Annotated in this window: 52 protein-coding genes and 1 pseudogene; 30 read left to right on the top strand and 23 right to left on the bottom strand. The window is 63.7% G+C overall.

Annotation, left to right across the window (positions count from 1 at the left end; all coding sequences use genetic code 11):
- Positions 1-3: 3 nt before the first annotated feature.
- From APH44_RS17510 to APH44_RS17500, 3 genes are read left to right on the top strand one after another with little or no spacing between them, the layout of a single operon-like run.
- Positions 4-684, top strand: a complete 681-nt coding sequence (locus APH44_RS17510; protein WP_054893828.1) for a class I SAM-dependent methyltransferase — start codon at positions 4-6, stop codon at positions 682-684.
- 7 nt (positions 685-691) lie between these two features.
- A complete protein-coding gene (locus APH44_RS17505; protein WP_054893827.1) occupies positions 692-1,390 on the top strand; it encodes a lipopolysaccharide kinase InaA family protein in 699 nt (232 codons plus the stop codon).
- The gene (locus tag APH44_RS17500) at positions 1,390-1,626 is read left to right on the top strand and encodes a hypothetical protein (RefSeq protein ID WP_054893826.1); all 237 of its coding nucleotides are present in this window, start codon (positions 1,390-1,392) and stop codon (positions 1,624-1,626) included. Before APH44_RS17505 ends, APH44_RS17500 begins: the two co-directional genes overlap by 1 nt.
- A 46-nt stretch (positions 1,627-1,672) precedes the next feature.
- Here the strand turns inward: APH44_RS17500 and APH44_RS17495 are convergent, their stop codons facing one another.
- The 9 genes from APH44_RS17495 to APH44_RS17455 form a co-directional block, all read right to left on the bottom strand.
- Positions 1,673-4,756 carry a multidrug efflux RND transporter permease subunit gene (locus tag APH44_RS17495; protein WP_054893825.1) on the bottom strand — a complete coding sequence of 1,028 codons (3,084 nt, stop codon included), beginning with the start codon at positions 4,754-4,756 and terminating at the stop codon, positions 1,673-1,675.
- Between the two features lie 13 nt (positions 4,757-4,769).
- The gene (locus APH44_RS17490; protein ID WP_054893824.1) at positions 4,770-5,900 is read right to left on the bottom strand and encodes an efflux RND transporter periplasmic adaptor subunit; all 1,131 of its coding nucleotides are present in this window, start codon (positions 5,898-5,900) and stop codon (positions 4,770-4,772) included.
- A 219-nt stretch (positions 5,901-6,119) separates the two neighbouring features.
- Positions 6,120-7,217 (bottom strand): DUF1513 domain-containing protein, encoded by a 1,098-nt coding sequence (locus APH44_RS17485; RefSeq protein ID WP_054893823.1) that lies wholly within the window; start codon positions 7,215-7,217, stop codon positions 6,120-6,122.
- Positions 7,218-7,219: 2 nt separating this feature from the next.
- Positions 7,220-8,284 carry an imelysin family protein gene (locus APH44_RS17480; protein WP_054893822.1) on the bottom strand — a complete coding sequence of 355 codons (1,065 nt, stop codon included), beginning with the start codon at positions 8,282-8,284 and terminating at the stop codon, positions 7,220-7,222.
- Positions 8,285-8,302: 18 nt separating this feature from the next.
- Complete coding sequence (locus APH44_RS17475) at positions 8,303-9,730, bottom strand: di-heme oxidoredictase family protein (RefSeq protein ID WP_054893821.1); 1,428 nt, start codon at positions 9,728-9,730, stop codon at positions 8,303-8,305.
- A 189-nt stretch (positions 9,731-9,919) separates the two neighbouring features.
- The gene (locus APH44_RS17470; RefSeq protein ID WP_054893820.1) at positions 9,920-11,251 is read right to left on the bottom strand and encodes an imelysin family protein; all 1,332 of its coding nucleotides are present in this window, start codon (positions 11,249-11,251) and stop codon (positions 9,920-9,922) included.
- 160 nt (positions 11,252-11,411) lie between these two features.
- Positions 11,412-13,463: a bifunctional diguanylate cyclase/phosphodiesterase gene (locus tag APH44_RS17465; protein ID WP_054893819.1), complete on the bottom strand. Its 2,052-nt coding sequence runs from the start codon at positions 13,461-13,463 to the stop codon at positions 11,412-11,414.
- Between the two features lie 307 nt (positions 13,464-13,770).
- A complete protein-coding gene (locus tag APH44_RS17460) occupies positions 13,771-14,367 on the bottom strand; it encodes a superoxide dismutase (RefSeq protein WP_054893818.1) in 597 nt (198 codons plus the stop codon).
- A gap of 192 nt (positions 14,368-14,559) precedes the next feature.
- Positions 14,560-15,159 carry a LysE/ArgO family amino acid transporter gene (locus tag APH44_RS17455; RefSeq protein ID WP_054893817.1) on the bottom strand — a complete coding sequence of 200 codons (600 nt, stop codon included), beginning with the start codon at positions 15,157-15,159 and terminating at the stop codon, positions 14,560-14,562.
- Between the two features lie 126 nt (positions 15,160-15,285).
- On the opposite strand from APH44_RS17455, the gene APH44_RS17450 reads away from it, so the two are divergent.
- The 3 genes from APH44_RS17450 (at position 15,286) to APH44_RS17440 (ending at position 18,126) form a co-directional block, all read left to right on the top strand.
- Complete coding sequence (locus tag APH44_RS17450; RefSeq protein ID WP_054893816.1) at positions 15,286-16,176, top strand: LysR family transcriptional regulator ArgP; 891 nt, start codon at positions 15,286-15,288, stop codon at positions 16,174-16,176.
- Positions 16,177-16,225: 49 nt separating this feature from the next.
- A complete protein-coding gene (locus APH44_RS17445; RefSeq protein ID WP_054893815.1) occupies positions 16,226-17,221 on the top strand; it encodes an NAD(P)-dependent oxidoreductase in 996 nt (331 codons plus the stop codon).
- A gap of 86 nt (positions 17,222-17,307) precedes the next feature.
- On the top strand, positions 17,308-18,126 hold the full coding sequence (locus tag APH44_RS17440; protein ID WP_054893814.1) for a hypothetical protein: 819 nt from the start codon (positions 17,308-17,310) through the stop codon (positions 18,124-18,126).
- Positions 18,127-18,197: 71 nt separating this feature from the next.
- Here APH44_RS17440 and APH44_RS17435 read toward each other — a convergent pair whose 3' ends face one another.
- Genes APH44_RS17435 through APH44_RS17425 form a run of 3 tightly spaced genes read right to left on the bottom strand, consistent with a single transcriptional unit; the run spans position 18,198 to position 20,755 of the window.
- Entirely contained in the window at positions 18,198-19,247 is a 1,050-nt protein-coding gene (locus tag APH44_RS17435) for an alkene reductase (RefSeq protein ID WP_054893813.1), read from the bottom strand.
- A 19-nt stretch (positions 19,248-19,266) separates the two neighbouring features.
- Complete coding sequence (locus APH44_RS17430; protein WP_054893812.1) at positions 19,267-20,439, bottom strand: MFS transporter; 1,173 nt, start codon at positions 20,437-20,439, stop codon at positions 19,267-19,269.
- A 13-nt stretch (positions 20,440-20,452) separates the two neighbouring features.
- A complete protein-coding gene (locus APH44_RS17425) occupies positions 20,453-20,755 on the bottom strand; it encodes a helix-turn-helix transcriptional regulator (RefSeq protein ID WP_054893811.1) in 303 nt (100 codons plus the stop codon).
- Between the two features lie 152 nt (positions 20,756-20,907).
- Between APH44_RS17425 and APH44_RS17420 the strand changes: the two genes are divergently transcribed.
- Positions 20,908-21,480 carry an ACP phosphodiesterase gene (locus APH44_RS17420; RefSeq protein ID WP_054893810.1) on the top strand — a complete coding sequence of 191 codons (573 nt, stop codon included), beginning with the start codon at positions 20,908-20,910 and terminating at the stop codon, positions 21,478-21,480.
- 133 nt (positions 21,481-21,613) lie between these two features.
- Here APH44_RS17420 and APH44_RS17415 read toward each other — a convergent pair whose 3' ends face one another.
- Positions 21,614-22,405: a 1-acyl-sn-glycerol-3-phosphate acyltransferase gene (locus APH44_RS17415; RefSeq protein WP_054893809.1), complete on the bottom strand. Its 792-nt coding sequence runs from the start codon at positions 22,403-22,405 to the stop codon at positions 21,614-21,616.
- Entirely contained in the window at positions 22,405-23,160 is a 756-nt protein-coding gene (olsB, locus tag APH44_RS17410) for an L-ornithine N(alpha)-acyltransferase (RefSeq protein WP_054893808.1), read from the bottom strand. Before olsB ends, APH44_RS17415 begins: the two co-directional genes overlap by 1 nt.
- A gap of 136 nt (positions 23,161-23,296) precedes the next feature.
- Here olsB and APH44_RS17405 point away from each other — a divergent pair, with 136 nt between their 5' ends.
- The 7 genes from APH44_RS17405 (at position 23,297) to APH44_RS17375 (ending at position 28,785) form a co-directional block, all read left to right on the top strand.
- Positions 23,297-24,184: a hypothetical protein gene (locus tag APH44_RS17405; RefSeq protein ID WP_054893807.1), complete on the top strand. Its 888-nt coding sequence runs from the start codon at positions 23,297-23,299 to the stop codon at positions 24,182-24,184.
- A gap of 42 nt (positions 24,185-24,226) precedes the next feature.
- A complete protein-coding gene (locus APH44_RS17400; RefSeq protein WP_156343769.1) occupies positions 24,227-25,315 on the top strand; it encodes a serine hydrolase in 1,089 nt (362 codons plus the stop codon).
- Positions 25,312-25,608 (top strand): hypothetical protein, encoded by a 297-nt coding sequence (locus tag APH44_RS17395; protein ID WP_054893806.1) that lies wholly within the window; start codon positions 25,312-25,314, stop codon positions 25,606-25,608. Before APH44_RS17400 ends, APH44_RS17395 begins: the two co-directional genes overlap by 4 nt.
- 45 nt (positions 25,609-25,653) lie before the next feature.
- Positions 25,654-26,235 (top strand): YceI family protein, encoded by a 582-nt coding sequence (locus APH44_RS17390; RefSeq protein WP_054893805.1) that lies wholly within the window; start codon positions 25,654-25,656, stop codon positions 26,233-26,235.
- A 1-nt stretch (position 26,236) separates the two neighbouring features.
- Positions 26,237-27,394 (top strand): phosphatidylserine/phosphatidylglycerophosphate/cardiolipin synthase family protein, encoded by a 1,158-nt coding sequence (locus tag APH44_RS17385; protein WP_054893804.1) that lies wholly within the window; start codon positions 26,237-26,239, stop codon positions 27,392-27,394.
- Positions 27,395-27,473: 79 nt separating this feature from the next.
- Positions 27,474-28,052 (top strand): DJ-1/PfpI family protein, encoded by a 579-nt coding sequence (locus APH44_RS17380; protein WP_054893803.1) that lies wholly within the window; start codon positions 27,474-27,476, stop codon positions 28,050-28,052.
- Between the two features lie 142 nt (positions 28,053-28,194).
- Complete coding sequence (locus APH44_RS17375) at positions 28,195-28,785, top strand: GNAT family N-acetyltransferase (RefSeq protein ID WP_054893802.1); 591 nt, start codon at positions 28,195-28,197, stop codon at positions 28,783-28,785.
- 108 nt (positions 28,786-28,893) lie between these two features.
- Here the strand turns inward: APH44_RS17375 and APH44_RS17370 are convergent, their stop codons facing one another.
- Positions 28,894-30,417: a fumarate hydratase gene (locus APH44_RS17370; protein ID WP_054893801.1), complete on the bottom strand. Its 1,524-nt coding sequence runs from the start codon at positions 30,415-30,417 to the stop codon at positions 28,894-28,896.
- Positions 30,418-30,658: 241 nt separating this feature from the next.
- On the opposite strand from APH44_RS17370, the gene APH44_RS17365 reads away from it, so the two are divergent.
- Positions 30,659-31,579 carry an iron-sulfur-binding ferredoxin reductase gene (locus APH44_RS17365; RefSeq protein WP_054893800.1) on the top strand — a complete coding sequence of 307 codons (921 nt, stop codon included), beginning with the start codon at positions 30,659-30,661 and terminating at the stop codon, positions 31,577-31,579.
- Between the two features lie 103 nt (positions 31,580-31,682).
- Here APH44_RS17365 and pyk read toward each other — a convergent pair whose 3' ends face one another.
- Positions 31,683-33,137, bottom strand: a complete 1,455-nt coding sequence (pyk, locus tag APH44_RS17360) for a pyruvate kinase (RefSeq protein WP_054893799.1) — start codon at positions 33,135-33,137, stop codon at positions 31,683-31,685.
- 238 nt (positions 33,138-33,375) lie between these two features.
- Between pyk and APH44_RS17355 the strand changes: the two genes are divergently transcribed.
- From APH44_RS17355 to sbcB, 3 genes are all read left to right on the top strand, one after another.
- Positions 33,376-33,759, top strand: a complete 384-nt coding sequence (locus APH44_RS17355; RefSeq protein WP_054893798.1) for a hypothetical protein — start codon at positions 33,376-33,378, stop codon at positions 33,757-33,759.
- 114 nt (positions 33,760-33,873) lie between these two features.
- Positions 33,874-34,233 carry a PilZ domain-containing protein gene (locus tag APH44_RS17350; RefSeq protein WP_054893797.1) on the top strand — a complete coding sequence of 120 codons (360 nt, stop codon included), beginning with the start codon at positions 33,874-33,876 and terminating at the stop codon, positions 34,231-34,233.
- 49 nt (positions 34,234-34,282) lie between these two features.
- Positions 34,283-35,719: an exodeoxyribonuclease I gene (sbcB, locus tag APH44_RS17345; RefSeq protein WP_054893796.1), complete on the top strand. Its 1,437-nt coding sequence runs from the start codon at positions 34,283-34,285 to the stop codon at positions 35,717-35,719.
- 56 nt (positions 35,720-35,775) lie between these two features.
- Here sbcB and mvaT read toward each other — a convergent pair whose 3' ends face one another.
- A complete protein-coding gene (gene mvaT, locus APH44_RS17340) occupies positions 35,776-36,153 on the bottom strand; it encodes a histone-like nucleoid-structuring protein MvaT (protein WP_054893795.1) in 378 nt (125 codons plus the stop codon).
- Between the two features lie 293 nt (positions 36,154-36,446).
- Here mvaT and purU point away from each other — a divergent pair, with 293 nt between their 5' ends.
- On the top strand, positions 36,447-37,298 hold the full coding sequence (gene purU, locus APH44_RS17335; protein ID WP_054893794.1) for a formyltetrahydrofolate deformylase: 852 nt from the start codon (positions 36,447-36,449) through the stop codon (positions 37,296-37,298).
- A 15-nt stretch (positions 37,299-37,313) separates the two neighbouring features.
- Positions 37,314-37,547, top strand: coding sequence for a hypothetical protein (locus tag APH44_RS30425; RefSeq protein WP_081255308.1), 234 nt, complete (start codon positions 37,314-37,316; stop codon positions 37,545-37,547).
- On the opposite strand, the gene APH44_RS17330 is transcribed toward APH44_RS30425, so the two are convergent.
- From APH44_RS17330 to APH44_RS17315, 4 genes are all read right to left on the bottom strand, one after another.
- A complete protein-coding gene (locus APH44_RS17330; RefSeq protein ID WP_054893793.1) occupies positions 37,453-38,445 on the bottom strand; it encodes a lysylphosphatidylglycerol synthase transmembrane domain-containing protein in 993 nt (330 codons plus the stop codon). The genes APH44_RS30425 and APH44_RS17330 overlap by 95 nt on opposite strands.
- Positions 38,442-39,206 carry a DUF2334 domain-containing protein gene (locus APH44_RS17325; RefSeq protein WP_054893792.1) on the bottom strand — a complete coding sequence of 255 codons (765 nt, stop codon included), beginning with the start codon at positions 39,204-39,206 and terminating at the stop codon, positions 38,442-38,444. The genes APH44_RS17330 and APH44_RS17325 overlap by 4 nt, the downstream gene beginning before the upstream one ends.
- A complete protein-coding gene (locus tag APH44_RS17320) occupies positions 39,199-40,320 on the bottom strand; it encodes a glycosyltransferase family 1 protein (protein WP_054893791.1) in 1,122 nt (373 codons plus the stop codon). Before APH44_RS17320 ends, APH44_RS17325 begins: the two co-directional genes overlap by 8 nt.
- A gap of 184 nt (positions 40,321-40,504) precedes the next feature.
- Entirely contained in the window at positions 40,505-42,379 is a 1,875-nt protein-coding gene (locus APH44_RS17315; protein WP_054893790.1) for a methyl-accepting chemotaxis protein, read from the bottom strand.
- Between the two features lie 168 nt (positions 42,380-42,547).
- Between APH44_RS17315 and APH44_RS29225 the strand changes: the two are divergent.
- A pseudogene (locus APH44_RS29225) lies at positions 42,548-44,022 on the top strand (helicase HerA-like domain-containing protein).
- A 58-nt stretch (positions 44,023-44,080) separates the two neighbouring features.
- On the opposite strand, the gene APH44_RS17305 reads toward APH44_RS29225, so the two are convergent.
- Together APH44_RS17305 and APH44_RS29220 are read right to left on the bottom strand one after the other, a co-directional pair.
- On the bottom strand, positions 44,081-45,553 hold the full coding sequence (locus APH44_RS17305; protein ID WP_054893788.1) for an inorganic phosphate transporter: 1,473 nt from the start codon (positions 45,551-45,553) through the stop codon (positions 44,081-44,083).
- Positions 45,554-45,868: 315 nt separating this feature from the next.
- Positions 45,869-46,069 (bottom strand): hypothetical protein, encoded by a 201-nt coding sequence (locus APH44_RS29220; protein ID WP_081255307.1) that lies wholly within the window; start codon positions 46,067-46,069, stop codon positions 45,869-45,871.
- A 415-nt stretch (positions 46,070-46,484) separates the two neighbouring features.
- Between APH44_RS29220 and pcaR the strand changes: the two genes are divergently transcribed.
- The 9 genes from pcaR to pcaC all read left to right on the top strand — a co-directional run bounded on the left by pcaR (position 46,485) and on the right by pcaC (position 56,193).
- Positions 46,485-47,354 (top strand): pca regulon transcriptional regulator PcaR, encoded by an 870-nt coding sequence (pcaR, locus tag APH44_RS17295; protein ID WP_054893786.1) that lies wholly within the window; start codon positions 46,485-46,487, stop codon positions 47,352-47,354.
- Between the two features lie 303 nt (positions 47,355-47,657).
- A complete protein-coding gene (locus APH44_RS17290) occupies positions 47,658-49,004 on the top strand; it encodes an MFS transporter (protein WP_054893785.1) in 1,347 nt (448 codons plus the stop codon).
- A 332-nt stretch (positions 49,005-49,336) separates the two neighbouring features.
- Positions 49,337-50,185 carry a CoA transferase subunit A gene (locus APH44_RS17285; RefSeq protein ID WP_054893784.1) on the top strand — a complete coding sequence of 283 codons (849 nt, stop codon included), beginning with the start codon at positions 49,337-49,339 and terminating at the stop codon, positions 50,183-50,185.
- Entirely contained in the window at positions 50,182-50,961 is a 780-nt protein-coding gene (locus APH44_RS17280) for a CoA-transferase subunit beta (protein WP_054893783.1), read from the top strand. The genes APH44_RS17285 and APH44_RS17280 overlap by 4 nt, the downstream gene beginning before the upstream one ends.
- On the top strand, positions 50,958-52,163 hold the full coding sequence (pcaF, locus tag APH44_RS17275; protein ID WP_172964853.1) for a 3-oxoadipyl-CoA thiolase: 1,206 nt from the start codon (positions 50,958-50,960) through the stop codon (positions 52,161-52,163). The genes APH44_RS17280 and pcaF overlap by 4 nt, the downstream gene beginning before the upstream one ends.
- A gap of 172 nt (positions 52,164-52,335) precedes the next feature.
- A complete protein-coding gene (locus APH44_RS17270; RefSeq protein WP_054893781.1) occupies positions 52,336-53,625 on the top strand; it encodes an MFS family transporter in 1,290 nt (429 codons plus the stop codon).
- A 9-nt stretch (positions 53,626-53,634) separates the two neighbouring features.
- On the top strand, positions 53,635-54,987 hold the full coding sequence (locus tag APH44_RS17265; protein ID WP_054893780.1) for a 3-carboxy-cis,cis-muconate cycloisomerase: 1,353 nt from the start codon (positions 53,635-53,637) through the stop codon (positions 54,985-54,987).
- An 11-nt stretch (positions 54,988-54,998) separates the two neighbouring features.
- Positions 54,999-55,790 carry a 3-oxoadipate enol-lactonase gene (gene pcaD, locus APH44_RS17260; protein ID WP_054893779.1) on the top strand — a complete coding sequence of 264 codons (792 nt, stop codon included), beginning with the start codon at positions 54,999-55,001 and terminating at the stop codon, positions 55,788-55,790.
- Positions 55,791-55,800: 10 nt separating this feature from the next.
- Positions 55,801-56,193 (top strand): 4-carboxymuconolactone decarboxylase, encoded by a 393-nt coding sequence (gene pcaC / locus APH44_RS17255; protein WP_054893778.1) that lies wholly within the window; start codon positions 55,801-55,803, stop codon positions 56,191-56,193.
- Positions 56,194-56,273: the final 80 nt, after the last annotated feature.

The raw sequence follows: 56,273 nt of genomic DNA, 5'->3' as shown, positions 1-56,273 counted from the left end.
CCCATGCGTAGCCCTATCAAACTCGAATTTTCCGAAAAGTACGATCAGCAGCACGCCCGTGAGTACTTCATCAAGCATCAGGATGGCCTGGCCCGTCGCCTTTCCCACACGCGTGACGAGCAACTTGCTCGCCGCGCCCTGACACTGACCGGCGAGCCGGGCCTGGTGCTCGACCTGCCATGCGGCGCCGGCCGTTTCTGGCCGCTGCTGGCAGAAAAACCCAACCGCGTGATCATCGGTGCAGACAATTCCGCTGCGATGATCGAGACAGCCTGTGCGTCGCAACCGCCAGCGGTGGTCGAGCGGGTACGCCCTTTGCAGACCTCAGCCTTTGCCATCGACCTGCCGGACAATTCGGTAGACAGCATTTTCTGCATGCGATTGTTCCACCACATCGGTGATCCAGCCCATCGCAAGACAATTCTTTCTGAATTTCAAAGGGTTAGCCGTGATAGCGTGATCCTGTCGCTGTGGGTGGATGGCAATTTCAAGGCATGGCGGCGCAAGAAGCTCGAACAACGACGCAGCGCCAAGGCGGAGCAGGACAGTTACCAGAATCGCTTTGTGTTACCTGCTGCTACGGTTGAAGAAGAATTTGTGACAGCAGGCTTCAGGATTCAGGAACGTCTCGACTTCCTGCCGTTCTATGCCATGTGGCGAGTCTATGTATTGCGAAAGGGGTGAGGGATTCATGGCAGCAACTCAGGGGCAGGTGTCGCAATTCGACTACTACTGGCAACAGCAGGGGGAATGGGTCGAGGAGCCCAATCAGCGACGTGGCGGTGAAAGTGGCGTGCAGCGCCTGGATGATGGCAACGGCCATCTGCTCTATGCCAAGCGCCAGGTCGGGCATATCTACCGCAGCCTGCTGCACCCCTTCGGCCGCCCCACGGTGTTGCGCGAGCTGGACGCCCTGAACAGCTTCGAGCAGTTGGGAGTGCGGGTGCCGCGTATCGTCTTTGCTGGTGCAGAACGCGATGCCGAGCACCAGTGGCGGGCGCTGTTGGTCAGTGAAGCGCTGGATGGATTCGTCGATCTCGACACCTGGCACGCCCAGGGTGCTCGCGAGCATTACCCGCAGGTGCTGCATGAACGCATGCTCAAGGACCTGGCTGACAACCTGGCGCGGATGCATCTGGGCCACTGGCAGCACGGCTGCCTGTACGGCAAGCATGTGTTCGTCAAGGTGAGCGGTGAAGGTGAGCAGGCGCGGGCCGAAGTGGCACTGCTGGACCTGGAGAAGTGCCGCCGCCGCATCAGTTGCCAGCGCGCGGCCTACAACGACCTGCGCCAGCTGCGCCGCCATTCGTCGTTCAATGAAGCGGAATGGCAAACCCTGCTCTACTTTTATGAGAGGGCGTTTGGCAGCGCTGTCAAAGGGTTAGGTTGATGAAACTAGAAATAGCTCGAGCTTTGTTCCTGGTGGCCGCGCTTGGCGTGACCAGCGTAGCCGTGGCGGCCTGGGAAGTGCCACGGCCGACCGTGTTCAGCAAGAGCGATGCGGCGGGGCAGTGCGCCACGCCGCGGGTGACAAAGCCAGAGCAGGCGCAGGCCCAGGCCCAGCCGGATCATGATCTGCTGTTGTTCCTGTTCGGGATGCGCCAGGGGCTGCGGCCGTTTGGCTGAACTTCAGGCACGAGGCCCCGCAGATGCGGGGCCTTGTTGTTTCTGGCTAATGGGTTTGTCGTTTTCCCAGGCTTGAGGTTGTACCACCGCTCCCTTGGCGCTCATCCGCCACCGTCCGATGCGCCAGCAAGGTGTATACGCAAGGCAGCACGAACAAGGTGAACAGTGTGCCGATCGACATGCCGGTGGCAATCACGATACCGATGTCGAACCGGCTCACGGCGCCGGCACCCGTCGCCAGGATCAGTGGCACCATGCCGAATACCATTGCTGCGGTGGTCATCAGCACCGGCCGCAGACGGATCGCCGCGGCTTCCTCGATCGCCTCGCGCACCCCCAGGCCTTTTTCCTCGCGCAGCTGGTTGGCGAACTCGACGATCAGGATGCCGTGCTTGCTGATCAGCCCGATCAATGTCACCAGCCCGACCTGGGTGTAGATGTTCATGCTCGAGACGCCAAGAAACAGCGGCAGCAGTGCGCCACAGATCGACAGCGGCACGGTCACCAGAATCACCAGCGGGTCGCGGAAGCTTTCGAACTGTGCTGCCAGCACCAGGAAAATGATCGCCAGGGCCAGACCGAAGGTCACCCACAGGGCGCTGCCTTCCTGGACGAACTGCCGCGCGGTGCCGGCATAGTCGAAGGCGAAGCCCTCCGGGGCCTCCTCTCGGGCGATGCTGCGGATGGTATCCAGCGCCTCGCCCATGCTGACCATCGGTACGCCCTGGATGATCGCCGAGTTCAACTGCTGGAACTGGTTGAGCTGGCGCGGTCGGGCCCGCTCGCTGAGGGTGATCAGGGTCGACAGGGGCAGCAACTGGTCCTGATCGTTCTTCACGTAATAGTTGTTCAGCCAGCCGGCGTTGTCGCGGTAGGCCCGCTCGACCTGGGCGATCACCTTGTAGCTGCGCCCTTCGAGGGTGAAACGGTTGATTTCCGCCTCGCCCAGCAGGGTGGCCAGCGTTCCGCCGAGGGTATCCATCGACACCCCCATCTGCGCCGCCTTGGCCCGGTCGATATCGACCACCACTTCGGGCTTGTCGAAGGCCAGGTCGATGTCGAGGAAAGCGAACTTGCCCGAGGCCTGGGCGCGCTCCTTGACGCGCTGTGCCACTTCCAGCAGGGCTGGGTAGTCGCCTGCGGTGTTGAGCACGAACTGGAACGGCAGGCCTTCGCCAGTGCCCGGCAACGATGGCAGGTTGAAGCCGAAGATCTGCAGCCCACCGATGTCCTCGAGCTTGGCCTGCACCAGCGGCAGCAGTTGCATCTGCGTACGTTCGCGATCGTTCCAGGGCTTGAGCAGAAAGCCGCCGATACCGCTTTGCACACCATTGAAACCGTTGATCTGGAACGAGGAGTAATACTCGGGGAAGGTCTTGAACAGTGGTGTGAAACGGTCGGTATAGGCGTTGAGGTAATCCAGGTTGGCCGGCTGCGGCGAGCTGCTCATCATGAAGATCACCCCCTGGTCTTCGTTGGGCGCCAGCTCGTTCTGGGTGAACTTGAGCAGTACCGGGATCAGGCACAGGATGATCACGGCGAAGACGAGGACCACCGGGCGGCTGTCGAGGGTGCCGTGCAGCAGACGCTGGTAACGTACTTTCAGACGCTCGAAGATCTGGTCCAGACGATGGGCCAGGCCTTTCTCGCTCTGCTCGGGGCGCAGCAGCAAGGCGCACATCATCGGTGACAGGGTCAGGGCCACGATGCCGGAGATCACCACCGCGCCCGCCAGGGTCAGGGCGAACTCCTTGAACAGCGCGCCGGTCAGCCCGGTGAGGAAGCCGATCGGTGCGTACACCGCCGCCAGGGTGATGGTCATCGACACCACCGGCATGGCGATTTCCCGCGCGCCTTCGAGGGCAGCGTCGAACGGCGTCTTGCCCTCTTCGATATGGCGATGGATGTTCTCCACCACGACGATCGCGTCATCCACCACCAGGCCGATGGCCAGGACCATGGCCAGCAAGGTCAGCAGGTTCAGCGAATACCCCATCATCTGCATGAAGAACAGCACGCCGATCATCGACAGCGGGATGGTGATCACCGGGATCAGCACTGAGCGCAGCGCACCGAGGAACAGGAACACCACGACGATGACGATCAGCACCGCTTCGCCGAGGGTCTTGATCACTTCATCGATGGAGGCCTGGATGAACAGCGTGGCGTCGTAGGCGATGGAGACTTTCAGTGCCGAGGGCAGCTGGCTTTCCAGGTCCGGCATGATTCGCCGCACCTCCTTGATCACCTCCAGCGGGTTGGCCGATGGCGTGGCCTTGATGCCGATGTACACCGACGGGATACCGTCGAAGGAGCTGACCGTGTCGTAGTTCTCCGCGCCCATCTCGATGCGCGCCACATCGCCGAGCAGCACACGACTGTCGCCGACGGTCTTGACCGGCAGGGCGGCGAAGGCTTCGGCGGACTTCAGTTCGGTGGTGGCATTGACGCTGGTGACCACGTATTCGCCCTTCACCTCGCCGGCGGCAGCCAGGAAGTTGTAGCGGCGCACCGCGCTGGTCACATCGGTGGCCGAAAGGCCGAACCCGGCCAGCTTCACCGGATCGACCCAGATGCGCATGGCGAACACCTGGTTGCCGAGGATTTCGGCTTCGGCCATGCCTGGCAGGGTCGCAAGCTTGGGCTGGATGACCCGTGACAGGTAGTCGGTGATCTGCGGGTTGCTCATTTCGCTGCTGTAGAAGCTGATGTACATCAGCGCCGAGGCATCGGCCGCCTCCTTGCTCAGGACCGGGTCTTCGGAGTCCTGCGGCAGTTTGTTGCGCACCTCGTTGGCCTTGGCCAGCAGTTGGGTGAACAGGCGATCCGTATCGGCACCGATGCGCGCGTAGACCGAGATCACCGAAAAGTTCTGGCGGCTGACGGAGGTCATGTAGTCGATGCCGTCGGCACTGGCCAGGCTCTGCTGCAGCGGTTGGGTGATGTAGCCCTGGATGGTCTCGGCGTTGGCGCCGGGATAGGCGGTGGTCACCGTGATCAGGGCGTTTTCCATCTGTGGGTACTGGCGGATCTGCAGCTTGCTCCAGGCCTGGAAGCCGAGCAGCAGGATCAGCAGGCTGACCACGCTGGCGAGTACGGGGCGGCGGATGAATGGGTCGGTGAATGCCATGCCAGCCTCCGCGTCAGTGGGGGGCCGCCGCGCCTTGGGCGTCGGCGGGCGACAGGGGCGGGTCCTGGCTGATGCGTATCGCAGCGCCCGGGCTGAGCTTGAGCTGTCCGGCGGTGACCACCTGTTCGCCAGCCTGCAGCCCCTTGCGCACCACCACCACGCCATCGCGGCGCTCGCCGGTCTGTACGGTGCGCTGCTCGGCGACCAGATGTGCCTGGCCGTCGTCGGCCTTCTTCTCGCCGACCACATACACCGAGTTGCCGTAAAGGGTGTAGGTGATCGCGCTCTCCGGCACCACCACCTGCAATTGCGGATCGGGCAGCAATACCAGCAGGCTGGCGAACATGCCCGGTAGCAGCTTGCCATCCGGGTTGGCCAGGGTGGCGCGCAGCAGCAGGTTGCGCGTGCTTTCCTCGACCTTGGGGTTGATCGCGCTGAGGCGGGCAGGGAAGGTCTGGCCGGGGAAAGCCGCCACCTGCACCAGCACCTGCTGGCCGAGGGACAACTGCGGTAGCGCCTGTTCGGGTACGTTGAAGTCGACGTAGAGGCTGGAGAGGTCCTGCAGCGTGGCAATCACCGTGCCGCTGGCCAGATAGTCGCCGACATCCACCTGGCGGATGCCGATGGTGCCGCTGAAGGGCGCCTTCATGCTTTTCTTGGCCAGCGAGGCCTTGAGCTGTTCGACCACGGCCTGGTTGCGCCGGTACTGGGCGGTGAGGCGGTCGAATTCACCGCGGGAGATGGCCGAGTCGCCTACCAGTTGGCTGCCGCGGCCGAAATCGACCTTGGCCAGGCCCAGGTCGGCCTGCGCGGTGCCCAGCAGCGCGGCCTCCTGTTCGCTGTCGAGTTCGAGCAGCAGTTGCCCGACCTTGACCTGTTGTCCGGAATCGAAATGCAGGTGCTTTACCGTCCCGGCCACTTCCAGGCTGAGTTCGACGCCCTGCAGCGCCTTTAGGCTGCCGACCGCCGGCAGGCGTTCCTGCCACTGGCGTTGCTCGGCCTTGGCGGCAGCGACGCTGATCGCGGGTTTGGGAGCGGAAAAGACCTGGATCTGGCGGTAGATCGAAAAGGCCTTGATGCCCCCCAGGGCGAGCACGATCAGCATCACCACTGCCAACATGATCAGCATGCGGCGGCGTAGCATGGTCCGGTTCCTTGGATGTGATTGTTATGGGTATGGCACGACCACGGGCGATCCTGCCCACGTGCGGATGAAGGCAAGTATTGACTGTTTTTCGGGAAGTGGGAGATGTATCGACTGGGCAGGCCCTATCGCAGGGCCTGCCTGCGCCCACTCCCCGTGGATGCCGGACCTGTGGGAGCGGGCTCGTCCCGCGATAGGGCCGGTGGGGCCAGTGCTGAATCAGACCAGATGCAGGTGATTGTCCCAAAGCCCGGATGGCAGATTCATGGGCTGCCCGACCAGCTCTGCCTTGCGGCAGTCGTAATAGCGGCAGCGCCCCTGCCCCGAGGTGACGACGAAGCCGTCCTTCACCGCGCCGACCCCGGCGCAATCGGGCATCGGCGCATCGAGCTTCACCGCGCCGCTGTCCAAGTCCCAGATGAACAGGCGGTTGGCCCGCGGCGCGGTCAGTGCCACCAGGCGCAGGTCACTGTGCACGGCGACACTGGCGGTGTACTGGGCCATCGACTGCAGTTGCCGCTCCGGCACCGGGAAGGCCTTGAACGCCTCGCCCGGACGCTTGATCGCCAGCAGTTCGGCGGTTTCTTCAGAACCTCCCATGAACTGCTGGCAGGCAAGGACGGTGCCGTCGTTGCCCACCGCGAGATGGCGCACGCTGTTCATCTGCTGGGCCAGCGTCTCCTTGCTAAGCAGCGTGCCATCACGCTGCATCAGCACCAGGCTCGGCTCCATGGCGTCGAGGTTCATCTCTACCCGGCTTTCGGCCTCGGTGCGGATGCCTCCGTTGGCCACCACCAGGGTTTCGCCGTCGGGCATCCAGGCCACTTCATGGGGGCCGACGCCATGGGTGGGGATCTCGCCGCTGTGTACCAGGCGCTGGCCCTCGAAACGGTAGACCCCGAGCACGCCGCGCCCGGGGTCGGTGGTGTCGTTCTCGGTGGCGTACAGCCACTCGCCATCCTTGTGGATGACGGCGTGGCCATAGAAGTGCCGGTTCGGTTGCGAGGTGATCGTCTGCAGCAGACGACCGTCGCGCAGGTCGATCAGGTAGCTTTCGGTACCTGGTCGACGGGCGACGAACAGGGCGACCGGCTGTTCGGGGTGATGAATGATTGCATGGCAACGCTGGGCCACCTGGGTGGCGAACACCTGGGTGCCGTCGAGGCGGTAGCCTACGGCATGGTGGCCGCCATCGGCATCGTCACGCGCCGACAGCAGCAGCGGCTCGCTGCCCTTGTTGCGCAGCAGGGTCCAGCCGCCGAGCGTCAGGGCGCTGAGCAGCACGCTACCGAGTTTGAGGGCCTGGCGTCGCAGCATGATCAGTCACCGTCGTTGGCATTGAAGCCCAGCTGGATATTCAACGCCTTGGCCAGCTCGCCTTCGTGCAGGCGGTGGACGACGTTGAGGCTGTCGTAGATCTGGTTGAGGGTCTGCTTGCCGGCATCGTCGGCGAGCAGTTCGCCCAGGGTCTTCTGGTTGTCAGCCAGCAGTTTGGCAGCGCTGGCGTAGGCATCGTCGATCTTTTGCGCCAGCGCGCTCTGATCTTTACCCAGCAGACCGCGCAGACCTTTGTTGTCGACCCCGGTCCAGACGGTTTCGGCGGCCTTGAGCGAAGCCTCCAGGCTCTTGAGCGAGGAGTGGCTGCGCCAGGCTTCGGCTTGCAGTGGCTGAGGGATACCCTTGCTCTGACGGCCCATGGGGGCGCCGAGTTTCTTCTTCAGCGTGTCCAGGGCGGTGACCTGGGCGCGCAGCAGGTCGGCGATCGCTTCATGCGAGTCGGCGTAGCGCTGGTTGGGGAACTTGGTCATCTGCGACAGCATGCCATCGGTACTGTTCCAGCTCTTGAGAATGTCTTCGGCCAGGGCTTTCTGGTGCTCGGCGATGGCCACCAGCAGCGGGCAGTAGCGGGCTTTCTGCTCGGCGGTGGCGATGTCCGGCTTGCTGTCGAAGAGGATGTACTCATAGGCCGACAGGCCACGGACCACGACGCTGGCCTTGCCGAGGCTGTCTGCGTCGACCGGCTTGTCGCCGCTGACCAGTTGCTCGACCTGGCGGCCGACCAGGTTCTTCTTGTCAGGCCAGAACTGCACCTGCCAGGCGCGGTTGCCTTCGGCCAATGGGCCGACCAGCAGCGGCTGCAGTTCGGCCCAAGCCTTCTGCGCGTTGAGGAAGTCGGCGCGGGCGGTGTCCAGGCTCTGCTTGCCTTCGCAATAAGCCAGGGCGCTGGCGGCCAGTTGGCGGTCGGCCTCGACCCAACGGCTGTAGGTCGGCAGGATCACCTGCTGGGCGATGGCGGCGGAGGTCACGGCTTGCTGGTCCTGCGGCGAGCAGGCGCCCAGGGCGATGGCGGCGAGGCTGGTGAACAACAGTTTGGGTCGGAACATGCCCGGCTCCTTGCGCGTTTAAAGTGAGTTCAGGAAAGCCAGCAGCGCGGCGCGTTGCTCGGCATTGAAGGTCAGTACTTGACGGCGTGCAGCCTCGGCTTCGCCGCCGTGCCAGAGCACGGCCTCGAGCAGATTGCGGGCGCGACCATCATGGAGGAACTGGGTGTGGCCGCTGACGGTTTCGGTCAGGCCGATGCCCCACAGCGGCGGCGTGCGCCAATCCTGGCCACCGGCGGCGAACTCGCTACGGTTGTCGGCAAGGCCTGGGCCCATGCCGTGCAGCAGCAGGTCGCTGTAGGGGCGGATCACCTGGTTGGCCAGTTCTGGCTCGACGTTGTCACTACCCGTGGTGAACTGCGGTGTGTGACAGCCCTGGCAGCCCGCCTGGAAGAACAGGTTCTTGCCGGCCAGCACCTGCGGCGAATTCACCTCGCGGCGTGCAGGCACCGCCAGGTTGCGGGTGTAGAACGTCACCAGGCGCAGGATGTTGTCGCTGACTTCCTTTTCGCCGTCGTCACCGTCGCCGTTGGGCGCGGCGCGGCATTCGACCTGTGCCGGCGTGCAATCGTCCTCGGGCTTGAGGGTGCTGGTCAGGCCCATGTCGCCAGCGAAGGCGTGGACGTTCTGCTGGTTGACGTTGGGTTGCCCGGCTTTCCATCCGAAGCGGCCGACCACGGTCTTGCCTTGGGCATCGTCCCAGACCCGGTTGGCGCGGCCGCGGATGCCGTCGTTGTTGCGATCATCCGGGTCTTCGTTGGCCAAAAGCGCAGCCTCCGGGATGGCCTCGAGCAGTCCGAGGCCGATCATGGGCGGGGCGACACGGGCGGAGATGCGTGTGTCCGGGTGCATCGGGCCGTAGCCGAGCTGGGTGATCTCCACGGTCGGGCGGCGCAGTTCGACCTGGTGGCCATCCTCGAAGGTGACGGTCTCGCTGTCGTAGCTGACCCGCACCTTGCCTTCCGGAGCTACGCCGGGGATCGACATGTCCTGCAGTTGCGTACCGTAGACCGGTTCGGGAACCACGCCGAGGCGTTCGATTTCCTTGATGAACTGCGGCTGGTCGGGGATCGACAGGCGCACCAGCATGGACACGGCATTGCGGGCCTCGGCCTCTGGCGGATGACCTCGGCCGTCACGGATGTGGCAGTTCTGGCAGGCATTGGTGTTGAACAGCGGGCCCAGGCCATCGCGTGCAGTGGTGGTCGAAGGTGCGATCACCCAGGGACTGCGGAAGAAGCTGTTGCCGACGCTGAAATCCAGGCGGCGCTCGGGCGTGAGGTTGGCCGAGGGCATCGAGAAGGCGTTACGGTCGCTGCGCAGGATCGTAGCCTTGCCGCCGGATAGCGCTTCGCCGGGCTCGGCCTGGGTGAAACGCGGAGCGTCGTCACAGGCGGCCAGGACGGTGACCATCAGCAGAAGTGGGAGTCGGGACAGCGACGAGGACATCGAGAATCCTGGGCGTGAGCGAAAAACCGGCGTGCAAGCTTAGCAAAATGGGGATGTTTGAATAAGAGCAATTTGCAATTGCCTGCTGAATCCGCTGGCTTGCCCGCGAAGGGGCGGGTTTGGTCAGCGCAAACCCGGATATGAAAAAGGCGACCCGAAGGCCGCCCCTTTCAAACCTTCACCCTGGCATCAGAACTCGTGGTCTGCGGTGTCCGGGTTCAGGTTGTCGATGCCCAGCTTGCCGGCGGCCTGCTCGATGGCACCGGTCTGCTTGACCAGCGCGGCGATGGCGTCACGCACCACCTGGTTGCCTGCAGCGTTATCGGCAGCGATCAGCTGGTCGTAGTGCTCGCCCTTGAGGGCGTGGTCGACGATCACCTGGATCTTCGCTTCGGTGTCCTGCAGGTCGGCCTTCAGGGTGGCGTCGGTGGCCGGGTCGACCTTGGCCACCAGCGACGACAGGCTAGGGCCGCTGACCTTGGAGCCGTCCGGACGGGTGTACTCGCCCAGGTAGATGTTGCGGATGCCCTTGGCGTCGTAGAAGTGCGACCAGTGGGTGTTGTCGCTGAAGCAGTCGTGCTCGTCTTCAGGCGAGTTGGCTTCCAGCGAGACCTTCATGCGCTCGCCCGCCAGTTCGCCCAGCGACAGGCTGCCCATACCGAACAGCATCTTGCGCAGGCCATCCTTGACCGGCTCGGCTTCCAGCGAAGCGCGGTAGTTGTCGGCGACGTTCGGTGCCCAGTTGCCGACCATCTCTTCGAGGTCGCTCACCAGCAGGTCGGTGACGGCTTTGAGGTAGGCGCGGCGACGGTCGTTGTGACCACCGGTGGCACCCTGGCCTTCGAGGTAGTCCGACGCCGGACGGTTGCCTGCGCCTGGGCCCGTGCCGTTGAGGTCCTGGCCCCAGAGCAGGAATTCGATGGCATGGTAGCCGGTGGCGACGTTGGCTTCGGAACCGCCCAGCTCGTTCAGGCTGGCCAGTTTCTCGGGCGTGATTTCCTTGACGTCGACCTTGTCTTCGCCGACCTGGATCTCAGGGTTGGCGATGATGTTGGCGTTGGCAGCCGGGTTGCCCAGGGCGTGCTCGTAGCTCTTGTCGACGTAGTCGATCAGGCCTTCGTCCAGGGGCCAGGCGTTCACTTGACCTTCCCAGTCGTCGATGATGGTGTTGCCGAAGCGGAAGGCTTCGCTCTGCAGGTAAGGAACGCGGGAAGCGACCCAGGCGTCCTTGGCGGCTTTCAGGGTCTCATCGTTGGGCTTGGCCAGGAACGCGTCGATGGCGGTCTGCAGTTGCTTGGCGGTGCTCAGCGAGTCGCTGTACACGGCATGAACCATTTCGGCGTAGTGCTTGACCACGGCCTGGGCAGCGGCTTCATCGACAGCCCCAGGTGCGGCAGCAGTGCTGGCGGCAGGTGCCTGGGCTTGCGGAGCGGCGGCCTTGTCGTCCTTGCCTTCGCCGCAGCCGGCGAGAGCGATGGCGATGGCCAGCAGACTGGCGGAGGCCAGAGGCATTCGAATCATTGTTGGTTTCCCTGCGTCGTTTGGTTGGACCATGTGTTGGAAGCGCTGCACCGTGGCACGCGAAACCGCAACATAATGCGAAAGATTTGCATTTGGTGTAAAGGGTTGGCCGTGCTTTTCGTGCAAATGTCGTTTCCAGGGTCGTCAATGACGACCACGCTCAGAGTGCCGAGACCTGGTTGCGTTGGGCGTGCTTGAGGAAGGCGGTCAGCTCGCGCGAGGGCAGCGGCTTGCTGTAGTGGTAGCCCTGACCCTCATGGCAGCCCTGGGCGATGATGTAGGTTTCCTGCTCGGCGGTTTCCACGCCTTCGGCGATCACCTGCATGCCCAGGCTCTTGCCCAACTGGATGATGGCCCGAACGATGGTGGCGTCGTCATCGTCGTCCAGCAGGTCCTGGACGAAGCTCTTGTCGATCTTGATCTTGTCCAGCGGCAGCGACTTCAGGTAACTGAGCGAGGAGTAGCCGGTGCCGAAGTCGTCGATGGCGATCAGCGCCCCTGAACGGCGCAGGCTCAGCAGGTGTTGGGCGGCGGTGCTGATGTCTTCCATCAGGCCGGTCTCGGTCACCTCCAGCTCCAGGCTGCGCGGCGGCAGGCGATAGGCCTGCAGCAGGTTGTTGACCACCCGCGGCAGCTCGTTGTGGTGCAGTTGCACGGTCGACAGGTTGACCGCCATGCGCAGCTCGCTGAAACCCAGGTCGTGCCACTCGCGCAACTGGCGGCAGGCCTGGTCGAGCACCCATTCGCCGATGGCGATGATGTTGCCGTTCTGTTCGGCCAGCGGGATGAACTGGTCTGGCGGTACCATGCCCAGCTCCGGATGCTGCCAGCGCAGCAGCGCTTCGACGCCGACCACACGGTGGTCGCGGTAGCTGATCTGCGGTTGATACACCAGGTAGAGCTGGTTGCGCGGCAACGCCTCGCGCAGGTCTTTTTCCAGCTCTCGGCGCCGACGCATCTCGCTGTCGACGCTGGCGATGTAGAACTGATAGCGGTTGCGCGAGCGGGCCTTGGCCAGGGTCATGGTCTGCTCGGCCTTTTGCAGCAGCTTTTCGGTGCTGTCGCCGTCTTCGGGGAACAGGGTGATGCCGATGGTGGCACGCAAACGGATTTCCTGATGATCGAGGGCGAAGGGCACTTCCAGGTCGTCGAGAATGCTCTGGGCCAGCTCGGCGGCCTCGTAGGGCTGCTCGATGTTGGCTTGCACCAGGGCGAACTGGTCGCCACCCAGGCGGGCGAGGGAACCGAGGCGGCCGCTGTGGGCGCGCAGGCGGTCGGCCAGGGCCAGCAGCAACTGGTCGCCGACCTGGTAGCTGAACTGCTCGTTGATGCCCTTGAAGTCGTCCAGGCCCACGCACAGTACGGCCACACGGTGCTGCAGGCGCCCGCCATCGACGAGGATCTTGTCCAGTTGCTGTTGCAACTGCTGGCGGTTGGGCAGGCCGGTCAGGAAGTCGTACTGGGGCATGCGCTGCAGGCTGTTTTCCGCCTCGTGGCGCAAATGGGTGTTGCGTTCGATGGAGGCCAGCAACTGGTTGGCGGTGTCGACCCACAGGCCCAGTTCGTTGCGTTCGTGGCCCTTGAGTTGGGGAATCTGGTGCTGGCTGGGGCGGTCGGGGTTGATCTGGGTGAGATGCTCGATGATTTTCGACAACGGTTTGGTCAGCAGCCAGTGGTACACGAGGTAGAGCACCAGGCCCATGGCCAGGGCGCGCAGCACGCCGGAAATGAAGATGATGACCGCGTTGACCAGAAAGCCCTCGCCATAGCTGGCGGTATCGAGTGTGATGCTCAGGTCGCCGTAGTATTCGCTGTAGGGGCCGCGGCCGACCAGTTGGGTGGTGTAGGTGCGCTCCTGGCCGAGGATCAGGTCGGTCAACCAGCGCAGGGGCATGTCCTGCAGGGGGCGGGACTTCTGCGCGAGCATGGTTTCATTGGGGTGGCCGATGGAGGCCATGCGCACCGATTCGTCCTGGAACAGACCCTCCATGACCTGCATGCCCATCTCTCGGTCGAGGCTGTAGACCGCTTGGGTGGAGGGGTCGCGGAACATGTCGAGGATGCGCTGGGCATCGTTGTTGACGGCCTGGCGGGTCTTGTAGGTGTCATAGACGATCTGCGCACAACTGAGAACGACGCCCACCGCGAGCGCCGACAGCAGCACGACCCTGAGCAACTTGACCGACAAGCTGTTCCGAAATTCCAGCTTCAATGGGGTTTCCTTAATCCATGCGCATGCCATTATTTTGCCATCAACCTTGGCAATACACTATCGACCGATTGCCGCGGCAGGCGAGGGGCCCGTCGCTGGATGCACCCTGAGTACTGTATCGGTTATGCGGCCATGCGACTTGAATGTCCTGCATCAACTTTCCAGAAGGTTGATGTTAGCGCGCTATTGAGGGGGAGCAAGAGAGGGCGCGCGGGAGGCTTGAAAATTAGCCGTGGTTTTTCCGTTTCCTGGACCCGGGAAACAAAAAAACCCGGCCAGGGCCGGGTTTTTCAGAGCGCTGAACGAATCAGGCCTTGAAGGTCTTGCCTTCGAACTGCTCGGCAACGAACTTCCAGTTGACCAGGTTCCAGAACGCCTCGACGTACTTCGGACGCAGGTTACGGTAGTCGATGTAGTAGGCGTGTTCCCAGACGTCGCAGGTCAGCAGCGGGGTGTCGCCGCTGGTCAGCGGGTTGCCGGCGCCGATGGTGCTGGCCAGGGCCAGGGAACCGTCAGCCTTCTTCACCAGCCAGCCCCAACCGGAACCGAAGGTGCCGACCGAAGTCTTGGTGAACTCTTCCTTGAACTTGTCGAAGGAACCGAAGGCAGCGTTGATGGCTTCAGCCAGGGCGCCAGTCGGCTGGCCGCCGGCGTTCGGTGCCAGGCAGTTCCAGTAGAAGGTGTGGTTCCAGACTTGAGCTGCGTTGTTGAAGATACCGCCCGAGGAGGTCTTGACGATTTCTTCCAGCGACTTGCCTTCGAATTCGGTGCCTGGGACCAGGTTGTTCAGGTTCACGACATAGGTGTTGTGGTGCTTGTCGTGGTGAAACTCCAGGGTTTCCTTGGAGATGTGCGGCTGCAGGGCATCGTGGGCGTAGGGCAGCGGCGGCAATTCAAAAGCCATGGTGGATCTCCTGATTCAGGTCTGTTTGCGGTTTGCGCAAGGCCGATCACGGGCGGCCCGATGAGCGTCGGCGAGTTTGTACTCTTTGCCACGCAAGGGCTGGATCATAGCACCAGCCCCCGCGCATAACCACGCAACAACTATAGGGAATAGAGGTTCCAGAGCGGTTGGGCCCCGGCGACCAGTGGGGAATCAGCCGAGGATCAGTTGCGCGGCGACGGCGAACATCATCACCGCCACCATCAGGTCCAGCAGCCGCCAGGTCCCGGGGCGTGCGAGCCAGGGTGCGAGCCAGGCGGCGCCCAGGGCCAGGGTGAAGAACCACACCAGCGATGCGCTCGCCGCTCCGGCGACGTAGGCCCCGGGCACCGTCTGCTGGGCGCCGAGCGAGCCGATCAGCAGCACGGTGTCCAGGTAGACGTGGGGGTTGAGCAGGGTCACCGCCAGGGCACTTAGCAGCACTGCCCGGCGTGAACGCAGGCCTTGGCCTTGCTGCTGTTCCAGGCTCTGCCTGGAGCAGGCCCGTTGCAGGGCCTTGGCGCCATACCAGATCAGGAACAGCGCACCTCCCCAGCGTGCGGCGGCAAGCAGGGTCGGGTTGTGCGCCAGCACCGTCGCCAGGCCGAACACTCCGGCCGCCACCAGGATCGCGTCGCACAGCACGCACAACAGTGCCACCGGCAGGTGATGTTCGCGGCGCAGGCTCTGGGCCAGGACAAAGGCGTTCTGGGTGCCGATGGCCATGATCAGGCCGAAGGCCACCAGCATGCCGTTCAGGTAACTCTGCCACATAACGGGAACACTCCACGGGCGCCACCTTTGAAGGGCGACGCAGATTCACAAGAAGATGCTGGCCATTGTCGGCAAGGGCGCTGTATAAGAAAAACAAATAGTACTCATCCGGCATTAGGAAAATCGATGTTCGACTACAAGTTGCTCGCTGCCCTCGCCGCCGTGATCGAACAAGGCGGGTTCGAGCGCGCCGCCCAGGTACTGGGGCTTTCGCAGTCGGCCATCTCGCAACGCATCAAACTGCTGGAGGCGCGTGTCGGCCAGCCGGTGCTGGTGCGTGCCACGCCACCGAGCCCGACCGATGTCGGTCGCCAGTTGCTCAACCACGTGCAGCAGGTGCGCCTGCTCGAGCGTGACCTGCAGCGCCAGGTCCCGGCGCTGGATGAAGAGGGCATGCCCGAACGTCTGCGTATCGCCCTCAACGCTGACAGCCTGGCGACCTGGTGGGCCGGGGCGGTGGGGGATTTCTGTGCCGGGCAACGCTTGCTGTTGGACCTGGTGGTCGAAGATAAGGAAGTCGGTCTGCGGCGCATGCGTGCCGGCGAGGTGGCGGCCTGCCTGTGCGGTAGCGAGCGCCCGGTGGCGGGTGCGCGCAGCCAGCCGTTGGGGGCGATGCGCTATCGCGCGCTGGCAAGCCCGGCGTTCATGGCGCGGTATTTTCCGCAGGGGTTCGAGGTGGCGCGGTTGGCCCGCACACCGGCGGTGGTCTTCGGGCCTGACGATTTCCTGCAGCACCGCTACCTGGCGTCATTGGGGATCGAGGACGGTTTCCTGCATCACCTGTGCCCGTCGTCCGAGGGTTTTTTGCGTCTGACCGAAGCCGGGCTCGGTTGGGGCCTGGTGCCTGAACTGCAGGCCCGCGAACAACTGGCCAGTGGGCAGTTGGTGGAAATCTGCAGCGATACTCCCATCGATGTGCCGTTGTACTGGCATCATTGGCGCAACGGCGGGCAACTGCTCGCACAACTGACAGAACACCTGCGCCAGGCGGCGCCAGGTTGGCTGGTGCCGTTGTAGGCACGGGCGGCGTCAACTGCATCTGTAATCTGGCAAGGCGGAGTCTTACATGCGAATTCTGGTCACCGGCGCGAGCGGCTTCATTGGCGGGCGCTTTGCGCGTTTTGCCCTGGAGCAGGGCCTGCAGGTGCGGGTCAACGGCCGCCGTGCCGAAGGCGTGGAGCACCTGGTCAAGCGCGGGGCGCAGTTCATTCCAGGCGACCTGGGCGACGCCGAGGTGGCGCGCCGTCTGTGCCAGGGCGTCGACGCCGTGGTGCATTGCGCGGGGGCGGTGGGCAACTGGGGGCGTTATCAGGATTTTCATCATGGCAACGTGGTGCTCACCGAGAACGTGGTCGAAGGTTGCCTCAAAGAACATGTGCGGCGCCTGGTGCACCTGTCGTCGCCGTCGATCTACTTCACTGGCCGCTCGCGCCTGGACATTCGCGAGGACCAGGTGCCGCGGCGTTTTCACGATCACTATGCGCTGACCAAGCACCTGGCCGAGCAGAAAGTCTTCGGTGCCCAGGAGTTCGGCCTCGAAGTGCTCGCCCTGCGTCCGCGCTTCGTCACCGGCGCAGGGGATGCGAGCATCTTCCCGCGGCTGATGCGCATGCAGGGCAAGGGACGTCTGGCGATCATCGGCAACGGCCTGAACAAGGTCGACTTCACCAGCGTGCACAACCTCAACGAGGCGCTGCTCAGCGCCCTGTTCGCCGAAGAGCAGGCGCTGGGCCAGGCCTACAACATCAGCAACGGCCAGCCACTGCCACTGTGGGACGTGGTCAATTATGTAATGCGCCAGATGCAGTTGCCGCAAGTCACCCGCTACCGCTCCTATCGCCTCGCCTACAGCCTCGCAGCTGTCAACGAGGCTGCCTGCATGCTCTGGCCAGGCCGGCCGCAACCCACCCTGACACGTACCGCGATGCAGGTGATGAGCAAGGATTTCACCCTCGACATCAGCCGCGCCCGGCATAATCTCGACTACCGCCCCAAGGTCAGCCTGTGGACCGCGCTGGATGAATTCTGCGGCTGGTGGAAGCACCTTCCGGGGCAGCAGTGAACCTGTCGGGCGGACGATGGTCATCAGTGCGCCGCCCGGGCGGTTTATAATATGTCTCTTTGCTATTAGTGCGGTCGAACCTACCCATGCGCAACGATGCCCACGATGATTTCGATGATGTGCCGGTCCTGAGGGCGGGTACGCCTGACGATGATGAACTGCTTCCGGCTCACGTGGCCCGCGGCCGCCAGAAAGCCGCGCGCCCAGCCAGCAACGGCCCGCTGTGGGCGCTGCTGCTGGCCTCGTTCATCGCCCTGGCCGGGCTCGGCTGGTGGAGCTTCCAGCAGATCTCGCTGATGGAGCAGCAATTGGTGGCCACTCAGGAGAGCTTTGCCCGCATCAGCGAGGAAGCTGCCGGCCGCCTGCAGGCGATCAGCGGCAAGGTCGATGCCAGCGAGTCGAACAGCAGCACTGGCAGCGAAGCCCTGAAACTGCAGATTCGCCAGTTGCAGGCCAGCCTTGCCGAGCAGAGCAAGCAGCAGGAAGGCGTCGCTGGTCAGGCCGGCGATCTGGGCAAGCGCCTGGAGCAGGTGCTGGCCGATACCCGCGAGCAGCAGAAGGCGGTGACCGAACTGCAGACCCAGTTGCAGGCGCAGCTCAAGGCCGTGAATACCGAATTGGCGGCGCTCAAGTCGGGCCAGGTCGATGGCGGCAAGCTCGATGGCCAGCTCAAGAGCCTGAGCAGCGAGGTGGCTGCAGTGAAGAAGCAAGGCGCTGCGATCGAGAGCCTGGAGCAGGATGTGCTGGTGCTCAAGAGCCAGGCGGACAACCGTCCAGCCAGCGCGGCTGCCGGTGGCGCGTCGGTGCAGGAGTTCGATGCCTTCCGTGGTCAGACCACCCGCAGCCTCAACACCTTGCAGAGCCAGATCCAGAACCTGCAGCAGCAGATCAACGCGCGGCCCTGATCGCCTGCGCAGGTCAAAAAAGCCCGCCCCCACGACCAGGTGTGGGGGCGGGCTTTTTTTCAGCCTGTGCGTTACATCCGCGGATAGTCGATGTAGCCCACTGGTCCTTTGCCGTAGAACGTCTCGGGGTGCGGCTCGTTCAGCGGCGCATCGGCTGCCAGGCGTGCTGGCAGGTCTGGGTTGGCGATGAACGGGATGCCGAAGGCGACGGCATCGGCCTTGCCGCTGGCCAGTGCTGCGTTGGCGGTGGCCTTGGTGAAGCGTTCGTTGACGATGTAGGGGCCGCCGAACGCCTCTTTGATCAGCGGGCCGATGCTGTCGTCGGCTTCTTTTTCCCGCGAGCAGATGAAGGCGATGCCGCGCTTGCCCAGTTCACGGGCAACGTAGGTGAAGGTCTCGGCGCGGTCGGCGTCGCCCATGTCATGGGCATCGGCCCGTGGTGCGAGATGCACGCCAACGCGCTTGGCGCCCCAGACACCGACCACAGCGTCGGTCACTTCCAGCAGCAGGCGGGCACGGTTTTCCAGCGAGCCGCCGTATTGGTCGGTGCGCTGGTTGGTGCTGCTCTGCAGGAACTGATCGAGCAGGTAACCATTGGCGCCATGGATTTCCACGCCGTCGAAACCAGCAGCCTTGGCGTTCTCGGCACCGGTCCGGTAAGCCTCGACGATGTCAGCGATTTCTTCGGTTTCCAGCGCACGTGGAGTCGGGTAGTCGCTCAGCGGACGCACCAGGCTGACGTGGCCTTTGGGCTGGATCGCGCTTGGCGCCACCGGTAGCTCACCGTTCAGGTACGACGGGTGGGAGATGCGCCCGACGTGCCACAGTTGCAGGAAGATGCGCCCGCCGGCGCCATGCACGGCCTGGGTCACGTTGAGCCAGCCACGGACCTGGTCGTTGGACCAGATGCCGGGGGTGTCGGGATAGCCGACGCCCATCGGCGTGACCGAAGTGGCTTCGCTGAGGATCAGGCCGGCGCTGGCGCGCTGCACGTAGTACTCGGCCATCAGTGCGTTGGGCACGCGGCCCTCGTCGGCGCGGCAGCGGGTCAGCGGGGCCATGATGATGCGGTTGGGCAGCTCGAGGTCGCCCAGGGTGATCGGATCGAAAAGCGTGGTCATATCGCAAGCCTCGCGTAGGTCAGTTGGATGCAGCGGCCAGTTCGGCGTCGTTGTCGCCGCGCTGGTTGAAAGTGATCAGGGTGACGATCAGCGCCAGGACAGCCAGGGCACCTGCAGCCAGCGGTACGCTGGTCAGGCCCAGGCCATGGGCGATGACGCTGCCGCCGACCCAGGCGCCCAGGGCGTTGCCCAGGTTGAAAGCGCCAATATTCAGGGTGGAGACCAGGTTCGGCGCATCCTTGCCGTAGGTAACCACGTTGACCTGCAGCGCCGGAACGGCGGCGAAGGCAGCGGTGGCCCAGAGGAACAGGGTGATTTCGGCGGGCACCAGCGCGTTGCTGGTCCAGCTGAACAGGGTGGAGACCACCGCCATGGTGGCGAACACGCCCACCAGCGTGGCGGCGAGGCGGCGATCGGCAAGCTTGCCTCCGAGGATGTTACCCAGGGTCAGGCCCAGGCCGATCAGCACCAAGGTCCAGGTCACGCCGCGTGGCGATACGCCGGTAACATCACCAAGCAGTGGCGCGACGTAGGTGAACAGGGCGAACACCGAGGCCGAGAACAGTACGGTCATGCTCAGCGACAACCAGATCCGGGCACCCTTGAGGGAGGCGAGTTCAGCACGCATGTCGACCTTTTCGGCATCCTGTTGCAGGGGCAGGAAGCGGATCAGGCCGATCAATGCGATCACGCCGATGCCGGTCACGGCCCAGAAGGTCGAGCGCCAGCCGGCGACCTGGCCCAGGGCGGTGCCCAGTGGCACGCCGAGCACGTTGGCCAGGGTCAGGCCGGTGAACATCAGGGCCACGGCCGAGGCGCGGCGGTTGGCCGGCACCAAGCTGGCCGCGACCACCGAGCCGATACCGAAGAAGGCACCGTGGCACAGGGCGGTGACCACGCGGGCGAACATCAGCAGGTTGTAGTCGCTGGCCACTGCACACAGCAGATTGCCGACGATGAACACGCCCATCAGCACCACCAATGCCGCCTTGCGTGGCAGACGGGCCGTGGCCAGGGCCATGAACGGCGCTCCGATCGCCACGCCCAGGGCGTAGCCGGTCACCAGCCAGCCGGCGCCGGGAATGCTCACCCCCAGGTCGCGCGCCACATCGGGCAGCAGGCCCATGATGACGAACTCGGTGGTGCCGATGGCAAAGGCGCTCAGCGCCAGGATCAACAGTGAAAGGGGCATTGCAAGGTCCTTGTCAGAGCTCTTGGCTCATCTGCTCGAGGAAGGCCTGGATGGTTTCCTCGTTGCGCTTGAAGAAATGCCACTGCCCGACCTTCTGGCTGCTGATCAGACCTGCGCGCTGCAAGGTGGCCAGGTGGGCGGAGACGGTCGACTGCGACAGGCCGCAGCGTTGATCGATCTGCCCGGCACAGACGCCGAATTCGGTGCTGTGGTGCTGGTCGGGGAATTGCGCCGCTGGGTTCTTCAGCCAGTTGAGGATGTCTCGGCGGACCGGATGGGCCAGGGCTTTTATTATTTCGTCGAGGTCGAGAGGCATGGTTGGGCTCGTGGTGTGTAGCGGTATATCGCGATAGGGCGAAATATAAATCGATATTTCGCGATATACAAATATGAAGAGGTTCTGAGCTCAGCTGAAATCGCTATATCGCGTTATAACGATATAAATGTCCACGGTGATAGAATGCCGCCATGAACTACCTCGCACACCTGCACCTTGGCGGCTCCGCGCCGCAGCAACTGCTCGGCAGCCTGTACGGCGATTTCGTCAAAGGCCCGCTCGAAGGGCGCTTTGCGCCTGAGCTGGAGGCGGCAATCCGGTTGCATCGACAGATCGATCGCTACACCGACAGCCACCCGCTGGTGCTGGCGGCGCTGGCGCGTTTCCCGCGGGAGCGTCGGCGGTTTGCCGGGATTGTGCTCGACGTGTTCTTCGATCACTGCCTGGCACGGCACTGGGCGGATTACGCCGAGCAGCCGCTGGCGCAGTTTACCGACAGCTTTTACCGGGTACTGTTGGCCGAGCCGCAGTTGCCGGGGCGCTTGGCACGCATTGCGCCGTTCATGGCAGCGGATGACTGGCTGGGAGCCTATGGTGATTTCGCCACGCTGGAGCAGGTGTTCAATGGCATTGCCCGGCGCTTGTCGCGGCCGGAAGGGATGGCTGGGGTGATGGATGAGCTGGAGCGGCTGTATGAGCCGTTGCTGGCGGATTTTCGCGAGTTCTACCCGCAGTTGCAGGTGTTTGCGGCTACGGGGCGTTGAGGGTTTGAGGGCTGTCAGGGCCCTATCGCGGGGCAAGCCCGCTCCCACAGGTACCCCATTGTTTTTGGATACAGTGGGGTACCTGTGGGAGCGGGCTTGCCCCGCGATAGGGCCGGTCGACCCACCCCGGCAATCAGGCCGCCCTGGCCTGCCGACGCGGCACCGCCACTTCGACGTCCTCGACCCCGAACAACGCCACCTGAATCGCCTGCTGCGCCATGAACGCCAGCGCCGCACGTTCCTTGCCCTGACTCTCCACCGGCGCCAGCAGGTGAATCACCACCTCCCCCCGCTCCCGGCCAAACAAGCGCATCAAGTGCGAAACCAGGTCATCATCGCCAATGAACGGCGCGATCGGGTCCGGTTCACCGTTGCGCAGGTATTGGATCGCCACTGGCTGCACGGGCGTGCCCTGGTCGATGGCGCCGGCCAGCAGGCGTCCGTGGAAGGTGCGCAGGGCGCGGCCATCGGTGGTGGTGCCTTCAGGGAAGATCAGCAGCGGTCGGGCCTGGCCCAGTTGCTCGCTGATCTGTTCGCGCAGACGCTGGGCATCACCGCCGCCACGGCGAATGAACAAGGTGCCGGCCTTCTGCGCCAGCCAGCCGGCCAGCGGCCATTGGCGTACCTCGGCCTTGGACAGGAACGACAGCGGCGTGAGCATGCCTAGCAAGGGAATGTCGGTCCACGACACGTGGTTGCTGACCCATAGCATCGAGCGCTGCGGCATCTCACCGACGACCCGCACGTCAAAGGGCAGGGCGCCGATCAGGCGTTTCATGAACAGGCAGGTCCAACGTTGCCGTCGCTCAAGGGAGGCGTGCAGGCCCAAGCGTTCGCCCAGGGCGATGACGCTGGCCATGGCCATTCCCAGCAACAGCACCAGCACCAGGCGCAGGAGGCGGGCACAGGCCCGCAGGCCCGGCATCAGACTGCCGCCTTGAAGTGGCGGGCGTAGCGCGGGCAGAGGTCATCGCGCTTGAGCAGGATGAACACGTCGGCGACCTGGAAGTCTTCGTCCCAGCAAGGCTCGCCACAGATCTTCGCTCCCAGGCGCATGTACGCCTTGAGCAGCGGTGGCATCTCGGTGATCACGTTGTTCGGCAGGGCCAGGCTGGGAAGCGGCTTTTTCGGCTCGGCGCGCAGGTGCTCGGTGCACAGGTAGCGTTCGCGCAGGCGCTGCATGATTGCGTGGGCCTGGATGCCGCCGTCCTGCATGGGGATGCTGGCGCAGCCCATCAGGTAGCTGTAGCGACCTTCGTTGAGCACTTCGGCAAGCTCGCCCCAGAGCACGGCGATGGTGCCGCCGTTGCGGTAGTCGGGGTCGACGCAGGTGCGGCCCAGCTCCAGGATCGGACCTTGCAGTTGCAGCAGGCCATGCAGGCTGAATTCTTCTTCACTGTAGAAGCGGCCCAGGCTGCTGGCGGCCTGGTGGTCGAGCAGTCGGGTGGTGGCGACCAACTGGCCGGTGGCCAGGTCGCGCACACCGATGTGGCGGCAGTGGATATCGTAGTCATCCATGTCCAGGCCCAGTTCGGCGCCCTTGAGCTTGGCCTTGAATTCGGCGCTGAACACCTTGAAACGCAGGGCCTGTGCTTCCTGCAGGGCCGCAGCGCCGACCAGGCGTTCGGCTTGCAGACGGCGTTCAGTGCTGTTGTCGCCAGAGCGAGCGATCCGAGTCATTGCGAGTCTCCATAAGCCAGCCAAATAGGGTTGCGGCCGGTCGGCTTTGTTGTGCAAAGTCAGCCTAGGTAGGCGCGGTGTCACCCCCGTGAATCTTTGGTGATGCTTGCGTGACACCCCTCACGAGGAGCATTCGATGACCTGGTTGCAACGACTCAACGACCCGCTGCGCCAGGCGCTGGCGGCCACCCTGGGCGAGACCTACGCGGCCACGCTGGAGCGCCTGGGCGCTGTCACGCCGTTCGAGTTGGCGGCGCTGGGTGGGCGCGCGATGGATACGCCGGGATTGGCCTTTCTGGTCGGTTACCAGGCAGCCTTGCGTGTGCTCTGGCCCAGCGCGCCTGCTGGATTGGGGGCCTTGTGCGCCACCGAGCGGCGCAGTGTGCGTCCGGCCGACATGCACACCCGCCTCGACGGCTTGCGGCTGAGTGGTCGCAAGGATTTCGTCACCGCCGGCCTCGACGCCGAATGGCTGCTGGTGGCGGCCCGCAGCGAAGCGCAGGGCGAGGGCGTGCGGCTGAGCCTGGCGGTGGTCTACCCTGGTGAGCCCGGCGTGACCCTCGAAGCGTTGCCGACCCTGCCGTTGATGCCTGAGGTCGGCCATGCCCGTGTCGAACTGAAGCACGCGGCCTGCGAACTGCTGGCCGGTGATGGCTGGGATGCCTATGTCAAACCGTTCCGCTCCCTCGAAGACCTCTATGTACTCACTGCGCTGCTCGGATGGCTGCATGGCGTTGCCCAGGAATGCGCCTGGCCGCAGGTGTTGCGCCTGCGCCTGATCGGATTGCTCGCTGCCTGTGCCGAGGCCAGTCGGCAGTGCGCCGACAGTGTGGGTTGTCATCTGTTGCTGGCCGGTCTGTTCGCCCAGTTCCAGGCACTGCGTACCGATATCGACAAGGCCCTGGTCGAAGGACCCGAACACTGGATGCAGCTCTGGCAACGCGACCAGGGGCTGCTGGCGCTGGCGGCTGCGACCCGGGAAAAGCGCCTGGCCAAGGCCTGGGCTGCTGCAGGATTGTCATGAAGCCCAGGCATGCTCCGCCGATTGACCGCGCGTGAGGTATCGATGGGCAGACTGAAGGTGGTGCTGGGTATTGTCGGGCTGATCGCCCTGCCGGTGTTCGCCGAGCAGTGGCCGGACAGCCACTGGCAGCAGGATCCGACGCAGTACGACTGGCAGGCTGTCGACGCCTATGCCTTCCCGCTGCGCGACGATGCTGTTCGCAGCGGTGTGCGCAGCGATGCACTGTTGATCATTCGTGACGGTCGCATCCTGTACGAGCGCTACGCCGCCCCCACAAGTGCCGATACCCCGCACCTGACCTGGTCGATCAGCAAGAGCGTGCTGGCCACGCTGTTGGGTGTTGCCCGCGGCGAAGGGCATTTCCAGCTCGATGACCCGGCCGCCCGCTATTACCCCGCCCTGCGTGAGCATCCGCAACTGCGCCTGGTCGACCTGCTGCACTGGGCCAGCGGCCTGGCCTGGCAGGAAGACTATGAATACGCGCCATTGAAATCCTCGGTAGTAGCGATGCTCTATACCCGCGGACGCAACGACATGGCGGCCTACACCGCAGGCATGGCGCAAGCCGAGAAACCGGGTGAGCATTTCGCCTATTCCAGCGGCGACAGCAACCTGCTGGCGGCGGCCTTGCGCGGCATGCTCGCGCCGGATCAATACGCCGACTATCCCTGGCAGGCGCTGTTCACCCCGCTTGGCATCACGCATGCGGTGTGGGAGCGCGACGCTGCGGGTACCTATGTCGGCTCCTCCTACCTCTACCTCAGTGCTCGCGATCTTGCGCGCATCGGGCTGCTGATGCAGCGCGACGGGCGTTGGCGTGAGCGGCAACTGCTCCCTGCCGACTGGGTGGCCTTCAACCGCACCCTGTTCACTCATGCCGAGCCGGTGCCGGGTGATGCCAACCCTGGCGGGCACTGGTGGCTGAACCAGCCACTGCCGGGCAACCCGACGCCCTGGCCGGACGCACCTACCGACACCTTCGCCGCCCTCGGTCACTGGGGCCAGGCGCTGTACGTGCTGCCCACGCAGAAGCTGGTGATCGTACGCTACGGCGACGACCGCGACGGCAGCTACAGCCACAACGAACTGCTCAAGCGCGTGCTGGCCGTGCTGGCGAAGGAGGGCGCATGAAGCGGGTCTTGCTGGTGGTGCTGCTGGTCCTGCTGGCCTGGGGATGGAGCGAACGTCAGGCCCTGTCGGATTTCCCGAGCATTCTCCCGGCGTATTCGGCAAAGGAGTACTGCTCGTGCCGCTTCGTCATGGGGTTTGACGAGGCCTATTGCCGGGCTTATGTGAAGCAGTACCTGCCGTTGGGGCGCCTGGAAGAGGACAGCCGCGCACGCAGCGTGCTCGCCGAAGGCCTGGGACGGCTTAGCCTGGCTGCCTGGCAGGGGCCTCGCGAGGGTTGTCGCTTGCTGCCGTGAAGGCCCGCAGGGTAAGGTGGCTGGCCTTGCTTCACGAGGTTTCACATGTCCACTTTGCTCCGCCTGTTACCCGCCTTGTTGCTGGCCCTGTGTCTGCCCGCCCATGCCAACTGGCATCTGGACGGAGAGTCCTCGCGCCTGTCGTTCATCACCGGCAAGAACGGCGATACTGCCGAGGTGCACCGCTTCCTGGTGTTGCACGGCACCATCGACCGCAAGGGTGTGGCTGGCTTGAGCATCGAGATGGATTCGGTGAGTAGCGGTATTCCGCTGCGTGATGAGCGCATGCGTGACGGCCTGTTCGAGGTCGAGCGCTTCCCCGAAGCGACGGTCAAGGCCCAGCTCGACCTGCGGCCGATCAACGACCTGGCCAACGGTGCCCAGTTGGAGTTGCGCCTGCCACTGACCGTGACCCTGCACGGCCAGTCTCACAACTACAACGCGCTGCTGCTGGCCACCCGCCTCGATGAGCGGCGCTTCCAGGTGGTGACCCTCGAGCCGCTACTGTTGCGGGCCGAGGATTACGGCTTGCTGCCAGGGCTGGAAAGCCTGCGCAAGTTCGCCAAGCTCAAGTCCATCAACCCGTCGGTGCCGGTGAATGCGGTGCTGATCTTCACCGCACGTTGACATGCCAGGGCCAGTCTTCCCCTGGCGGGATGGCAACCAGTTCGAACTGCTGATCGACGGCCCGGAATTTTTTCCGCGCATGCTCACGGCGATCGTGCGCGCCGAGCGCCAGGTCGATCTGGAACTGTACTTGGTGGAGGCGGGGGCCTGTGCCGATGCGGTGGTCGAGGCCCTGGAGTCGGCCGCCTTGCGTGGTGTGCGGGTGCGTTGCCTGTTCGACGACTACGGCGCCCTGGCTTTCCCTTCGGCACTGCGCCAACGCTTGCAGGCCGCCGGTGTCGAGCTGCGGCTGTACAACCGCCTGCGCTGGCGCCGGGGCCTGCGCAACCTGTACCGCGATCACCGCAAGCTACTGCTGGTGGATGAGCACTGGGCGGTGGTGGGTGGTACCGGGGTGACCGACGAATTCTGGACACCGGGTCAGGAGGCGAGCGAGTGGCATGAAGTGATGGTGCGCATGGAGGGGCCGGTGGTGAGTGACTGGCAGGTGCTGTTCGACCGCCAGTGGCACGCCAACCACCGTCGTACCGCCTGGCGCCCGCCCGAGAACTTCGGCCTGTCGCGCCTGCCGAAGATGCCGGCGCAGGGGCAGGGCCTGGGCCGCGTGGCCTATGCCGACGCGCGCCAGCACCGCGACATCCTGCACTCGCTGGTCCGTGCGCTGAACAGTGGACAGCGTCGCATCTGGCTGGCGACGCCGTATTTTCTACCAACCTGGAGCGTGCGCCGCTCGCTGCGCCGGGCGGCGCAAAAGGGCATCGACGTACGCTTGCTGCTCACGGGACCACGTACCGACCACCCTTCGGTGCGCTACGCCGGCCATCGTTACTACCCTCGCTTGCTGCGCGCCGGGGTGAGGATCTTCGAATACCAGCCATGCTTCCTGCACCTGAAGATGGCCGTGGTCGACGACTGGGTCAGCATCGGCTCGTGCAACTTCGACCACTGGAACCTGCGCTTCAACCTCGAAGCCAACGTCGAGGCCCTCGACCCGCCGCTGACCGCAGCGGTGCTGGCCAGCTTCACGCGGGATTTCGCCGTGAGCGAGGAGGTCGATCTGGATCACTGGAAGGCCCGACCGCTGTGGCGGCGGGTGCAGCAGCGGATCTGGGGCTGGCTGGATCGGCTGGTAGTCAATCTGCTGGATCGCCGCAACTGAGACCTGCGCCGTATATCGGTCATGGACAAAGCGGACTATCGTGCAGTGATTGTTCCCTGCAAACGAAGGAGTGAATGCGATGACGGCGAAGAAGATTCTCATGCTGGTGGGCGATTACGTCGAGGACTACGAGGTGATGGTGCCGTTCCAGGCTTTGCAGATGGTCGGCCACACAGTGCACGCGGTATGCCCCGAGAAGATCGCCGGGCAGACCGTGCGCACGGCCATCCACGACTTCGAGGGCGACCAGACCTACAGCGAGAAACCTGGGCACAACTTCGCCCTCAACTTCGATTTCGTCCAGGTGCGTGCCGAAGGGTATGACGCGCTGCTGATCCCCGGTGGGCGGGCGCCGGAGTACCTGCGCCTGGACGAACGGGTGCTGAAACTGGTCAAGGAATTCGACCAGGCGGGCAAGCCGATCGCGGCGGTGTGCCATGGCGCACAGTTGCTGGCGGCGGCCGGGGTGCTCGAAGGGCGTGAATGCAGCGCTTATCCTGCGTGCGCACCGGAGGTGCGGTTGGCCGGGGGACGGTTCGTGGATATCGCCATCGATCAGGCGCATGTGGATGGCAATCTGGTGACGGCACCGGCATGGCCGGCGCATCCGGCGTGGCTGGCGGCTTTTCTCAAGGTGCTGGGCACGCGTATCGGCTGATTCGCGATACCGCCGGGTAGCGGTTCTGGAGAAATACCCGTCGCGCAGGGGAAAGGGCGCATGGCGCAGCCGATGTTAGGGTTTCCCCTCAGGCCCGGCTTAGCCGGGCGCGTCACCCACATCGACAGAGCGATCGCCCCGCATGGAAATCCGCCTGCTCCACGGCGCTGCCATCGCGCCTTACATCGATGACATCGCTCGCCTGCGCCTGACATTGCTACGCGAGTTTCCCTACCTCTACGAGGGTACGCCGGAGTGCGAGGCCGATGCGCTTCGCCGCTACATCGACTGCGAGTGCAGCCTGGCGATCCTGGCAGTGGACGAGGGGCGGGTGGTCGGTGCCTCGACCGGTCTGCCGCTGAGTGACAAGAGCGAGGCGTTGCGCCAGCCGTTTCTCGAGCAGGGGCGCGATCCGCGTACAGTCTATTATTTCGGCAAGTCGGTGTTGCTGCCGGCTTATCGCGGGCGGGGATTGGGTGTGCGTTTTTTCATCGAGCGTGAGTCCTATGCGCACAAGTTGGGCGGCTTTCATTACTGTGCGTTCAGCGCCGTCGAACGGCCCAATGGCCATCCGCGACGACCCGACGACTATAAGCCGCTACACGGTTTTTGGCGTAATCGTGGCTTTCTGCATCAGCCGTCCATGCGTGCGTCGTATGCCTGGCGCGATCTTGATGAAGCGGATGAGTCAGACAAGACGCTGTCGTTCTGGCTCAAGGATCTGTTGCTGTGATCCTGTGCTGAAACGGCAGCGCCCCGTTCGCGGGCAAGCCCGTTCCTTGTAGGAGCGGGCTTGCCCGCGAACGGGGCGCTGCTGTTTCAGCCTGGGATTAAAGCAGTCTTACTTCACTTCAACAGCCAGGCTCTGGGCAATCTTGTTCTGCCACAGCGCAGGGCCGGTGATGTGCACCGACTCGCCATTGCTGTCCACCGCGACGGTGACCGGCATGTCCTTGACGTCGAACTCGTAGATCGCTTCCATGCCCAGTTCGGCGAACGCCAGGACCTTGGACTTGCGAATCGCCTGGGCCACCAGGTAGGCGGCGCCGCCAACGGCCATCAGGTACACGGCCTTGTTGTCCTTGATCGCCTCGATGGCGGTCGGGCCGCGCTCGGACTTGCCGATCATGCCCAGCAGGCCAGTCTGCTCGAGGATCTGCCGGGTGAACTTGTCCATGCGCGTGGCAGTGGTCGGGCCGGCAGGGCCGACCACTTCGTCACCGACCGGATCGACCGGGCCGACGTAGTAGATGAAGCGGCCTTTCAGATCCACCGGCAGCTCTTCGCCACGGTTGAGCATTTCGACCATGCGCTTGTGCGCAGCGTCGCGGCCGGTGAGCATCTTGCCGTTGAGCAGGATGGTCTCGCCCGGTTTCCAGCTGGCAACTTCTTCCGGGGTGATCTCGTCGAGGTTGACGCGACGTGCGCTCGGGCCGGCTTCCCAGACGATTTCCGGGTAGGCATCCAGCGACGGCGCTTCCAGCTCTGCCGGGCCGGAGCCGTCGAGCACGAAGTGGGCGTGACGGGTGGCGGCGCAGTTGGGGATCATGCACACCGGCAGCGAAGCGGCGTGGGTCGGGTAGTCCATGATCTTGACGTCGAGCACGGTGGTCAGGCCGCCCAAGCCCTGGGCGCCGATGCCCAGCTGGTTGACCTTCTCGAACAGCTCCAGGCGGATCTCTTCGATGCGGTTCTGCGGGCCACGGGCTTTCAGTTCATGGATGTCGATCGACTCCATGAGCACTTCCTTGGCCATGACTGCGGCTTTCTCTGCTGTACCGCCGATGCCGATGCCCAGCATGCCAGGCGGGCACCAGCCAGCGCCCATGGTCGGGACGGTCTTGAGCACCCAGTCGACGATCGAGTCGGACGGGTTGAGCATGGCCATCTTCGACTTGTTCTCCGAACCGCCGCCCTTGGCTGCGACGTCGACTTCGACCTTGTCGCCGGGCACGATGGAGTAGTGGATCACCGCCGGGGTGTTGTCCTTGGTGTTCTTGCGGGCACCGGCCGGGTCGGCCAGGATGGAGGCGCGCAAGACGTTTTCCGGCAGATTGTAGGCGCGGCGCACGCCCTCGTTGATCATGTCGTCCAGGCTCATGGTCGCGCCGTCCCAGCGCACGTCCATGCCAACGCGCACGAACACGGTGACGATACCGGTGTCCTGGCAGATCGGGCGGTGGCCGGTGGCGCACATGCGCGAGTTGATCAGGATCTGGGCGATGGAGTCGCGCGCAGCGGGCGATTCTTCACGCAGATAGGCTTCGTGCATCGCCTGGATGAAATCGACGGGGTGGTAGTACGAGATGAATTGCAGGGCGTCGGCAACGCTCTGAATCAGGTCGTCTTGCTTGATCACGGTCATGCAGCGCGCTCCTCTTAAAGACGGGAACATTCGTAAAGGCATCGACACAGCCGACCAGCGCGTCGAAAGGCCTTGCAAGGCGCACCGGCAGGTCAGGCCGGCACAAAAAGGGCGCGGCAGTATAGCGCGGCTGCCCGTGGGAAACACCTGCGAGTGGTCTGGACCATGGTCGGCCGCTGCCAGGCATCGTTCTTGCTGGCGCTCTGTACAATGGCAACAGACTTCAGGAGACCCTTCGTACATGCCCGATCTTCGTGTGGGCGAGCGCTGCATCAGCGTTCCAACCGGCAGCAACCTGCTCGACGCCCTCAATGGCGCCGGCCTGAACGTGCCCTACAGTTGCCGGGCCGGCAGTTGCCACGCCTGCCTGGTGCGTTGCGTCGATGGCGAGCCGCAGGACGCCCGGCCCGAAGCCTTGCCGGACGACAAGCGTGAGCAGGGCTGGCGATTGGCATGCCAATGCCGGGTGGCCGGCGATATGCGGGTTGCCGTGTTCGATCCCTTGACCGACGGCCTGCCTGCGAAGGTGATTGAGGTCGATTGGCTGGGCGATGTGTTGCGTCTGCGGCTGCGACCCGAGCGTGGCTTGCGCTATCGGGCCGGCCAGCATCTGGTGCTATGGCTGGGGTCGGTGGCGCGACCTTATTCGCTGGCAAGCCTGCCGGGCGAGGATGAATTTCTCGAATTTCATATCGACTGCCGACGTCCAGGCGCCTTCTGCGACCAGGCGCGGGGCTTGAAAATTGGCGACCAGATGGTTCTGGGGGAGCTCAGAGGGGGCGCGCTGCACTACGACCCCGACTGGCAGGAGCGGCCGCTGTGGTTGCTGGCGGCAGGTACCGGCCTAGCCCCGCTGTGGGGCGTTGTGCGAGAGGCTTTGCGTCAAGGCCATCGGGCAGAAATCAAGGTGATGCATGTGGCACGAGACGCTGCCGGGCATTACCTGCAACCCGCGCTGCACCAGGTGCATGGCATCGATGCCGAATGCGTGCTGCAGGAACATCTCGAGGAGGCGCTTGCCAGCTTGCGTCCGACCTCTCGCCAGACCATCGCTTTGCTCTGTGGATCGCCCGCAAGTGTCGAGCGCTTCGCGCGCAGACTGTTCATCGCCGGTGTGCCGAGAAATCAGGTATTGGCTGACGTGTTCGTCGAGCATGCCTGACGTTCTTGCAGCACCGCGGCCTATCGCGGGCTACCAAAAAAAAGACCGCTCCGAAGAGCGGTCTTTTTTGGGGGCGCCTGAGGCCGTTGCCACGGCTTAGGCATCAACCAACCAGCGGATCACCGACGTGCAGGATCTTCATGCCGTTGGTGCCACCGATGGTGTGGTAGCTGTCGCCCTTGGTCAGGATCACCCAGTCACCCTGTTCGACCAGCCCACGCTTGAGCAGCTCGTCGACAGCCGCCTGGCTGACCTTGTCGGCCGGCAGCGAAGCCGGATCGAAGGCGATCGGGTAGACGCCGCGGAACATCGAAACGCGGGCCTGGGTCGCGCGGTGCGGCGACATGGCGAAGACCGGTACATGCGAGCGCAGGCGCGACATGATCAGCGGGGTGTAGCCGCTTTCGGTCAGGGCGATGATCGCCTTCACGCCAGGGAAATGGTTGGCGGTGTACATCGCCGCCAGGGCAATGCTCTCGTCGCAGCGCTCGAAGGTGGTGTGCAGGCGGTGGCTGGACTTCTGGTTGGTCGGGTGCTTCTCGGCGCCCAGGCAGATGCGCGCCATGGCCTGCACCGCTTCGATCGGGTACGAGCCGGCGGCGCTTTCGGCCGACAGCATCACCGCATCGGTGTTGTCCAGCACGGCGTTGGCCACGTCGGATACTTCGGCGCGGGTCGGCATCGGGTTCTGGATCATCGACTCCATCATCTGGGTCGCAACGATCACCGCTTTGTTGTTACGGCGCGCGTGCTGGATGATCTTCTTCTGGATGCCGATCAGCTCGGCGTCGCCGATTTCCACGCCGAGGTCGCCACGGGCAACCATCACCGCGTCGGAAGCAGCGATCAGGCCGTCGAGGGTTTCGTCGTCGGCAACGGCTTCGGCACGCTCGATCTTGGCCACCAGCCAGGCGCTGCCGCCGGCTTCGTCACGCAGTTTGCGTGCGTATTCCATGTCCTTGGCGTCACGCGGGAAGGAGACGGCCAGGTAGTCCAGGTCCATTTCCGCGGCCAGTTTGATGTCGGCCTTGTCTTTTTCGGTCAGGGCCGGTGCAGTCAGGCCGCCACCCTTGCGGTTGATGCCCTTGTGGTCGGACAGTGGGCCACCGACGATCACCACGCAATGCAGCGCGTCGGCAGTAGCGGTTTCGACGCGCATGACCACGCGACCGTCGTCGAGCAGCAGCTCGTCACCTACACCGCAGTCCTTGACCAGGTCGGGGTAGTCGATGCCGACGATATCCTGGTTGCCTTCGGTGAGCGGGTGGGCGGTGGAGAAGGTGAACTTGTCACCGATCTTCAGTTCGATGCGCTTGTTGCTGAACTTGGCGATACGGATCTTCGGACCTTGCAGGTCGCCCAGCAGTGCGACGTGGCGGCCGTTCTTGGCGGCGATGTCGCGGATCAGGCGAGCGCGGGCCTTGTGCTCGTCCGGAGTGCCGTGGGAAAAGTTCAGACGTGCCACGTCCAGGCCGGCGAGGATCAGTTGTTCGATCACTTCCGGCGAGTTGCTGGCGGGGCCCAGGGTGGCGACGATTTTGGTACGGCGGATGGTCATGCACAGACTCCTATAGTGAAGCGCAGCGAAAGGCTACTCCTCAATTGAGCTGTAGTCATTGTTCCGTTGCACTACCTTGCAGGTTGGCGAGAGGGCGGTTGCACCGTCGGCAGCACCCTACAAGCAGCAGGTTATAGGTAGACGCTTGCCGCCGGGCGTCTGTGGGATGAAGCGTGCATCGGCGCGCTGAAGAAATCGGGGCGCAGGCCGATATACTGCCCATCAAAGGAGAATTCCCATGCGAGCCCTGATCGTGTTAACCATGGCGGCCAGTGTCGTCGGCTGCACCCGTTGGTCCATGGACCATCACCTGAACAACGCCTACCGTGCCTACGACCGTGGCGATTGCCAGCGCGTGATGCTGGAGCTGTCGCAGGTCGATCGCACCAGCCGTGCTCGCCCGTTCATCCATCCGGAAGTGGCGATGCTGCGTGGCCAGTGCCTGGAGCGGCAGAAACTCTATGTCGATGCAGCGCAGACCTACCAGTTCCTGATTCAGCGCTACCCGCAGAACGAGTATGCCTACCGTGCTCAAGCGCGCCTGCAGACCCTGGAGCAGCTTGGCCATCTGCGTGGTGAGCCTGCGGTGACCCGCCCTGCGCCGACTACCCCTTTGCGTTAATACCAAGGTGACAATGATTTCATCGGGGCCGCCGCTCAGGCTAAGCTAGGCTGTAAAGTAGGTGTAACGCTCACCGCCAGTACCTGGTCTTCCTGGCATAGGGTACGGAGAATCATGTTCATCGAACGTCAGATCGATCGTCATCAACTGCCTTACGTGCTCAAGGTCTTCAACCGGTTGACCGATCAGGAGATTGGTTACCTGGGGAATGCCTCCGAGGATGGGGTCATGGTGATCAGCCAGCTCCCGATCATGGTCGGCCCGGATTTCGAGCTGCAGTTGCGTGTGCCGCTGGCAGGCGGTGGCCATCAGTTCATCAATCTTACCGCCAGTTGCCTGTGGAGCCGCGAGGACCAGACCCCGGGGCATTACGATGCCGGCTTCATGCTGTTACAGGCGCCGCGCGAGTACGAGGAGTTCGTGCGCTCGCTGCGCGACTTCTTCAGTTTCAGGCCGATGAACGAGTCGGCCTGAAGGCGTTCCTCCGGTAGACTCGTCCGCGAACTTTGTACAGGACGACACCGTGAGCTCCAGCATCTTCTGGCACGACTACGAAACCACCGGTATCAATCCGCGCTGCGACCGACCGCTGCAGGTTGCAGGCGTACGCACCGATTTCGAGCTCAACGAGATCGACGAACCGGTCAACCTGTATTGCCGCCCCTCCGACGACATCCTGCCGCACCCCGCCGCCTGCCTGGTCACCGGTATCACCCCTAAACAGCTGATCGCCAAAGGCTTGGGGGAAGCGGAGTTCATGACCAGGGTGCATGAACAGTTGTCGCGCCCCGGCACCTGTGGCGCAGGCTACAACACCTTGCGCTTCGATGATGAAGTCACACGCTACAGCCTCTACCGCAATTTTTTCGACCCCTACGCCCGTGAGTGGCAGGGTGGCAACAGCCGCTGGGACTTGATCGATGTAGTGCGTACCGCCTATGCCCTGCGCCCGGAGGGTATCGTCTGGCCGCAGCAGGACGGGCGCACCAGCCTGCGCCTGGAGTTGCTGAGCAAGGCCAACGGCATCGACCACGGTCATGCCCACGAGGCCTTGTCCGATGTCCGGGCCACCATCGCGCTGGCTCGTCTGATTCGCCAACGCCAGCCCAAACTTTATGACTGGTTGTTCCAGTTGCGTAGCAAGCACAAAGTCATGGAGCAGATTCGTCTGCTCCAGCCGCTGGTGCATATTTCCGGGCGCTTCTCCAGCGAACGTAGTTACCTGGGGGTGGTATTACCCTTGGCCTGGCACCCGCGTAATCGCAATGCACTGATTGTGTGCGACCTGCACATGGAAACCTTGCCTTTAATAAGGGAAAGTGCCGAGGTATTGCGTTCGCGTTTGTACACGCGGCGCGAGGAGTTGGCTGACGGCGAATTGCCGGTTCCGTTGAAGTTGGTGCACATCAACAAGTGCCCGGTGGTGGCGCCATTGAACGTATTGCGCCCGGTCGATCAACAGCGGCTGGGTCTTGATATGTCGATTGTTCAGTCTCGCGCCGAACAATTGATTCAGCAGCATGACGCGTGGCGGGACAAGCTGGAGAACGTCTACAGCGCTGATGAATTCTCACCCAGCGAAGATCCTGAGCAACAGTTGTATGAGGGATTTCTCGGGGATCGTGATCGTCGCCTGTGCGAGCAAGTTCGTTTGAGCGAGCCGCGACAGTTGGGGCAGGGGCACTGGATGTTCGATGATGCGCGCATGCCCGAGCTATTGTTCCGTTATCGAGCGCGCAACTTTATCGACACGCTGAACGAACAGGAGCAACAACGCTGGCATCGCTTTTGCCAGCAGCGCCTGAGCGATCCGCAGCTGGGTGCGCCCAACACCCTGGGCGATTTCGAGCAGGCGGCGCAGGCGAGTCTGGCCAATGCGGACGATGCCGGGCGGCAGGTGCTGGAGGCCTGGCTGGCGCATGCCGGGAAACTGCGAATGCATTATGGGTTGGCAGAATAAATAAAAACGCCGGCGATGAGCCGGCGTTTTTTTGAAGCCATACGCAATTGTCTGGATCAGTCCAGCAGGGTTGCCCAGCCTTCAACCACGTCACCACCCCACTTGGCTTTCCATTCTTTCAGGGTCTTGTGGTTGCCGCCTTTGGTTTCAATCACTTCACCGTTGTGCGGGTTTTTGTATTGCTTGACCTTGCGAGCACGTTTGGTGCTGGTGGTCTTGGCAGCGCCACGCGGGGCCTTGCTCAGTTTGGATTCCGGGTCGAGCAGGGCAATCACGTCACGCAGCGACTTGGAGTATTCGCCCATCAGTGCGCGCAGTTTGCCTTCGAATTCCAGCTCTTTCTTCAGCTTGTCATCTTGCGACAGGTTGGCGAGGCGAGCTTGAAGTTCCTTGATAGCTTCTTCGGTGGCGCGGTATTCGTTGATCAGGGACATGGAGTGTTCCTTGGTGAATGTACAGAGAGACAGTGGGCCAATAATAGACAGGCGATACCCGCAAGTAAACAATTAATAAGGGTGTCAAATGTCGAATCATTGTGACGCAACAATAAGAATGCGTCGGTAAAGAAAAATTTACATATTGCGTTATGCGTATCTTCTCACCTCATGCGCCAGCCCGCGGAGGGGTCTGGTCGGCATTGAGCCGCGACGCAGGCCAATGGTTACTGCCTTTTTCACGGCAGATGGCTAGAATGTGCGCCTTTGCGAAGTTTTCCGGAGTCTGATCCATGCGCACCTATCGTCTGACGATTGCCTGCCCCGACCGTGTCGGCATCGTGGCAAAAGTCAGTAACTTCCTGGCCTTGTACAACGGCTGGATCAACGAAGCCAGCCACCATTCCGACGAGCAGAGCGGGTGGTTCTTCATGCGCCATGAAATCCGCGCCGAATCGCTGCCATTCGGTATCGAGGCCTTTCGCGAGGCCTTTGCGCCGATCGCCGAAGAGTTCTCGATGAGCTGGAATATCACCGATTCGGCGCAGAAGAAGCGCGTGGTGCTGATGGCCAGTCGCGAGTCGCACTGCCTGGCCGACCTGCTGCACCGCTGGCACACCGATGAGCTGGACTGCGATATCCCGTGCGTGATCTCCAACCACAACGACCTACGCAGCATGGTCGAGTGGCACGGTATTCCGTTTTTCCACGTGCCGGTCGATCCCAAGGACAAGGCCCCGGCCTTCGCCGAAGTTTCGCGCCTGGTTGCCGAGCATGGTGCTGATGTGGTGGTGCTGGCGCGCTACATGCAGATCCTGCCGCCACAGTTGTGCCAGGACTACGCGGGGCGTGTGATCAACATCCACCACAGCTTCCTGCCATCGTTCGTCGGCGCCAAGCCCTACCACCAGGCTGCACTGCGCGGTGTGAAGCTGATCGGTGCCACTTGCCACTATGTCACCGAAGAGCTGGACGCAGGTCCCATCATCGAGCAGGACGTGGTGCGTGTGAACCATGCCGACAGCATCGAGGATATGGTTCGCTTCGGTCGTGATGTGGAGAAAATGGTGCTGGCGCGCGGTTTGCGCTACCACCTGGAAGACCGCGTTCTGGTTCACGGCAACAAGACCGTGGTCTTCGACTGACCGGAGCCCGCCCTGATGGCCGATCCGCGTGACAAGGCTGGCGCCCAGCCTCCGCCGACACTCGGTGAAGGCTGCCTGGCGCGCTACGATCCCGAGGCGTTGAGCGACGAAGACGGTACCGAGTTCGAAGGTGCCGCCGAGCTCTGGGAGCAACTCAACCCGCCTGACGCCGCCAGCGCTCCAGCAACGGGCGCGCCAGCAGGCAGACGAACACCGGCCCCCCGGCGAGCAGATAGAAGTAATAAGTGACGGCGCGCCAGATCAGGATCGCCGCCGCCGCTGTCGAGCTGCCCACCAGTGGCGACAGCAGGGTCGCCGACGTCAGCTCGGCGGCCCCTGCACCGCCTGGCAGCAGGCTGAATTGGCCGGCACTGAGCGAGAGCATCTGCACCAGGAAGCTCGGTATCCACGACAGCTCCACCCCCAGCCCCCTCAATACCAGATACAGCACGCTGTAGCGCAAGCTCCAGTGCGCGCAGGTGAGGGCGAATACCAGCGCCAGCGTGCGCTTGGGCAGGCGCCAGGTTTCGGCCAGTGCCCGGATGAAGCGCAGCAGCCTACGTGCCCAGCGCCGACAACGGCTTTTCGACAAACCCAGGCGTTGCAGCAGACGGCCGTTCCAGCGCATCACGCCACGACGGCAGCGCAGCAGCACGACGATTGCAGCCAGCACGCCACACAGCAAGGCGGCACTGCCCAGCAACATGCTTTCCTGGCTGCGGCCCAAGCTGTGGAACAGGGCGTAGCCTGCGATGGCCAGCATGGCGCAGAAGAAGAACAGCAGGTCGTTCAACTGATCCATGGCGAACACTGCGCCACTGCGGGCGGGGCCAATGCGTTCGCGGGCCAGCAGTGTCATCAGGGTCAAAGGGCCTCCGCTACCGCCGGGCGTAGTGCAGATGGCGAATTCGGTCGCCATCACCACTCCCAGGCTGCGTACTCTGCCCAGTTGCGCGCCCTGCTGGCCGAGCAGCAAGCGCAGGCGCACGGCGTTGATGATCCAGCACAGCAGGATCATGCCTAGCAGCGTTGCCATCAGCCCCGGGTCGAACGTCTGCAGGCGCGGCAACAGTTGGCTGCCGCCTAGCAAACCCGGCACCAGCACGGCGAGCACCAGTGCCAGCCCCAGCCAGGCGAGGCGGTTCATGGGCAGGTCCTGCGCTCCAGCCAGGCGGACTTGGTCAGAGGCTCACGCCCTTGCTCGATCAATTCACGCAGGGTGCGCAACCAATAGTTGCGTGCGCTGGCGTGGCGCATATCCACCGGATGCAGGCCCAGGCGCAAGGTTTCGGCCTGGCGCCAGCGTCGGGCCTGCCAGTCACAGAGCATCCGTGACATACCGCGGCGCCATGCACTGCGGGCGCTCCAGACCAGTCCGGGAGCTTCGATCGCGGTGAAGTCCGGCAGCCGATAAAGGTGCTGCGGTGTGCTGGTGTAGCGCAGCGGCAGGCGGCGCAGGGCCTGGCGGGTGCCTTCGCTCATCAGCCAGGCGGGCGCGACGAAGCCTGCGACCGGCCAGCCCTGGCTGGCGAACAGGGCCAGGCCCGCCTCCAGACGTTGCAGGGCTTCGCGCTGCTCCAGCGCATAGAACTCGCCCTCATGGGTGTAGATCCGGCGCATGAAGTACTCGGCAGGCCCGCGTGGGGCAGGGCCATCGTCGGCGTGGTAGAAACCGTGCAGCGCCAATTCGTCGCCGCGCGCCAGGCGCCGATCGAGCAGGCGGCAGAAGTCGGGGGAACGGGCCAATGCGTTGCGGTGGTGGAAGTCCGGGACCACCAGCCAGGTCATGGGCACGTCGCCCATTGCATCGACGGCTTCGACGAAGGGGCGGTAGTCGGGCCAGGTTTCGGGCGCGACATCGTGCATCACCAGCATCAGGCTACGCGAATCGGCGGGCGCTTCACGCATGGGCGCGTACCTGTGGCGACAGGCCAAGCACGGCCTGGTAGTGCAGCAGCAGGCCATCGACCACGCTGTCCCATGAGTAATGCTGCTCCACATGGCGACGGGCCTGGGCGCCGAGAGGGCGCACGCCGGCTTCGAAGATTTCGCGCACTGCCCCGGCCATTGCCTGGCTGTCGTTGGCCTGGCACAGGCGCCCGCACTGGTCGTTGACGATCTCGCCGAAAGCCCCGGCGCGCACGGCGACCACCGGTGTGGCGCTGGCCATGGCCTCGAGTATCACCAGGCCAAAGGTTTCCTGGTCGCCGGCGTGCAGCAACAGGTCGGCACTGGCGAGCAGGCGGGCCACTTCATCGGCGGGGCAGAAGTGGTCGATCACGCTGACGTTGTCCGGCACGTTGGCCGGCATGTTCGAGCCGACCAGCAACAGGTGGTAATGGCGACCCAGGTGGCCCATGCACTCGAGCAGCACTGGCAGGTTCTTCTCCCGCGAGCCGCGACCGGCGAAGACGAGCAGACGAGTAGTGTCTGGAAGGCCGAGCTGGGCCCGCAGGTGCGGATCGCGCCTGTCGGGGTGGAAGGTATTCAGGTCGACCCCCAGGGGCTGTACATGCACATCCCGCACGCCAAGACGGCGCAGTTTGTCGGCCATCACCTGGCTCGGCGCCAGCACCCGATCGAAATTGCCGTAGAGCTTGCTGACATAGGCTTCGACATTGGGGGTGAACCAGTTGCCCATGCGGTTGCTGACCAGCAATGGCAGGTCGGAGTGATAGAAGCCGATCACCGGCACGTCCAGCTTGCGTCGCGCCTCAAGGGCGGCCCAGGCGGTGAGGTAGGGATCGCCGACCTCGATCAGGTCAGGCTTGAGGCGGCGCAGCACGTTGCACCAGGGCGTCAGGCGTACCGGAAAACGGTAGCCCTTGCCGAACGGCAAGGGCGGGGCTGGCACCTGGTAGATGCCATTGGCATCACGGGCGCTGGGGCCGGGGATCAGCAGACTGTGGCGTACGCCGGGCATGGCGTCGAGGCGATGGTGTTTGGCATCAAGATAGGTCCGTACACCGCCGCTGGCCGGGGCGTAGAACATGGTGATGTCAGCGATGTGCACGATCAGCATCCCTCCGGGATCGTCTTCGGGTCTGTCATCCGGCGGTAACAGACCGACGGTGACGCGCCTAAAGGTTGACCTTTATGAAGGATAGTTTGTTCGATCGGGATTGGGCGGCGGGGCATACTGGCTTGCCCGCTGCGGGAGCGGGCGAGTCGCGCCGCTCCCAGAGGTGCTGTACAGCCCTGAGGCGTCAGATACGGAAACTGCCCACCAGTTGCTTGAGGCGCGCGGCCTGCTGTTCCAGATCGGAGCAGGCGCGCAGGGTGGCCTGCAGGTTTTCCACGCCCTCCTGGTTGAGCGTGTTGATCTCGTTGATGTCCATGTTGATCGACTCCACCACCGAGGTCTGTTCCTCGGTGGCGGTGGCCACCGACTGGTTCATGCCGTCGATCTCGCCAATGCGCTGGGTCACACTGCCCAAGCGCTCGCCGGCCTGATTGGCGATCTGCACGCCGTCCTGGCTGTGGCGTTGACTCTGGTCCATGGTCTCGACCGAGGTGCGGGCGCCGACCTGCAACTCCTCGATCATCCCCTGGACCTGCTGCGCCGATTCCTGGGTACGGTGGGCGAGGTTGCGCACCTCGTCGGCCACCACCGCGAAACCGCGGCCGGCCTCACCGGCACGGGCGGCCTCGATGGCCGCGTTCAGCGCCAGCAGGTTGGTCTGTTGGGAGATGCTGGTGATGACCTCGAGGATCTGGCCGATGTTGACGGTCTTGTCGTTGAGGGCCTCGATATGCGCGCTGGAACTGACGATCAGCGCCGACAGGCGGTTCATCGCCTGGATATTGTGCTCGACCACCTGCTGCCCTTCTTCGGCGAGCAATCGGGCAGAGCTGGCATGCTGCGAGGCTTGTGCGGCATTGCCGGCGATTTCCTGGGCCGCGGCGCCCAGCTCGTTGATGGCGGCGGCGACGCTGTTGGTGCGGTTGGCCTGCTCGTCCGAGTTGAGCATCGAGGAGTTGGAGGCGCTGACCACCCGCAGCGCCACTTCGTTGACCTGCTCGGTGGCCGAGGAGACTTCGCGAATCGAGCTGTGCACCCGTTCGACGAAGCGGTTGAATGCGCTGCCGAGCACACCGAACTCGTCATGGTTATGGATGTTCAGGCGCTTGGTCAGGTCGCCTTCACCTTCGGCGATGTCCTCCATGGCACGGGTCATGGTGTGCAGCGGTTGCATCAGCACGCGGATCAGCAGGCCGAGCAGGGCGATGATGATGACCACCGCCACCAGCGTGGCTATCACCGCCGAGTTACGGAAGGTGCTGAGCATGCTGAAGGCTTTGTCCTTGTCCACCGACAGGCCGATGTACCAGTTGGCCGAAGGCAGGCCCTGGATGGGGGTGAAGGTGAGCAGTCGCGCCTGGCCGTCGACCTGCACCTCGGTCAACTCGCGGGACAATTTCGGGGTGTTCTGTGGGAAGGCCTCCGACAGCGATTTCATCACCAGGGCATTGTCCGGGTGCACCAGGATCTTGCCCTGGTCGTTAACCAGGAACGCGTAGCCCATGCCGCCGAAGTTCAACGAGTTGATGATCTGTACCAGGCCGTCCAGCGCCAGGTCGCCGCCGACCACGCCGACATCGCTGGACACCTTGTCGAGGATGCCCATGACCATCTTGTTGGTGGTCATGTCGATGTAGGGTTCGGTGAGGAGAGGGCCGCTGGCGGCCATGCCATCCTTGTACCAGGGGCGTACGCGCGGGTCGTAGCCGTCGGGCATCTTGCTGTCGGGGCGCACGCTGAAGCTGCCGTCGACCTTGCCCAGGTAGACCGTGAGGAAACTGGAGATCAGCGCCTGTTGCCCCATCAGGGTTTCGGCATCGGCCGGATGCTGGGCGATATTCTGCGCAAGGTTTTCCACCAGCCGGATCCGCCCTTCGAACAGGTTGCGGATCGTGGTGGACGTGGACTGGCCCATTTCTGCCAGGTAACTCTCCAGATTGGCGCGAATGGCATTACGCTGGAGATAGTCGTTGTACAACGTGAACAGCGCAAAGGCCAGTATCACGATCAGAGAGGCCGCCAAGAGAATCTTGTGGCTGAAACGAAGGCTTTTGTTCATGACGTCGTCGGGTCCGCTAAGGTTTTATCGGGTCGCTCGCACGAAGCACAGCAGAAAACAGTGCAACAATCCGGTGAGCCTTGGTGGGTTGTGTCCTGTATTTCGGGTCAATATCGCCTCTGCATATCGGCCGCTTTTAGGCAAAGCTTGAGAAGAGGATGAAATAAGATGTCGGATTCTTCGCAAATCGTTGTAGGTGCCGGTCTAGACGGCTTGCCAGTCGGCCAGGCCATGCGCTTGGCCAACCGCCATGGACTGGTCGCCGGAGCGACCGGCACCGGCAAGACCGTGACCCTGCAGCGTCTGGCCGAGGTGTTCAGCGACGCGGGTGTGGCAGTGTTCGCGGCAGACGTGAAAGGAGACCTGTGTGGCCTGGGGGCGGCGGGTTCGCCCCAGGGCAAGGTGGCCGAACGCATTGCCGGGATGCCGTGGCTCGCCCACCAGCCCAAGGCCTACCCGGTGAGCCTGTGGGACATCGCCGGGCAGAGTGGTCATCCGTTGCGCACTACCCTCAGCGAAATGGGTCCGTTGCTGCTGGGCAACCTGCTTGAACTGACCGACAGCCAGCAGGCGGCGCTCTATGCGGCGTTCAAGGTTGCCGACCGCGAGGGGCTGTTGCTGCTCGACCTGAAAGACCTCAAGGCGCTGCTTGGCCATCTGAAGGACAACCCACAGCTGCTGGGCGAGGACAGCGCGCTGATGACCACCGCTTCGACCCAAGCCTTGCAGCGGCGCCTGGCCACGCTGGAACAGCAGGGGGCCGAGGCGTTGTTCGGTGAGCCGGCGCTGCAACTGGAGGATCTGCTGCGGGTCGATAGCGATGGCCGCGGGCGCATCCACCTGCTTGACGCCAGCCGCCTGGTGCACGAGGCGCCAAAGGTTTATGCGACCTTCCTCCTGTGGCTGCTGGCCGAGCTGTTCGAGCAACTGCCGGAGCGCGGCGACGCCGACAAGCCGGTGCTTGCGCTGTTCTTCGACGAAGCGCACCTGCTGTTCAACGGGACCCCCAAGGCCCTGCAGGATCGTCTGGAGCAGGTGGTGAGACTTATCCGTTCGAAGGGTGTGGGGGTGTACTTCGTTACCCAGTCCCCGGGCGACCTGCCCGATGCCGTACTGGCGCAGCTGGGCTTGCGCATCCAGCACGGGCTGCGGGCCTTCACTGCCAAGGAGCAGAAGTCGCTCAGGGCCGTGGCTGACGGTTTTCGTCCCAATCCTGCGTTCGATACCCTGACGGTACTCACCGAACTGGGGATCGGCGAGGCGTTGGTGGGCACCTTGCAGGACAAGGGGACACCAGAGGTCGTCCAGCGCGTGCTGGTGGCGCCGCCGCAATCGCGGATCGGCCCGCTCACCACGGCGGAGCGCAGTGCACTGATCGCGCAATCGCCTCTGGCAGGACGTTATGACAAACCGATCGACCGTGAGTCGGCCTATGAGCTGCTGACCCAGCGCAAGGGCGAGCCGGTGGAGCCGGCGCCTCAGCCCAAGGCTGACGCAGACAGCCTGGCCGAGAAGGCGGGTGAGTTCTTGCAGAGTGCGGCAGGGCAGGCGATCAAGTCGGCGGTGCGCCAGGCCGCCAACCAGTTGGGCAGGCAACTGGTGCGGGGCTTGATGGGATCTTGCTGGGAGGCAAGAAGCGCTGAGTTTCCCCAGGGCATGAAAAAGGCGCCGTCGCGGGCGCCTTTTTCAATGCTGCAGGTGTCAGCCGATCGCTTTGGAGGCGAGCCAGAACAGGCCAGCCGCCAGGCCCATCGAGGCTGGCAGGGTCAGTACCCAGGCCAGCAGGATGGTCTTCACCGTGCCGCCTTGCAGGCCGCTCTTGTTGGCGACCATGGTCCCGGCAACACCCGACGACAGTACGTGGGTGGTCGAGACCGGCAGGCTGAACACGTTGGCCATACCGATGGCGCAAGCTGCGGTGATCTGTGCCGACATGCCCTGGGCGTAGGTCATACCCTGCTTGCCGATCTTCTCGCCAACGGTCAGTACCACACGCTTCCAGCCGACCATGGTGCCCAGGCCCAAGGCCAGGGCGACGGCGACGATCACCCAGAACGGGGCGTATTCGGTGGTTGCGGTGAGGTCCTTGCGCAGTTTTTCCAGGTCGGCCTTCTCGCGGCTATCCAGCCCTGGCAGTTTTCCGACCTTTTTCGCGGTGTCGTCCAGGCACAGCAGGTAGCGACGGACTTCCACACGCTGTTCGGCGTTCAGGTCACGGTAGTCGGTCACACCCTGGAGCGAGGTCTGCAGCGCGGCAATGGTTGGCTCTGTCTGTTGCGGGTTGCAACTGAACTGCTCCGGCAGGTCGTTCGACTTGGCCTTGCCCAACGCCAGGAACTCGCCAAGCGTGGCGGCATTGCGCTGGTAGAACTGGCTCATGTGCAGGGTGGCGTCGCGGGTGCGCTCGATCTGGTAGGTGGTGCTGTTCAGGTCGAGAACGAACTTGGCCGGGACGATACCGATCAGCACCAGCATGATCAGGCCAATGCCTTTCTGGCCGTCGTTGGAGCCGTGCACGAAGCTCACGCCCATGGCCGAAATCACCAGCACCAGGCGGTTCCAGAAGGGTGGGTGCTTCTTGTCGTCGAGCTTGCGGCGCTGGTCGGGGGTCTTGTGCATCTTCGACAGCGGGCGCCACCATTTCAGGCCAATCAGCACCAGTGCGGCAACGGCGAAGCCGGCCATGGGCGAGACCACCAGCGACATGGCGATGTCGATCGCTTTCTGCCAGTTCACGCCGTCACCCAGCGGGATGTCGCTGAGCAGTGCGTTGGCCAGGCCAACCCCGAGAATCGAGCCGATCAGGGTGTGCGAGCTGGACGCCGGGATACCGAAATACCAGGTTCCCAGGTTCCAGGTGATGGCGGCGGCGAGCAGGGAGAAGACCATGGCCAGGCCATGCCCGGTGTTCACGTTGATCAGCAGCTCGACCGGCAGCAGGTGCACGATGGCATAGGCCACCCCGACACCGCCGAGCAGAACCCCGAGGAAGTTGAACACACCCGAGAAGAACACGGCCAGGTGCGGCGGCATGGCTTTGGTATAGATGACGGTGGCTACCGCGTTGGCGGTGTCATGAAAGCCATTGATGAACTCGAATGCGAGCACGAAGGTGAGGGCGAGCACCAGGCTCACGGCTACCCAGGCATCCAGTCCGCTGAATAAATCGATCATGAAGGTTTTCTGGCGGTCGTAGGGGGGCCGGATTATGCCAGAAAACCATGGCAATCGATGCACCCGTGACAGACAGATGGCAGCTTTTCTAATGCGGCCATGCCGGTTCGGCGGTAGGAAGCAAAGCGAAATCGACGAATAAAAAACCGTTAATTTCGTCGAATTGCAGCGAATACGCGATCAATTGAAGGGTTTCGCAGGATTCAAACGATTGTATGAAATTTGTGTAATTCCATTTCATCATCGTCGATTGCAGAAAAAGCGCACGGCGCCATGGCGTTCAGCGCCATGGCGCATTGCGATCACGCCCTGAGCTCAAGGCTCTTCGGGGCGCCGTTCCTTTTCCATCTTCTCCAGTTCCTCGGAGAAGGCTTGGTCAAGGAGGCTGGCACGTTTGCGCCAGGGTTTGCGTTCCGGTTCCGGTTGGGCAGCATAAGTGGTGACTTCACCACCATAAACATCCTTGTAACGTTCTGCCTGGCGCTCGAGTTCGGCGCGCAGTTCATCTTTCGTCACAGTATCGACCTGATAAATTGAAGAGGTTCTCGGTACGGGGCTGTAACACGCGGTGCGCGTGGATCCATTTCCCAGCGTGCATACAGACCCGAGCGCCGAATTATAACCGTCGAATCACCAATGGCCACGGCCTTTACTCGAGCCTGATCGTGCAATGGGGAGTTGACCCGTTGTACTTGGGAAGTTGGAGGCGACGTACCGAGTAAAGTTCGGATAAACAGTGCAGAAATGAAAACGGCCTCGCTGGTAAGCGAGGCCGCTGCCTTTAGTCTTCTACGGTGGGTACCTGACCAGTCTCTCCAAAGAAGCCACAAGGGCATGAGAAAGGTATAAGCAAACGTGTCGGCGGTCAATTGCGATTATCGGCCGCTTGTTCGATAATCGCACGAAGCGCCGTTTTTTTTGAGGTCTGCCGATGAACGATGAAACCAACGCTTCCACGCCCAGCGATCCGCAGCGTGCCGTCTCGCCTTCCCTGGCCCCGCCGATCGTCGCATCGCCGGCCAAGCGCATTCAGGCGTTCACCGGCGACCCCGACTTCATGACGTCTCTGGCCCGGGGGCTGGCGGTGATCCAGGCCTTCCAGGAGCGCAAGCGCCACCTGACTATTGCCCAGATCAGCCACCGCACGGAAATCCCCCGCGCCGCAGTGCGTCGTTGTCTGCACACCTTGATCAAACTCGGTTACGCCACTTCCGACGGACGTACCTATTCGTTGCTGCCCAAGGTGCTGACGCTGGGACATGCCTACCTCTCCTCGACGCCGCTGGCCGTCTCGGCCCAGCCCTACCTTGACCGTATCAGCGAGCAACTGCACGAAGCGGCGAACATGGCGACCCTCGAAGGCGACGACATTCTCTACATCGCCCGCTCGGCGACGGTGGAGCGTCTGATTTCGGTCGACCTGTCGGTGGGTGGCCGCCTACCGGCCTATTGCACCTCCATGGGCCGAATCCTCCTGGCGGCACTGGACGACACCAGCCTGCGCGAGTACTTCGAGCGCGCCGATCTCAAGGCCCGAACCAGCCGCACCTTGCATGATCCCGAGTCGCTGTTCGCCTGCATCCAACAGGTGCGCGCCCAGGGCTGGTGTGTGGTCGACCAGGAGCTGGAGCAGGGGTTGCGCTCGATCGCCGTGCCGATCTATGACGCTTCAGGGCAAGTGCTGGCAGCACTGAACGTCAGCACCCACGTCGGACGGGTGACGCGCAACGAACTGGAACAGCGCTTCTTGCCCATACTGTTGTCGGCCAGCCGCGATCTTTGCCATCAGTTGTTCGGTTGAGCGTCTGGGATGGCGCGCCGCCGCAATAGGTGGACAAGCGGTAGAACTATTCTTGTGCGATAAACGCACAATGTCGTTCCTCGTGAATTGCGCCCGCCGCAGGTGCTGATTAATGTTTCTCGCAACGGTCGGCGCTGCCGACCGGACAATAACAACACGAGACAAGCCCATGACCACTGTCCCCTCGCTGCCTTGCGCAGTTGCATCGTTACCCAGCTGATTTCAACGCCCGTACCGGTTTCTTTAGCCCTGCGCCTTATTGGTCGCAGCGGTGTACCCGCGCCCATCTTCTGGATAACAACAATGAACAAACCGCAAACTGCTGTCGGCAACTGCCTCGATGTACAGTCGTTCATCAACGACCAGCCGCTGTCCCGCTATCAATGGCGTGTGGTGATCCTGTGCTTCCTGATTGTCTTCCTCGATGGCCTGGACACCGCAGCGATGGGGTTCATCGCTCCGGCGCTGTCCCAGGAGTGGGGGATCGACCGTGCCAGCCTGGGCCCGGTAATGAGCGCCGCACTGATTGGCATGGTCTTCGGTGCCCTGGGTTCCGGGCCGCTGGCAGACCGCTTCGGTCGCAAGGGCGTGCTGGTAGGCGCGGTACTGGTGTTCGGCGGTTTCAGCCTGGCCTCGGCGTACGCCAGCAATGTCGATCAACTGCTGGTGCTGCGTTTCCTGACAGGCCTCGGCCTGGGCGCTGGCATGCCCAATGCCACGACCCTGCTGTCCGAATACACCCCGGAGCGCTTGAAGTCGCTGCTGGTGACCAGCATGTTCTGCGGCTTCAACCTGGGCATGGCCGGTGGTGGCTTCATCTCTGCCAAGCTTATCCCAGCCTACGGCTGGCACAGCCTGCTGGTGCTGGGCGGTGTGCTGCCGTTGCTGCTGGCGGTGGTGCTGCTGGTGTGGTTGCCGGAGTCGGCGCGTTTTCTGGTGGTGCGCAATCGCGGCACCGACAAGGTGCGCAAGACGCTTGCCCCGATCGCTCCGGCCGTGGTTGCCCAGGCCGCGAGCTTCAGCGTGCCGGAGCAGAAGGCCGTGGCTGCGCGCAACGTCTTCGCGGTCATTTTCTCTGGCACATATGGCCTGGGCACGGTGCTGCTATGGCTGACCTACTTCATGGGCCTGGTGATCGTCTACCTGCTGACCAGTTGGCTGCCGACGCTGATGCGCGACAGTGGCGCCAGCCTTGAAACAGCAGCCTTCATCGGTGCGCTGTTCCAGTTCGGCGGCGTACTCAGTGCCGTGGCGGTGGGCTGGGCGATGGACCGCTTCAACCCGCACAAGGTCATCGGCATTTTCTACCTGCTGGCCGGGGTGTTTGCCTACGCGGTGGGTCAAAGCCTGGGCAACATCACGGTGCTGGCCATTCTGGTGCTGGTCGCGGGGATGTGCGTGAACGGAGCACAGTCGGCGATGCCGTCGCTGGCAGCGCGCTTCTATCCGACCCAGGGGCGGGCCACGGGGGTGTCGTGGATGCTGGGCATTGGCCGTTTCGGCGCGATTCTCGGAGCCTGGAGCGGGGCGACGCTGCTGGGGCTGGGCTGGACCTTCGAGCAGGTGCTGACCGCGCTTCTGGTGCCGGCGGCGCTGGCGACCGTCGGGGTTATCGTCAAAGGCTTGGTGAGTCACGCTGACGCCACCTGATCAGGCATTGGGGGGAGTGGCCTTTTCGCGGGCAAGCCCGCTCCCACAGGGATTGGGACTGCCCCCAAGAAGTTGGACACAAATCCAACCCTTGGGGCAGTCCAGGGATTGGGCTGGCCTTTAGATTTTGAGCAAGACAGTTACTCCCTTGTGGGAGCGGGCTTGCCCGCGAAAAGGTCGCCATCCGTCATCATCGGTAACGCATTCAAACCGTTCGATAACCGCACAAAAGGTCGATTATCGGATTGTTTCCCCACCCCCGGTCTCCTTAATCTGAGCCCATCGCAGCGACGCTGCACTCAAACCCGACTCAGCCTGACCAGGAGTCTCCAATGGCAGCAATCCTCTCGCTTCATGATGCCGTGAAGCAGTTCGTCCACGACGGCGACAGCGTTGCCCTCGAAGGTTTCACCCACCTGATTCCGACCGCGGCCGGTCACGAAATCATCCGCCAGGGCAAACGCGACCTCACGCTGGTGCGCATGACCCCGGACCTGATCTACGACCAACTGATCGGTGCCGGTTGTGCGCGCAAACTGATCTTCTCGTGGGGCGGCAACCCGGGGGTCGGCTCGCTGCATCGCCTGCGCGACGCCGTGGAGAAACAATGGCCGCACGCGATCGAGATCGAAGAGCACAGCCATGCCGACCTAGCCAACGCCTACGTTGCCGGCGCCTCCGGCCTGCCGTTCGCGGTATTGCGTGCCTACGCCGGCTCCGACCTGCCCAAGGTCAACCCGCTGATCAAGTCGGTCACTTGCCCGTTCACGGGCGAAGTGCTGGCTGCCGTGCCTTCGGTTCGCCCGGATGTCACCGTGATCCACGCGCAGAAAGCTGACCGCAAGGGCAACGTGCTGCTGTGGGGCATCCTCGGGGTGCAGAAGGAAGCGGCCTTGGCCGCCAAGCGCTGCATCGTCACAGTCGAGGAAATCGTCGACGACCTGCAAGCGCCGATGAACGCCTGCGTACTGCCGACCTGGGCACTCAGCGCAGTGTGCCTGGTACCGGGCGGCGCGCATCCGTCCTACGCCCATGGCTATTACGAGCGTGACAACCGCTTCTACCAGGCCTGGGACCCGATCGCACGCAACCGCGAATCCTTCACGGCCTGGATCGACACCTACATCCGCGGTACCACCGACTTCACCGAATTCAAGCGCAAGCTGGAGGCTGAACAATGAGCTACTCCACCTCCGAAATGATGACCGTGGCCGCGGCCCGTCGCCTGCGTAACGGCGCCGTTTGCTTCGTGGGGATCGGCCTGCCGTCCAAGGCCGCCAACCTGGCGCGCCTGACCTCGTCGCCCGACGTGGTGCTGATCTATGAGTCTGGCCCGATCGGTGCCAAACCGAGTGTGCTGCCGCTGTCGATCGGCGATGGCGAGTTGGCCGAGACCGCTGACACCGTGGTGCCGACCGGCGAGATCTTCCGCTATTGGCTCCAGGGCGGTCGTATCGACGTGGGCTTCCTCGGCGCCGCCCAGGTCGACCGCTTCGGCAACATCAACACCACCGTGGTCGGTGATTACCACGCGCCCAAGACTCGCCTGCCGGGCGCGGGCGGTGCGCCAGAGATCGCAGGCTCCGCCAAGCAGGTGCTGATTATTCTGAAGCAGTCGCCGCGCGCTTTCGTCGACAAGCTCGACTTCATCACCTCGGTCGGGCACGGCGAGGGCGGTGATTCGCGCAAGCGCCTGGGCCTGCCCGGCGAGGGGCCGGTGGGCATCATCACCGACCTGTGCATCATGGAGCCGGAAGTCGGCACCCACGAATTCGTCGTTACCTCGATCCATCCGGGCGTGACCCGCGAACAGATCGTCGCCGCCACCGGCTGGGCGATTCGCTTTGCCGATGACGTGCAGGCCACCGCCGAGCCGAGCGAGACAGAATTGACCGCCCTGCGTGATCTTGAAGCCCGTACTGCAGCAGCCCATGGCCAGAGCGCAGGAGAAGCCTGATGCGTGACGTATTCATCTGCGACGCGATCCGTACCCCGATTGGCCGTTTCGGCGGCGCCTTGGCTGGTGTGCGCGCCGACGACCTGGCGGCGGTGCCGCTCAAGGCGCTGGTCGAGCGCAACCCGCAGGTTCGCTGGGATCAGCTCGACGAAGTGTTTCTCGGCTGCGCCAACCAGGCCGGCGAGGATAACCGCAACGTCGCGCGCATGGCGCTGCTGCTGGCTGGCCTGCCCGAGAGCATTCCCGGCGTGACCCTCAACCGCCTCTGCGCCTCGGGCATGGATGCGGTCGGCACGGCGTTTCGCGCCATCGCCAGTGGCGAGATGGAGCTGGCCATCGCTGGTGGCGTCGAGTCGATGTCGCGCGCGCCGTTCGTGATGGGCAAGGCCGAGAGTGGCTACTCGCGCAACATGAAGCTTGAAGACACCACCATCGGCTGGCGCTTCATCAACCCGTTGATGAAGGCTCAGTACGGTGTCGATGCCATGCCTGAGACTGCCGACAACGTTGCCGACGATCACCGGGTCTCGCGTGCCGACCAGGATGCCTTCGCCCTGCGCAGCCAGCAGAAGGCCGCTGCCGCTCAGGCAGCAGGTTTCTTCGCCGAGGAGATCGTGCCGGTGCGTATCGTCCACAAAAAGGGCGAAACCCTGGTCGAGCAGGATGAACACCTGCGCCCGGACACCACCCTGGAAGCGCTGGCCAGGCTCAAGCCGGTCAATGGCGCGGACAAGACCGTCACTGCTGGCAATGCGTCGGGTGTGAACGATGGCGCCGCGGCGCTGATCCTGGCATCGGCCGATGCGGTGAAGAAACACGGCCTGACCCCACGTGCCCGTGTCCTGGGTATGGCCAGTGCCGGCGTGGCGCCGCGGGTGATGGGCATAGGCCCCGTGCCTGCTGTGCGCAAGCTCACCGAGCGCCTGGGTATCGCCGTGGCTGATTTCGATGTGATCGAACTCAACGAAGCCTTTGCCAGCCAGGGCCTGGCGGTGCTGCGCGAGCTGGGCGTGGCGGACGATGCGCCTCAGGTCAACCCCAATGGCGGAGCGATCGCCCTGGGGCATCCGCTGGGCATGAGCGGCGCGCGGCTGGTGCTGACGGCGCTGCACCAACTGGAGAAGAGCGGCGGACGCAAGGGCCTGGCAACCATGTGTGTCGGCGTGGGGCAGGGGTTGGCGCTGGCCATCGAGCGGGTTTGACCTGTGCCGGCCTCTTCGTGGGCAAGCCGCTCACGCCATCCTGTGGGAGCGGGCTTGCCCGCGAAGAGGCCGGACCTGCAAGACATAAGGCTAATGGTCAGCCCCCAAGCGGAACGAGAGTGTTACCGGGTATGTCTAGAATTGATGGTAACCCTCGAGGAGTAAGCACGCCATGACCGCAATCCATTACACGGGCGAGGAGCGTAAAAGCCGTATCTTCGCCATCGTCGGGGCTTCTTCCGGCAACCTGGTGGAGTGGTTCGACTTCTATGTCTATGCCTTCTGCGCCATTTACTTCGCTCCGGCGTTCTTCCCCTCCGACGACCCCACGGTGCAGTTGCTCAACACGGCCGGGGTGTTCGCCGCAGGCTTTCTGATGCGCCCCATCGGTGGCTGGATTTTCGGCCGCCTGGCCGACCGTCACGGGCGCAAGAACTCGTTGATGATCTCGGTGTTGATGATGTGCGCAGGCTCGTTGCTGATCGCCTGCCTGCCGACCTATTCGAGCATCGGTACCTGGGCGCCGGCACTGCTGCTGTTTGCGCGACTGGTCCAGGGCCTGTCGGTCGGCGGTGAGTATGGCACCACCGCGACCTACATGAGTGAGGTGGCCCTGCGCGGCCAGCGTGGATTCTTCGCCTCGTTCCAGTACGTCACCCTGATCGGCGGCCAGTTGCTGGCGGTGCTGGTGGTGGTGATCCTGCAGCAATTGCTCACTGAAGAAGAACTGCGCGCCTGGGGCTGGCGCATTCCGTTCGTGGTCGGCGCCGTCGCCGCGCTGATTTCGCTGATGCTGCGCCGATCGCTGAAAGAGACCAGCAGTGCCGAGACTCGCCAGGATAAAGATGCCGGCAGCGTCAGTGGCCTGTTCCGCAACCACGCCGCAGCCTTCATCACGGTGCTGGGCTATACCGCTGGCGGTTCGTTGATCTTCTACACCTTCACCACCTACATGCAGAAGTACCTGGTCAACACGGCCGGCATGAACGCCAAGAGCGCCAGCTTCGTGATGACTGGCGCGCTGTTCCTGTTCATGATCCTGCAGCCACTGTTCGGCATGTTGTCCGACCGTATCGGCCGACGTAACTCGATGCTGTTGTTCGGCGCGCTGGGCACTCTGTTCACCGTGCCGCTGCTGATGGCGCTCAAGACCGTGACCAGCCCGTTCATGGCCTTCGTGCTGGTGACCCTCGCGCTGTGCATCGTCAGTTTCTATACCTCCATCAGCGGCCTGGTGAAGGCCGAGATGTTCCCGCCTCAGGTGCGTGCCTTGGGTGTGGGCCTGGCCTATGCCGTAGCCAACGCGGTCTTTGGCGGTTCGGCAGAATACGTCGCCCTGGGCTTGAAGACGCTGGGGATGGAGAACACGTTCTACTGGTACGTGACCGCCATGATGGCGGTGGCCTTCCTGTTCAGCCTGCGCCTGCCCAAGCAGGCGGCGTACCTGCACCATGATCACTAAGGACGTTGCATGAGCAACCAACTGTTCGATGCCTACTTCACCGCCCCGGCCATGCGCGAGGTGTTCAGCGACCATGGCCGCCTGCAGGGCATGCTCGACTTCGAGGCTGCCCTGGCGCGCGCCGAGGCTGACGCAGGGCTGGTGCCGCACATCGCGGTGGCAGCCATCGAGGCGGCATGCAAGGCCGAGCGCTATGACGTGCAAGCGCTGGCGCAGGCCATTGCGGTGGCTGGCAACTCGGCGATCCCGCTGGTCAAGGCACTGGGCAAGGTGGTTGCCAGTGGCGTGCCGGAGGCCGAGCGTTATGTGCACCTGGGGGCTACCAGCCAGGATGCGATGGACACTGGCCTGGTTCTGCAACTGCGTGATGCCCTGGGGTTGATCGAGGCAGATCTGGAAAAGCTCGCCGACACCCTCGCACGCCAGGCTTTGCTGCATGCCGACACGCCGCTGGTGGGACGCACCTGGCTGCAGCACGCCACGCCTGTGACGCTGGGCATGAAGCTGGCCGGTATGCTCGGGGCGTTGACCCGTCACCGCCAGCGCTTGCAGGAGCTGCGTCCGCGCCTGTTGTGCCTGCAATTCGGGGGGGCCTCTGGCAGCCTTGCGGCGCTGGGTAGCAAGGCATTGCCGGTGGCCGAGGCGCTGGCGGCACAACTTGGCCTCGCCTTGCCCGAGCAGCCCTGGCACACCCAGCGCGACCGCCTGGTGGAGTTCGCCTCGGTGCTGGGCCTGGTTGCCGGCAGCCTGGGCAAATTCGGTCGCGATATCAGCCTGTTGATGCAGACCGAGGCTGGCGAGGTGTTCGAGCCTGCTGCGCCGGGCAAGGGCGGCTCTTCGACCATGCCGCACAAGCGCAACCCTGTGGGTGCAGCGGTGCTGATCGGCGCCGCGACCCGCGTGCCGGGGCTGCTGTCGACGCTGTTCGCCGCCATGCCCCAGGAGCACGAGCGTAGCCTGGGCCTGTGGCATGCCGAATGGGAGACCCTGCCAGACATCTGCTGCCTGGTCTCCGGCGCCCTGCGCCAGGCACAACTGATCGCCGAGGGCATGGAGGTGGACGCCGAGCGCATGCGCCGCAACCTTGAACTGACTCAAGGCCTGGTGCTGGCCGAAGCGGTGAGCATCGTGCTGGCCCAGCGTCTGGGGCGCGACAAGGCCCATCACCTGCTTGAGCAATGCTGCCAGCGCGCGGTGGCCGAACAGCGCCACCTGCGTGCCGTGCTCGGCGACGAGCCACAGGTCACCGAACAGCTGTCTGGCGAAGCGCTCGACCACTTGCTCGACCCTGCCCATTACCTCGGCCAGGCCCGCGTCTGGGTGGCGCGTGCTGTGGCCGAACATCAACGTTTCACTGCTTGAAGGAGACCGCTGTGGCGCATTTGCAACTGGCCGATGGCGTACTGAACTACCAACTCGAAGGCCCCGAGCACGCCCCCGTGCTTGTACTGTCCAACTCGCTGGGCACCAACCTGCACATGTGGGATACCCAGATGCCGCTGTGGACCGAACACTTTCGAGTACTGCGCTACGACACGCGCGGTCATGGCGATTCGCTGGTCACCGAAGGGCCGTACAGCATCGAACAACTGGGGCGTGATGTGCTGGCGCTGCTGGATGCTCTGCAGATCGAGCGCGCGCATTTCTGCGGGTTGTCGATGGGCGGCCTGATCGGTCAGTGGCTCGGCATCAATGCAGGTGAGCGTTTGCAGCGTCTGGTGGTGTGCAACACGGCGGCGAAGATCGGATCGCCTGAAACCTGGAATCCGCGCATCGAAATGGTCTTGCGCGACGGCGCCGAGGCCATGCGTGGGTTGCGCGATGCGTCCATCGAGCGCTGGTTCACCCCGGCGTGGTCGAGCGAGCACGCGGATCAGGTCAAGCGCATCACCGACATGCTCGCAACCACTTCGCCACAGGGCTATGCCGCCAACTGCGGAGCGGTGCGCGATGCCGATTTCCGCGATCAGTTGGGAGCGATCAGCGCGCCGCTGCTGGTGATTTCCGGGGAGGCCGATGCGGTAACGCCGCCCTCGGGTGGCCTGTACATCCAAGAGCATGTGGCAGGCGCCGAGTACACCGGCTTCCTGGCTGCGCATCTGTCCAATGTCGAGGTCGGCGAGCCGTTCAGCCGTCGCGTGCTCGATTTCCTGTTGGCCCGCTGAGGAGTACGCCATGGATGAGAAACAACGTTACGACGCTGGCATGCAGGTGCGTCGTGCGGTGCTGGGCGATGCCCATGTGGACCGCAGCCTGGAGAAACTCAACGACTTCAATGGCGAGTTCCAGGAGATGATCACGCGCCACGCCTGGGGCGATATCTGGACCCGTCCGGGGTTGCCACGCCACACCCGCAGCCTGATTACCATCGCCATGTTGATTGGCATGAACCGCAACGAGGAACTCAAGTTGCACCTGCGCGCGGCGGCCAACAATGGCGTGACCCGCGAGGAGATCAAGGAAGTGATCATGCAGAGCGCGATCTATTGCGGGATCCCGGCGGCCAATGCGACCTTCCACCTGGCCGAGTCGGTGTGGGATGAGCTTGGGGTCGAGTCGCGTGGCTAGGCCATAGATCCCCACTGAATTCTTCGCGGGCAAGCCCGCTCCCACAGATACACCACTGAATTCGAACACAGTGGTGTATC

This window comes from Pseudomonas sp. NBRC 111143 (genome assembly GCF_001320965.1).
GTDB classification, from domain to species: Bacteria; Pseudomonadota; Gammaproteobacteria; order Pseudomonadales; family Pseudomonadaceae; genus Aquipseudomonas; species Aquipseudomonas machongensis.
Note: the sequence above shows the minus strand (reverse complement) of the source record. Positions and strands in the feature narration are given on the sequence as shown.

Excerpts from the sequence above, each read along its gene's own strand:
- APH44_RS30425 (WP_081255308.1), top strand. The coding sequence starts at position 37,314 with ATGGCCGATCCGCGTGACAAGGCTGGCGCCCAGCCTCCGCCGACACTC.
- APH44_RS17380 (WP_054893803.1), top strand. The coding sequence starts at position 27,474 with ATGACGGCGAAGAAGATTCTCATGCTGGTGGGCGATTACGTCGAGGAC.
- APH44_RS17470 (WP_054893820.1), bottom strand. The coding sequence starts at position 11,251 with ATGATTCGAATGCCTCTGGCCTCCGCCAGTCTGCTGGCCATCGCCATC.
- purU (WP_054893794.1), top strand. The coding sequence starts at position 36,447 with ATGCGCACCTATCGTCTGACGATTGCCTGCCCCGACCGTGTCGGCATC.
- APH44_RS17265 (WP_054893780.1), top strand. The coding sequence starts at position 53,635 with ATGAGCAACCAACTGTTCGATGCCTACTTCACCGCCCCGGCCATGCGC.
- APH44_RS17325 (WP_054893792.1), bottom strand. The coding sequence starts at position 39,206 with ATGCGTGAAGCGCCCGCCGATTCGCGTAGCCTGATGCTGGTGATGCAC.
- APH44_RS17355 (WP_054893798.1), top strand. The coding sequence starts at position 33,376 with ATGCGAGCCCTGATCGTGTTAACCATGGCGGCCAGTGTCGTCGGCTGC.
- pyk (WP_054893799.1), bottom strand. The coding sequence starts at position 33,137 with ATGACCATCCGCCGTACCAAAATCGTCGCCACCCTGGGCCCCGCCAGC.
- APH44_RS17420 (WP_054893810.1), top strand. The coding sequence starts at position 20,908 with ATGAACTACCTCGCACACCTGCACCTTGGCGGCTCCGCGCCGCAGCAA.
- APH44_RS17285 (WP_054893784.1), top strand. The coding sequence starts at position 49,337 with ATGGCAGCAATCCTCTCGCTTCATGATGCCGTGAAGCAGTTCGTCCAC.
- APH44_RS17455 (WP_054893817.1), bottom strand. The coding sequence starts at position 15,159 with ATGTGGCAGAGTTACCTGAACGGCATGCTGGTGGCCTTCGGCCTGATC.
- APH44_RS17445 (WP_054893815.1), top strand. The coding sequence starts at position 16,226 with ATGCGAATTCTGGTCACCGGCGCGAGCGGCTTCATTGGCGGGCGCTTT.
- APH44_RS17395 (WP_054893806.1), top strand. The coding sequence starts at position 25,312 with ATGAAGCGGGTCTTGCTGGTGGTGCTGCTGGTCCTGCTGGCCTGGGGA.
- APH44_RS17405 (WP_054893807.1), top strand. The coding sequence starts at position 23,297 with ATGACCTGGTTGCAACGACTCAACGACCCGCTGCGCCAGGCGCTGGCG.
- APH44_RS17505 (WP_054893827.1), top strand. The coding sequence starts at position 692 with ATGGCAGCAACTCAGGGGCAGGTGTCGCAATTCGACTACTACTGGCAA.
- APH44_RS17390 (WP_054893805.1), top strand. The coding sequence starts at position 25,654 with ATGTCCACTTTGCTCCGCCTGTTACCCGCCTTGTTGCTGGCCCTGTGT.
- APH44_RS17480 (WP_054893822.1), bottom strand. The coding sequence starts at position 8,284 with ATGTTCCGACCCAAACTGTTGTTCACCAGCCTCGCCGCCATCGCCCTG.
- APH44_RS17400 (WP_156343769.1), top strand. The coding sequence starts at position 24,227 with ATGGGCAGACTGAAGGTGGTGCTGGGTATTGTCGGGCTGATCGCCCTG.
- APH44_RS17475 (WP_054893821.1), bottom strand. The coding sequence starts at position 9,730 with ATGTCCTCGTCGCTGTCCCGACTCCCACTTCTGCTGATGGTCACCGTC.
- APH44_RS17485 (WP_054893823.1), bottom strand. The coding sequence starts at position 7,217 with ATGCTGCGACGCCAGGCCCTCAAACTCGGTAGCGTGCTGCTCAGCGCC.
- APH44_RS17290 (WP_054893785.1), top strand. The coding sequence starts at position 47,658 with ATGAACAAACCGCAAACTGCTGTCGGCAACTGCCTCGATGTACAGTCG.
- pcaC (WP_054893778.1), top strand. The coding sequence starts at position 55,801 with ATGGATGAGAAACAACGTTACGACGCTGGCATGCAGGTGCGTCGTGCG.
- APH44_RS17385 (WP_054893804.1), top strand. The coding sequence starts at position 26,237 with ATGCCAGGGCCAGTCTTCCCCTGGCGGGATGGCAACCAGTTCGAACTG.
- APH44_RS17430 (WP_054893812.1), bottom strand. The coding sequence starts at position 20,439 with ATGCCCCTTTCACTGTTGATCCTGGCGCTGAGCGCCTTTGCCATCGGC.
- APH44_RS17330 (WP_054893793.1), bottom strand. The coding sequence starts at position 38,445 with ATGAACCGCCTCGCCTGGCTGGGGCTGGCACTGGTGCTCGCCGTGCTG.
- APH44_RS17280 (WP_054893783.1), top strand. The coding sequence starts at position 50,182 with ATGAGCTACTCCACCTCCGAAATGATGACCGTGGCCGCGGCCCGTCGC.
- APH44_RS17305 (WP_054893788.1), bottom strand. The coding sequence starts at position 45,553 with ATGATCGATTTATTCAGCGGACTGGATGCCTGGGTAGCCGTGAGCCTG.
- APH44_RS17500 (WP_054893826.1), top strand. The coding sequence starts at position 1,390 with ATGAAACTAGAAATAGCTCGAGCTTTGTTCCTGGTGGCCGCGCTTGGC.
- APH44_RS17415 (WP_054893809.1), bottom strand. The coding sequence starts at position 22,405 with ATGCCGGGCCTGCGGGCCTGTGCCCGCCTCCTGCGCCTGGTGCTGGTG.
- APH44_RS17450 (WP_054893816.1), top strand. The coding sequence starts at position 15,286 with ATGTTCGACTACAAGTTGCTCGCTGCCCTCGCCGCCGTGATCGAACAA.
- APH44_RS17490 (WP_054893824.1), bottom strand. The coding sequence starts at position 5,900 with ATGCTACGCCGCCGCATGCTGATCATGTTGGCAGTGGTGATGCTGATC.
- APH44_RS17315 (WP_054893790.1), bottom strand. The coding sequence starts at position 42,379 with ATGAACAAAAGCCTTCGTTTCAGCCACAAGATTCTCTTGGCGGCCTCT.
- APH44_RS17370 (WP_054893801.1), bottom strand. The coding sequence starts at position 30,417 with ATGACCGTGATCAAGCAAGACGACCTGATTCAGAGCGTTGCCGACGCC.
- APH44_RS17435 (WP_054893813.1), bottom strand. The coding sequence starts at position 19,247 with ATGACCACGCTTTTCGATCCGATCACCCTGGGCGACCTCGAGCTGCCC.
- mvaT (WP_054893795.1), bottom strand. The coding sequence starts at position 36,153 with ATGTCCCTGATCAACGAATACCGCGCCACCGAAGAAGCTATCAAGGAA.
- APH44_RS17495 (WP_054893825.1), bottom strand. The coding sequence starts at position 4,756 with ATGGCATTCACCGACCCATTCATCCGCCGCCCCGTACTCGCCAGCGTG.
- APH44_RS17510 (WP_054893828.1), top strand. The coding sequence starts at position 4 with ATGCGTAGCCCTATCAAACTCGAATTTTCCGAAAAGTACGATCAGCAG.
- APH44_RS17425 (WP_054893811.1), bottom strand. The coding sequence starts at position 20,755 with ATGCCTCTCGACCTCGACGAAATAATAAAAGCCCTGGCCCATCCGGTC.
- pcaR (WP_054893786.1), top strand. The coding sequence starts at position 46,485 with ATGAACGATGAAACCAACGCTTCCACGCCCAGCGATCCGCAGCGTGCC.
- APH44_RS17350 (WP_054893797.1), top strand. The coding sequence starts at position 33,874 with ATGTTCATCGAACGTCAGATCGATCGTCATCAACTGCCTTACGTGCTC.
- APH44_RS17460 (WP_054893818.1), bottom strand. The coding sequence starts at position 14,367 with ATGGCTTTTGAATTGCCGCCGCTGCCCTACGCCCACGATGCCCTGCAG.
- APH44_RS17365 (WP_054893800.1), top strand. The coding sequence starts at position 30,659 with ATGCCCGATCTTCGTGTGGGCGAGCGCTGCATCAGCGTTCCAACCGGC.
- APH44_RS17440 (WP_054893814.1), top strand. The coding sequence starts at position 17,308 with ATGCGCAACGATGCCCACGATGATTTCGATGATGTGCCGGTCCTGAGG.
- APH44_RS17375 (WP_054893802.1), top strand. The coding sequence starts at position 28,195 with ATGGAAATCCGCCTGCTCCACGGCGCTGCCATCGCGCCTTACATCGAT.
- olsB (WP_054893808.1), bottom strand. The coding sequence starts at position 23,160 with ATGACTCGGATCGCTCGCTCTGGCGACAACAGCACTGAACGCCGTCTG.
- APH44_RS17270 (WP_054893781.1), top strand. The coding sequence starts at position 52,336 with ATGACCGCAATCCATTACACGGGCGAGGAGCGTAAAAGCCGTATCTTC.
- APH44_RS17320 (WP_054893791.1), bottom strand. The coding sequence starts at position 40,320 with ATGCTGATCGTGCACATCGCTGACATCACCATGTTCTACGCCCCGGCC.